Annotated in this window: 49 protein-coding genes and 1 tRNA gene (2 of these 50 running past the window's edge); 42 read left to right on the forward strand and 8 right to left on the reverse strand. The window is 73.0% G+C overall.

All coding sequences use genetic code 11. The features are described 5' to 3' along the window. The 18 genes from prcB to pyk form a co-directional block, all read left to right on the forward strand. On the forward strand, nt 1-52 hold the final stretch of the coding sequence (gene prcB, locus EV386_RS04115; RefSeq protein ID WP_130412585.1) for a proteasome subunit beta. 761 nt of this gene lie to the left of the window's left edge; 52 of the gene's 813 nt are visible here — the last part of the coding sequence; its start codon lies off the left edge, out of view; it ends in the stop codon at nt 50-52. 43 nt (nt 53-95) lie between these two features. After that, nucleotides 96-818: a proteasome subunit alpha gene (gene prcA, locus EV386_RS04120; RefSeq protein ID WP_130412587.1), complete on the forward strand. Its 723-nt coding sequence runs from the start codon at nt 96-98 to the stop codon at nt 816-818. Next, nucleotides 818-2,179: a Pup--protein ligase gene (gene pafA, locus EV386_RS04125; RefSeq protein ID WP_130412589.1), complete on the forward strand. Its 1,362-nt coding sequence runs from the start codon at nt 818-820 to the stop codon at nt 2,177-2,179. The genes prcA and pafA overlap by 1 nt, the downstream gene beginning before the upstream one ends. 113 nt (nt 2,180-2,292) lie before the next feature. Then, nucleotides 2,293-3,192, forward strand: coding sequence for an FKBP-type peptidyl-prolyl cis-trans isomerase (locus EV386_RS04130; protein ID WP_165399835.1), 900 nt, complete (start codon nt 2,293-2,295; stop codon nt 3,190-3,192). After that, nucleotides 3,189-3,974, forward strand: coding sequence for an imidazole glycerol phosphate synthase subunit HisF (hisF, locus tag EV386_RS04135; RefSeq protein WP_130412591.1), 786 nt, complete (start codon nt 3,189-3,191; stop codon nt 3,972-3,974). Before EV386_RS04130 ends, hisF begins: the two co-directional genes overlap by 4 nt. 74 nt (nt 3,975-4,048) lie before the next feature. Beyond that, a complete protein-coding gene (locus EV386_RS04140; RefSeq protein WP_423218993.1) occupies nt 4,049-5,851 on the forward strand; it encodes an ABC transporter ATP-binding protein in 1,803 nt (600 codons plus the stop codon). Next, entirely contained in the window at nt 5,848-7,680 is a 1,833-nt protein-coding gene (locus EV386_RS04145) for an ABC transporter ATP-binding protein (RefSeq protein ID WP_130412595.1), read from the forward strand. The genes EV386_RS04140 and EV386_RS04145 overlap by 4 nt, the downstream gene beginning before the upstream one ends. A gap of 127 nt (nt 7,681-7,807) precedes the next feature. Beyond that, nucleotides 7,808-8,242: a phosphoribosyl-AMP cyclohydrolase gene (hisI, locus tag EV386_RS04150; RefSeq protein ID WP_130412597.1), complete on the forward strand. Its 435-nt coding sequence runs from the start codon at nt 7,808-7,810 to the stop codon at nt 8,240-8,242. Next, a complete protein-coding gene (locus EV386_RS04155) occupies nt 8,239-9,795 on the forward strand; it encodes an anthranilate synthase component I (RefSeq protein WP_130412599.1) in 1,557 nt (518 codons plus the stop codon). The genes hisI and EV386_RS04155 overlap by 4 nt, the downstream gene beginning before the upstream one ends. Continuing rightward, nucleotides 9,792-10,403 carry a Trp biosynthesis-associated membrane protein gene (locus tag EV386_RS04160; protein WP_130412601.1) on the forward strand — a complete coding sequence of 204 codons (612 nt, stop codon included), beginning with the start codon at nt 9,792-9,794 and terminating at the stop codon, nt 10,401-10,403. Before EV386_RS04155 ends, EV386_RS04160 begins: the two co-directional genes overlap by 4 nt. Before the next feature lie 47 nt (nt 10,404-10,450). After that, on the forward strand, nt 10,451-10,714 hold the full coding sequence (locus EV386_RS04165) for an HGxxPAAW family protein (RefSeq protein WP_130412603.1): 264 nt from the start codon (nt 10,451-10,453) through the stop codon (nt 10,712-10,714). Further along, on the forward strand, nt 10,711-11,535 hold the full coding sequence (trpC, locus tag EV386_RS04170; RefSeq protein WP_130412605.1) for an indole-3-glycerol phosphate synthase TrpC: 825 nt from the start codon (nt 10,711-10,713) through the stop codon (nt 11,533-11,535). The genes EV386_RS04165 and trpC overlap by 4 nt, the downstream gene beginning before the upstream one ends. Before the next feature lie 61 nt (nt 11,536-11,596). Continuing rightward, the gene (gene trpB / locus EV386_RS04175) at nt 11,597-12,898 is read left to right on the forward strand and encodes a tryptophan synthase subunit beta (protein WP_423218955.1); all 1,302 of its coding nucleotides are present in this window, start codon (nt 11,597-11,599) and stop codon (nt 12,896-12,898) included. Further along, on the forward strand, nt 12,895-13,725 hold the full coding sequence (gene trpA, locus EV386_RS04180; RefSeq protein ID WP_130412606.1) for a tryptophan synthase subunit alpha: 831 nt from the start codon (nt 12,895-12,897) through the stop codon (nt 13,723-13,725). The genes trpB and trpA overlap by 4 nt, the downstream gene beginning before the upstream one ends. After that, nucleotides 13,725-14,699 carry a prolipoprotein diacylglyceryl transferase gene (lgt, locus tag EV386_RS04185; RefSeq protein ID WP_130412608.1) on the forward strand — a complete coding sequence of 325 codons (975 nt, stop codon included), beginning with the start codon at nt 13,725-13,727 and terminating at the stop codon, nt 14,697-14,699. The genes trpA and lgt overlap by 1 nt, the downstream gene beginning before the upstream one ends. A gap of 173 nt (nt 14,700-14,872) precedes the next feature. Next, complete coding sequence (gene gltB, locus EV386_RS04190) at nt 14,873-19,438, forward strand: glutamate synthase large subunit (RefSeq protein WP_130412610.1); 4,566 nt, start codon at nt 14,873-14,875, stop codon at nt 19,436-19,438. Next, nucleotides 19,431-20,909 (forward strand): glutamate synthase subunit beta, encoded by a 1,479-nt coding sequence (locus tag EV386_RS04195; RefSeq protein WP_130412612.1) that lies wholly within the window; start codon nt 19,431-19,433, stop codon nt 20,907-20,909. The genes gltB and EV386_RS04195 overlap by 8 nt, the downstream gene beginning before the upstream one ends. Before the next feature lie 188 nt (nt 20,910-21,097). After that, nucleotides 21,098-22,531, forward strand: coding sequence for a pyruvate kinase (gene pyk, locus EV386_RS04200; protein WP_130412614.1), 1,434 nt, complete (start codon nt 21,098-21,100; stop codon nt 22,529-22,531). A gap of 93 nt (nt 22,532-22,624) precedes the next feature. Here pyk and EV386_RS04205 read toward each other — a convergent pair. Beyond that, nucleotides 22,625-22,706, reverse strand: a tRNA-Leu gene (locus EV386_RS04205). A 149-nt stretch (nt 22,707-22,855) separates the two neighbouring features. On the opposite strand from EV386_RS04205, the gene EV386_RS04210 reads away from it, so the two are divergent. Both EV386_RS04210 and EV386_RS04215 read left to right on the forward strand, forming a co-directional pair. Continuing rightward, nucleotides 22,856-23,485 carry an ANTAR domain-containing response regulator gene (locus tag EV386_RS04210; RefSeq protein WP_423218994.1) on the forward strand — a complete coding sequence of 210 codons (630 nt, stop codon included), beginning with the start codon at nt 22,856-22,858 and terminating at the stop codon, nt 23,483-23,485. Nucleotides 23,486-23,491: 6 nt separating this feature from the next. Continuing rightward, nucleotides 23,492-24,154 carry a GNAT family N-acetyltransferase gene (locus tag EV386_RS04215; protein ID WP_130412618.1) on the forward strand — a complete coding sequence of 221 codons (663 nt, stop codon included), beginning with the start codon at nt 23,492-23,494 and terminating at the stop codon, nt 24,152-24,154. On the opposite strand, the gene EV386_RS04220 is transcribed toward EV386_RS04215, so the two are convergent. Then, nucleotides 24,151-24,552: a PaaI family thioesterase gene (locus tag EV386_RS04220; protein WP_130416761.1), complete on the reverse strand. Its 402-nt coding sequence runs from the start codon at nt 24,550-24,552 to the stop codon at nt 24,151-24,153. The genes EV386_RS04215 and EV386_RS04220 overlap by 4 nt on opposite strands. A gap of 147 nt (nt 24,553-24,699) precedes the next feature. Here EV386_RS04220 and polA point away from each other — a divergent pair, with 147 nt between their 5' ends. From polA to EV386_RS04240, 4 genes are all read left to right on the forward strand, one after another. Further along, nucleotides 24,700-27,402, forward strand: a complete 2,703-nt coding sequence (polA, locus tag EV386_RS04225; protein ID WP_130412620.1) for a DNA polymerase I — start codon at nt 24,700-24,702, stop codon at nt 27,400-27,402. A gap of 56 nt (nt 27,403-27,458) precedes the next feature. Beyond that, nucleotides 27,459-28,313: a DUF368 domain-containing protein gene (locus EV386_RS04230; protein ID WP_130412622.1), complete on the forward strand. Its 855-nt coding sequence runs from the start codon at nt 27,459-27,461 to the stop codon at nt 28,311-28,313. 2 nt (nt 28,314-28,315) lie between these two features. After that, nucleotides 28,316-28,705, forward strand: a complete 390-nt coding sequence (locus EV386_RS04235; RefSeq protein ID WP_423218956.1) for a DUF2200 domain-containing protein — start codon at nt 28,316-28,318, stop codon at nt 28,703-28,705. Nucleotides 28,706-28,794: 89 nt separating this feature from the next. Beyond that, nucleotides 28,795-29,976 carry a DMT family transporter gene (locus EV386_RS04240; protein WP_207216467.1) on the forward strand — a complete coding sequence of 394 codons (1,182 nt, stop codon included), beginning with the start codon at nt 28,795-28,797 and terminating at the stop codon, nt 29,974-29,976. On the opposite strand, the gene EV386_RS04245 is transcribed toward EV386_RS04240, so the two are convergent. Further along, complete coding sequence (locus EV386_RS04245; protein ID WP_130412626.1) at nt 29,931-30,734, reverse strand: class I SAM-dependent methyltransferase; 804 nt, start codon at nt 30,732-30,734, stop codon at nt 29,931-29,933. The two genes, EV386_RS04240 and EV386_RS04245, sit on opposite strands and share 46 nt — an antisense overlap. Before the next feature lie 142 nt (nt 30,735-30,876). Here EV386_RS04245 and EV386_RS04250 point away from each other — a divergent pair, with 142 nt between their 5' ends. From EV386_RS04250 to EV386_RS04265, 4 genes are all read left to right on the forward strand, one after another. Continuing rightward, nucleotides 30,877-31,902: a 6-phosphofructokinase gene (locus EV386_RS04250; protein WP_130412628.1), complete on the forward strand. Its 1,026-nt coding sequence runs from the start codon at nt 30,877-30,879 to the stop codon at nt 31,900-31,902. Nucleotides 31,903-32,067: 165 nt separating this feature from the next. Then, nucleotides 32,068-33,534, forward strand: a complete 1,467-nt coding sequence (gene rpsA, locus EV386_RS04255) for a 30S ribosomal protein S1 (RefSeq protein ID WP_130412630.1) — start codon at nt 32,068-32,070, stop codon at nt 33,532-33,534. A gap of 85 nt (nt 33,535-33,619) precedes the next feature. Beyond that, nucleotides 33,620-34,171, forward strand: a complete 552-nt coding sequence (locus EV386_RS04260; RefSeq protein WP_130412632.1) for an NUDIX domain-containing protein — start codon at nt 33,620-33,622, stop codon at nt 34,169-34,171. Nucleotides 34,172-34,182: 11 nt separating this feature from the next. Then, entirely contained in the window at nt 34,183-35,073 is an 891-nt protein-coding gene (locus tag EV386_RS04265) for a TIGR01777 family oxidoreductase (RefSeq protein ID WP_130412634.1), read from the forward strand. 70 nt (nt 35,074-35,143) lie between these two features. On the opposite strand, the gene EV386_RS04270 is transcribed toward EV386_RS04265, so the two are convergent. After that, entirely contained in the window at nt 35,144-37,048 is a 1,905-nt protein-coding gene (locus EV386_RS04270; RefSeq protein ID WP_130412636.1) for an ABC transporter ATP-binding protein, read from the reverse strand. A gap of 81 nt (nt 37,049-37,129) precedes the next feature. Between EV386_RS04270 and EV386_RS04275 the strand changes: the two genes are divergently transcribed. Both EV386_RS04275 and coaE read left to right on the forward strand, forming a co-directional pair. Further along, on the forward strand, nt 37,130-37,570 hold the full coding sequence (locus EV386_RS04275) for a MarR family winged helix-turn-helix transcriptional regulator (protein ID WP_130412638.1): 441 nt from the start codon (nt 37,130-37,132) through the stop codon (nt 37,568-37,570). A gap of 15 nt (nt 37,571-37,585) precedes the next feature. Beyond that, nucleotides 37,586-38,212 carry a dephospho-CoA kinase gene (gene coaE, locus EV386_RS04280; RefSeq protein WP_130412640.1) on the forward strand — a complete coding sequence of 209 codons (627 nt, stop codon included), beginning with the start codon at nt 37,586-37,588 and terminating at the stop codon, nt 38,210-38,212. On the opposite strand, the gene EV386_RS04285 is transcribed toward coaE, so the two are convergent. Then, nucleotides 38,146-38,880, reverse strand: coding sequence for a sortase domain-containing protein (locus EV386_RS04285; RefSeq protein ID WP_165399836.1), 735 nt, complete (start codon nt 38,878-38,880; stop codon nt 38,146-38,148). The two genes, coaE and EV386_RS04285, sit on opposite strands and share 67 nt — an antisense overlap. Nucleotides 38,881-39,053: 173 nt before the next feature. On the opposite strand from EV386_RS04285, the gene uvrB reads away from it, so the two are divergent. From uvrB to EV386_RS04300, 3 genes are all read left to right on the forward strand, one after another. Beyond that, nucleotides 39,054-41,168 (forward strand): excinuclease ABC subunit UvrB, encoded by a 2,115-nt coding sequence (uvrB, locus tag EV386_RS04290; RefSeq protein ID WP_130412644.1) that lies wholly within the window; start codon nt 39,054-39,056, stop codon nt 41,166-41,168. 202 nt (nt 41,169-41,370) lie between these two features. Then, a complete protein-coding gene (locus EV386_RS04295) occupies nt 41,371-42,402 on the forward strand; it encodes a TerC family protein (protein WP_130412646.1) in 1,032 nt (343 codons plus the stop codon). After that, nucleotides 42,402-43,388 carry a TerC family protein gene (locus tag EV386_RS04300; RefSeq protein ID WP_130412648.1) on the forward strand — a complete coding sequence of 329 codons (987 nt, stop codon included), beginning with the start codon at nt 42,402-42,404 and terminating at the stop codon, nt 43,386-43,388. The genes EV386_RS04295 and EV386_RS04300 overlap by 1 nt, the downstream gene beginning before the upstream one ends. 6 nt (nt 43,389-43,394) lie before the next feature. On the opposite strand, the gene EV386_RS04305 is transcribed toward EV386_RS04300, so the two are convergent. Genes EV386_RS04305 through EV386_RS04315 form a run of 3 tightly spaced genes read right to left on the reverse strand, consistent with a single transcriptional unit; the run spans nt 43,395 to nt 45,141 of the window. After that, nucleotides 43,395-43,934 (reverse strand): P-loop NTPase family protein, encoded by a 540-nt coding sequence (locus tag EV386_RS04305; protein ID WP_130412650.1) that lies wholly within the window; start codon nt 43,932-43,934, stop codon nt 43,395-43,397. Beyond that, nucleotides 43,931-44,224 carry a YciI family protein gene (locus EV386_RS04310; RefSeq protein ID WP_130412652.1) on the reverse strand — a complete coding sequence of 98 codons (294 nt, stop codon included), beginning with the start codon at nt 44,222-44,224 and terminating at the stop codon, nt 43,931-43,933. The genes EV386_RS04305 and EV386_RS04310 overlap by 4 nt, the downstream gene beginning before the upstream one ends. Before the next feature lie 38 nt (nt 44,225-44,262). Continuing rightward, nucleotides 44,263-45,141, reverse strand: a complete 879-nt coding sequence (locus EV386_RS04315; protein WP_130412654.1) for an alpha/beta hydrolase — start codon at nt 45,139-45,141, stop codon at nt 44,263-44,265. Nucleotides 45,142-45,430: 289 nt separating this feature from the next. Here EV386_RS04315 and EV386_RS04320 point away from each other — a divergent pair, with 289 nt between their 5' ends. The 9 genes from EV386_RS04320 to EV386_RS04360 form a co-directional block, all read left to right on the forward strand. Then, nucleotides 45,431-46,129: an ABC transporter ATP-binding protein gene (locus tag EV386_RS04320; protein WP_130412656.1), complete on the forward strand. Its 699-nt coding sequence runs from the start codon at nt 45,431-45,433 to the stop codon at nt 46,127-46,129. Further along, nucleotides 46,126-47,655, forward strand: a complete 1,530-nt coding sequence (locus EV386_RS04325) for a hypothetical protein (RefSeq protein ID WP_130412658.1) — start codon at nt 46,126-46,128, stop codon at nt 47,653-47,655. The genes EV386_RS04320 and EV386_RS04325 overlap by 4 nt, the downstream gene beginning before the upstream one ends. 57 nt (nt 47,656-47,712) lie before the next feature. Continuing rightward, nucleotides 47,713-50,619: an excinuclease ABC subunit UvrA gene (gene uvrA / locus EV386_RS04330; protein WP_130412660.1), complete on the forward strand. Its 2,907-nt coding sequence runs from the start codon at nt 47,713-47,715 to the stop codon at nt 50,617-50,619. Between the two features lie 87 nt (nt 50,620-50,706). Continuing rightward, nucleotides 50,707-51,225 carry an OsmC family protein gene (locus EV386_RS04335; protein ID WP_130412662.1) on the forward strand — a complete coding sequence of 173 codons (519 nt, stop codon included), beginning with the start codon at nt 50,707-50,709 and terminating at the stop codon, nt 51,223-51,225. Nucleotides 51,226-51,235: 10 nt separating this feature from the next. Continuing rightward, on the forward strand, nt 51,236-53,233 hold the full coding sequence (gene uvrC / locus EV386_RS04340) for an excinuclease ABC subunit UvrC (protein ID WP_130412664.1): 1,998 nt from the start codon (nt 51,236-51,238) through the stop codon (nt 53,231-53,233). Then, nucleotides 53,230-54,168, forward strand: a complete 939-nt coding sequence (gene rapZ, locus EV386_RS04345; RefSeq protein WP_130412666.1) for an RNase adapter RapZ — start codon at nt 53,230-53,232, stop codon at nt 54,166-54,168. Before uvrC ends, rapZ begins: the two co-directional genes overlap by 4 nt. 3 nt (nt 54,169-54,171) lie before the next feature. Next, on the forward strand, nt 54,172-55,134 hold the full coding sequence (locus tag EV386_RS04350; protein ID WP_130412668.1) for a gluconeogenesis factor YvcK family protein: 963 nt from the start codon (nt 54,172-54,174) through the stop codon (nt 55,132-55,134). Between the two features lie 233 nt (nt 55,135-55,367). After that, nucleotides 55,368-57,203, forward strand: a complete 1,836-nt coding sequence (locus EV386_RS04355; RefSeq protein ID WP_165399837.1) for an AMP-dependent synthetase/ligase — start codon at nt 55,368-55,370, stop codon at nt 57,201-57,203. 57 nt (nt 57,204-57,260) lie between these two features. Then, nucleotides 57,261-57,671: the 5' portion of a YgjV family protein gene (locus tag EV386_RS04360; protein WP_130412670.1), read on the forward strand. 240 nt of this gene lie beyond the right edge of the window; only the first 411 of its 651 coding nucleotides appear in the window; its start codon is at nt 57,261-57,263; its stop codon lies beyond the right edge, outside the window.

A 57,671-nucleotide genomic window follows, 5' to 3' on the forward strand; every position in this document is an offset into this window, starting at 1 on the left:
CGTGGTCGCGGCGCTCGTCGCGGCCCGCAGCGAGCGGGGCAGACGCGCATGACCGCGCCTGTCATCGGCGCACGAGAGTCTCAGGGGGCACACGCATGACCATGCCGTTCTACGTCTCGCCCGAGCAGCTCATGAAGGACCGGGCGGACTTCGCGCGCAAGGGCATCGCGCGCGGCCGCTCCGTCGTCGTGCTGGCCTACGACGGCGGGATCCTGTTCGCGACCGAGAACCCCTCGCGCGCGCTGCACAAGATCTCGGAGATCTACGACCGCATCGCGTTCGCCGCGGTGGGCAAGTACAACGAGTTCGAGAACCTGCGGGTGGCGGGGGTGCGCTACGCCGACCTGCGGGGGTACTCCTACGATCGCAAGGACGTCACGGCCCGCGGCCTGGCCAACGCCTACGCGCAGACGCTCGGCACGGTCTTCACGACCGAGTCGAAGCCGCTCGAGGTCGAGCTGGTGGTGGCCGAGGTCGGGCAGGACCCCGACGGCGACCAGGTCTACCGCCTGTCCTACGACGGCTCGGTCGCCGACGAGCGCGGCCACGTGGTCATGGGCGGCCAGGCCGAGCAGCTCGGCGCGCGGCTCGCCGAGGGCTGGAGCGCCGGGCTCGCGCTCGGCGACGCGCTGCGGCTGGCGACCGCGACGCTCGGGGCGGTGGGCGCCGACGGGGCGCTGGCGGCCGCCGGGAGCGAGCGGGCGATCGAGCCGGCGCAGCTTGAGGTGGCCGTGCTCGAGCGCGCGCGGCCCCGGCGGGCGTTCCGCCGTCTTCAGGGCGCGGCGCTTGCCGCGGCGCTCGACCAGGCGGCCGACTGATGGACCGGCGCATCTTCGGGCTGGAGACCGAGTACGGCGTCACGTGCGCGGCGCCCGACGGGCGCGGGCTGTCGGCCGACGAGGTCGCGCGCTACCTGTTCCGCAAGGTGGTCGCCTGGGGCCGGTCCTCCAACGTGTTCCTGCGCAACGGCTCACGGCTCTACCTCGATGTGGGCTCGCACCCCGAGTACGCGACCGCCGAGTGCGACGACGTGCGCCAGCTGGTCACCTACGACAAGGGCGGCGAGCGCATCCTCGAGGGCCTGGTCGCCGACGCGCAGCAGCGCCTGCGGCACGAGGGCCTGCCCGGCGTCGTGCACCTGTTCAAGAACAACACCGACTCGGCGGGCAACTCCTACGGCTGCCATGAGAACTACCTGGTGCGCCGCCAGGGCGACTTCTCGCGCCTGAGCGAGATCCTGGTCCCCTTCCTCATCACCCGCCAGGCGCTCGTGGGCGCAGGCAAGGTGCTGGCGACCCCGCGCGGCGCGGTGTACTGCCTGTCGCAGCGCGCCGACCACATCTGGGAGGCGGTCTCGTCGGCGACGACACGCAGCCGGCCCATCATCAACACCCGCGACGAGCCGCACGCCGACGCCGAGTACTTCCGGCGTCTGCACGTCATCGTGGGCGACTCGTCGATGGCCGAGCCGACGACGATGCTCAAGGTCGGCTCGACCGACCTGGTGCTGCGGCTGGTCGAGGCGGGCGTCCTCATGCGCGACCTGACGCTGGAGAGCCCGATCCGCGCCATCCGCGAGATCAGCCACGACCGCACGGGCAAGCACCCGGTGCAGCTCGCCGACGGACGCACGATCAGCGCGATCGACATCCAGGCCGAGTACTTCCGCAGGGCGCGCGAGTACGTCGACGCCCACCTGGACCCGTCACCGACCACCAAGGCGGTGCTCGACCTGTGGGAGCGCGGGCTGCGCGCGCTGGAGTCGGGCGACCTGAGGCTGGTCGAGCGCGAGCTCGACTGGGTCATCAAGCTGCGCCTGATCGAGCGCTACCAGGCCAAGCACGGACTCTCGCTCGACGATCCGCGCATCGCCCGGCTCGACCTGGCCTACCACGACATCTCGCGCACCGAGGGCCTGTACAACCTGCTGGCGGCGCGCGGGCTCGTCGAGCGTGTGACGACCGACCTGGAGATCTTCGAGTCCACGGCCGTGCCGCCGCCTACGACCCGGGCACGGCTGCGGGGGGAGTTCGTGCGCGCCGCGCAGGAGGCGCGTCGCGACTACACGGTCGACTGGGTGCACCTCAAGCTCAACGACCAGGCGCAGCGCACGGTGCTGTGCAAAGACCCGTTCCGGTCGGTCGACGAGCGTGTCGACCGCCTCATCGAGTCGATGTGACCGCGCGGCAGTGAGGGTCAGCGAGCCTGGGACGACGAGCCGGGTGTGGTTCACTCGACCGCGTGCTGTGTCCAGACGCCGCTAAGCCCGCCCGTGCTCGCATCGTCCTGGCCGTGGCGACGGTCGCGGCGCTCCTCGTCGTCGGGGGCTGCGGCGGCGTCGGCGACGCCGTCCCGACCGCGTCGAGCGCGCAGACGAGTGTCGAGGTCACGGGTGGTGCGGGGCAAGAGCCGTCGCTGCGCTACGACAAGCCGCTGACGATCACCGAGCCCGGCTCGCGTGTCGTGTGGCCCGGCACGGGCGACGCGCTGCGCGAGGGCGGTCCGGTCATGCTCAACCTCTACGCCGAGGACGGGCGCGACGGCACAGTCGTGCAGACCACGTTCGTCGACGCCCCGGCGTGGCACACCATGAGCGTCGACTCGCTCGGCGAGAACCTCCACCAAGCGCTCCTGGGCCAGCGCGTCGGCGCGCGCCTGCTGTATCAGGAGCAGCAGGGCGACGTCCCGCTCGTGCTCGTCGTCGACGTCCTGCCCACACGCGCCTCGGGCACGCCGGTCGAGCCGGCCGCGGGTCTGCCGACCGTGACGCTCGACGCCGATGGCGCGCCCACGGTGACCGTGCCGGCGGGCGTCGCGCCGCCGTCCGACCTCGTGGTGCAGCCGCTCCTGCGGGGCGACGGCCCTCAGGTCGAGGCGGGCGAGGTCGTCACGGTGCGGTTCACGGGGGTGCGGTGGGACGACGGGACGGTGTTCGGCGCCACCTGGGACAAGCCCGACGGACCTGAGGCGGTCCAGTCGATCATGATCGGGATCGGGCAGGTCATCGACGGTTGGGACGAGGGCCTCATCGAGCAGACGGTCGGCTCCCAGGTCCTGCTCGTGGTGCCTCCGGCGCTCGGTTACGGTGGGACGTCCGATCCGCTCGCCGACCAGACCCTGGTCTACGTCGTCGACATCCTCGACGCCCACGTCCAGGTCAACGGCGAGGGCACTGAAGAAGGAGCCCCGTGACCGTCTCCGTCCGTGTCATCCCCTGCCTCGACGTCGACGCCGGGCGCGTCGTCAAGGGTGTGAACTTCCAGGGCCTGCGCGACGCCGGCGACCCCGTCGAGCTCGCCGGGCGATACGACGCCGAGGGCGCCGACGAGCTGACGTTCCTCGACGTCTCGGCCTCCTCGGGCGGCCGCGAGACGATGGTCGACGTCGTGCGGCGCACGGCCGAGCAGGTCTTCGTGCCGCTGACCGTCGGCGGGGGAGTGCGCAGCGTCGACGACGTCGACCGGCTGCTGCGCGCGGGCGCCGACAAGGTCGGGGTCAACACCGCGGCGATCGCGCGCCCCGAGCTGGTCGCCGAGATCGCCGAGCGGTTCGGCTCGCAGGTGCTTGTGCTGTCGGTCGACGCGCGGCGCGTGACGCCGGCCGACCGCGCCGCCGGGGTCACCACCGGCTCGGGCTACGAGGTCACCACGCACGGCGGACGGCGCGGCACCGGCATCGACGCCGTCGAGTGGGCCGAACGCGCCGCGGGCCTGGGCGCGGGCGAGATCCTGCTCAACTCCATGGACGCCGACGGCACCAAGGACGGGTTCGACCTGGAGATGCTCGCGGCGGTGCGCGAACGCGTCCAGGTGCCGCTCATCGCCTCGGGCGGGGCGGGCAAGCCCGAGGACTTCGTCGCGGCCGCGCAGGCCGGCGCCGACGCCGTGCTGGCCGCGAGCGTGTTCCACTTCGGCCAGCTCACGGTGGGGCAGGTCAAGGACGCCATGCGCGCCGCGGGCCTCGAGGTGCGCTGACGCCCGTGGCCGACCGCTCCGTCGCGCTCTCCGGGTCGCGGCTGCGCCGCTCGCTGCAGCTCATCGCGCGCGGCATGGCCACCTCGCCGCGCACCTACACGCTCGCCGTCCTCGCCTCCGCGCTGTTCGGCGCGGCCACCGTGGGCGTCAGCCGCGCGGTGGGCTGGGCGACCGACGCCGTCGTGGTGCCCGCCATCGCCGGCGACACGGACGCGCGCGGGCGGATCTGGCAGGCCGGACTGGTGCTCGTCGTCGCCGCGATCACGCTCACGGCCGGCGTGTGGGGCCGGCGCGTGTGGGCCGGCTGGGGCTATGTCGACGTCGGCGCCACACACCGCCGCCGCCTGTCGGCCGCCTACCTGCGCCTGCCGCTGTCGTGGCACCGCTCGCATCCGGCCGGCCAGCTGCTGGCGCACGCGAGCGCCGACGTCGAGGCGGCCACCGGCGTGTTCAACCCGCTGCCGTTCGCGCTCGGCGTCGTGGTGATGATCGTCGTGGCCACGGTCATGCTGCTGCTCATCGACCCGTGGCTCGCCGCCGCGGCGCTCGTGGTCATTCCGCTGACCCTCGTCGCGAACCTGGTGTTCCAGCGCTATATGACGCCCGCGGTCATGCGCGCCCAGCGGCTGCGCGCCGAGGTCGCCGACGTCGCGCACGAGTCCTTCGAGGCCGCGCTCCTGGTCAAGTCGCTCGGCGCCGCCGACCGCGAGGAGGCCCGGTTCGCCGAGCGGGCCGACACGCTGCGCGCCGCCAACGCGCGCGTCGGCGCGGTGCGCGCGATGTTCGACCCCGTCATCGACCTGCTGCCGAGCCTCGGCACGCTGTTGGTGCTCGGGGTGGGCGCGTGGCGCGCCGCGCACGGCGCGGTCGGCGCCGGCGACGTCGTGTCCGCGGGCTACCTGCTGACCGTCATGTCGGTGCCGGTGCGCGCCTTCGGATGGGTGCTGGGAGAGCTGCCGCGCAGCCTCGTGGGGTACGAGCGCATCGCCGCCGTCGTGGCCCGGCCCGAGACGCTCGCGCCCGGTCGCGCCGGGTTGCCGCGTGCCGAGCGCGGTCTGTCAGTGCGGCTCGAGGGCGTCGGGCTTGACGTGTCGACGCCGGCGGGCGGTGAGGTCACGCTGCTCGACGACGTCACCCTCGACGTCGCGCCGGGCGCCACGGTCGCCGTGGTGGGTGTGACGGGCGCGGGCAAGACGACGCTGGTCTCGCTGCTGGCCCGGCTCTCGGACGCGACGCGCGGGCGGGTGCTGCTCGACGGCGTCGACGTGCGCGATCTGGCCGACGGCGAGCTGCCCGCACAGGTGGCGCTCGTCGCGCAGGCCACGTTCGTCTTCGAGGACACCGTGCGCGGCAACGTCACGCTCGCCGAGCCCGGCGAGTCGCCGCACACCGACGAGGAGGTCTGGCGGGCGCTGCGCCTCGCGCGGCTCGACGATGTCGTGGCCGCGTTGCCCGCCGGCCTCGACGCCCCGCTCGGCGAGCGCGGCGCGAACCTCTCGGGCGGGCAGCGCCAGCGCCTGGCCATCGCCCGCGCGCTCGTGCGCCGCCCACGCCTGCTCGTGCTCGACGACGCCACCAGCGCCGTCGACCCGCGCGTCGAGCAGGAGATCCTGCGCGGGCTGTCAGGCGCCGCCGGGTCGGGAGGGGGCGCCACCGTGGTCATGGTGGCCTACCGCATGTCCTCGGTCGCGCTCGCCGACGCCGTCGTGCACCTCGACGCCGGGCGCGTCGTCGACGTCGGCACGCATGCGCAACTGCTCGCGCGTGACCCGGGATACCGCGAGATCGCGACCGCCTACGAGACCGAGGCGCGCCGGCGCGCCACGGCCGCCGCCGACGCCGTCGAGCACGGCCTGGCGCGCGAGGAGTCGGCGTGAGCGCCCGCATCGAGTCCACCTCGGGCCTCGGGGTTCTGGCGACGTTGCGCCGCGGCGCGCAGATCAGCCCGCAGATCGTCGAGGGCCTCGGCTGGACGCTCCTGCTGGCCGTGCTCGCGGCCGGCGGGCGCGTGGTGGTGCCGCTCGCCGTCCAGGCCACGATCGACGACGGCATCCTCGCCGAGGGCGGGCCCGACGGCGGCCGGGTGGCCGCGCTCCTGGGCCTGGCCGCACTGGCGCTGCTGGTCGCCGGATGCTGCGCCGCGCTCGTCAACATCCGCCTCGTGCGGCGCACCGAGGCCGGGCTGGCGGCGCTGCGCGTGCGCGCGTTCCGGCACGTGCACGACCTGGCGACGCTCACACAGAGCACCGAGCGGCGCGGCTCGCTCGTCTCGCGCGTGACCAGCGACGTCGACACCATCTCGCTGTTCGTGCAGTGGGGCGGCATCATGCTGCTCGTCTCGACACTGCAGATCGCCGTCGCGACCGCCCTCATGCTCACGTTCTCCTGGCAGCTCACGCTGGTCGTGTGGGCGTGCTTCGTCCCGCTCTTCCTCGTGCTGCGCTTCGGGCAGCGCCAGGTCAACGCCCGGTTCACGCGGGTGCGCGAGCGTGTGGGGGCGATGCTCGGCGCGATCTCCGAGGCCGTCGTCGGCGCCGAGACGGTGCGCGCCTACGGCGTCGGCGCGCGCACCGAGCGGCGCATCGAGGACGCGATCGAGACCACCCGCCTCGCGCAGGGGCGCGCCCAGCGGCTCGTGGCCACGACGTTCTCCAGCGGCACGCTCATGTCCACGCTGGCGCTCGCGGCCGTGGTGGTCGTGGGCGCGCGCCTGGGCGTCGACGGCGAGCTGACCGCGGGCCAGGTGGTCGCGTTCCTCTTCCTCGTCCAGCTGTTCACCGGGCCCGTCCAGATGGCCACCGAGATCCTCAACGAGCTGCAGAACGCCGTCGCCGGCTGGCGGCGCGTGCTGGCCGTCATCGGGACGCCCGTCGAGGTGGGCGAGGCGCCCGACGCGGTCGCCTCGCCGCGCGGCCCCGCACACGTCGAACTGCGCGGCGTGCGCTTCGCCTACCCGGACGGCCCCGAGGTGCTGCACGGCGTCGACCTCGACCTGCCCGCGCGCGCCAAGGTCGCCGTCGTCGGGCAGACCGGGTCGGGCAAGACCACGGTCGCCAAGCTGGTCGCGCGCCTCATGGACCCGACCGCGGGCGCCGTGCTGCTCGACGGCGTCGACCTGCGCGACCTGACGCTCGCGTCGCTGCGCGAGCGCGTGGTGCTGGTGCCGCAGGAGGGATTCCTGTTCGACGGGACGGTGCTCGACAACGCCGCCTACGGTCTGCGCACCGCGCGCACCGCGTCGGTCGAGCCGCCCTCGTCGGTCGAGCCCGTCGAGACCACGCCCGCCGTCGAGGCCCGCGTGCTGGCGGCCTTCGACGCCCTCGGACTGACCGACTGGCTGACCGACCTGCCGCAGGGCGTGCGCACGCCCGTCGGCCAGCGCGGTGAGGCGCTCAGCGCGGGGGAGCGGCAGCTCGTGGCCATCGCGCGCGCCTACCTCGCCCAGCCAGACCTGCTGCTGCTCGACGAGGCGACGTCCGCGGTCGACCCCGCCACCGAGGTGCGCATCGCCCGCGCGCTCGACTCGCTCACGGCGGGGCGCTCGACCCTGACGATCGCACATCGCCTCTCGACCGCCGAGGCCAGCGACCTCGTCGTCGTGGTCGACGCGGGCCACATCGTCGAGGTGGGGACGCACGCCGCGCTGGCCGCGGCGGGCGGCGTGTACGCGCGCATGCACGCCGCGTGGGTGGCCCAGACGCGCTGAGGCCCGCGCCGCACTGTGCCGCGCCGCACTGTGCCGTGCCGTGCCGCAACGCACTGGGCCGCACCGCGCTGGGTCGCGCGGTGAGACGGCGTCGGGAGGCGCCGCCCCGGCGTGGAAAGATGAGTCTGTGCCTGACACTCACGACACGGCCTGCGACGTCCTCGACGCGGCGGTCGCAGGCCGCCTCAAGCGCGACGAGCATGGGCTGGTCGCCGCCATCGTCCAGCAGCACGACACCGGCGAGGTGCTGATGCTCGGCTGGATGGACGACGAGGCGCTGCGCCGCACGCTCACGACCGGTCGCGTGACCTTCTGGTCGCGCTCGCGGAGTGAGTACTGGCGCAAGGGCGACACGTCGGGCCACCGCCAGTACGTCAAGTCCGTCGCGATCGACTGCGACGGGGACGCGCTGCTGGTCCGAGTCGACCAGGTGGGCGCCGCGTGCCACACCGGCGCCCGCACCTGCTTCGAGGCGGGCGGACCGCTGCCCGCCGTCGTCGGACGCCGCGAGGACGACGAGGCCGACGCGCCCGCCGCCGCGGGCGGGGCGGTGGGCGCGTGACGGCGCTGACCGCGGCGCCCGCGTGGGGCGAGACCTGGCCGACGCTCGACGGCTTCCGCGAGCTGGCGGCCATGCGCCGGCGCGTGATCCCAGTCGTGCGCCGCGTGCTGGCCGACGACGCGACGCCCGTGGGCCTGTACCGCTCGCTGGCGCACGGACGGCCCGGCTCGTTCATCCTGGAGTCCGCCGAGTCCTCGGGCGCGTGGTCCCGCTGGTCGTTCGTGGGCGTCGCCTCGCGCGCGCAACTCGTCTCGGACGGCGGCCAGGCGCGGTGGACCGGTGACGTGCCCGCGGGCATCCCGACGTCGGGCGACGTCGTGGACGTGCTCGAGCGGACGCTCGACACGCTCGCGACCGAGCCGGTCGCGGGACTGCCGCCCTTCACCGGCGGCATGGCGGGCGCGCTGGGGTGGGACATCGTGCGGCACTGGGAGCCCACGCTGCCCGCCACCGCGCCCGACGAGCTCGGCGCGCCCGAGCTCGCACTGTGCCTGGCCACCGACCTGCTCGCCGTCGACCACCACACCGGGGCGGTGTGGCTCGTGGCCAACGCCATCAACATGGATGCGACCGACGAGCGGGTCGACGAGGCGTACGCCGACGCGATCGCGCGCCTCGACGCGCTCGAGGCGCGGCTGGCCGCCCCCGGGCCGCGCGTGGCCACCGTGCTCGACCCCGACGCCAAGGAGCCCGAGCTGGAGTTCCGCTCGACGCGTGCGCAGTTCGAGGCCGCCGTCGAGGCGGGCAAGGCGGCGGTGCGCGACGGCGAGGTCTTCCAGGTGGTGCTCTCGCAGCGTCTCGACCTGGACTGCCCGGCCGACCCGCTCGACGTCTACCGGGCGCTGCGGACCATCAACCCGAGCCCCTACATGTACTACTTCCACCTCACCGACGTGCGCGGCCGCGACTTCCAGGTGGTGGGGTCGAGCCCCGAGACACTGGTCAAGGTCGACGCGGGGCACGTGACCACCTACCCGATCGCCGGCTCACGCCCCCGCGGCGCCACGGTCGAGGAGGACGTCGCGCTCGGCGAGGAGCTGCTGGCCGACCCCAAGGAGCTGGCCGAGCACGTCATGCTCGTCGACCTCTCGCGCAACGACCTCGTCAAGGTCTGCGAGCCGACGTCGGTCGAGGTCGTCGAGTTCATGCGGCTGCGCCGGTTCAGCCACATCATGCACCTGTGCTCGACCGTCGTGGGGCGGCTGCGTCCGGGGCGCACCGCGGTCGAGACCTTCAAGGCGGCCTTCCCGGCGGGCACGCTGTCCGGGGCGCCCAAGCCGCGCGCGATCGCCCTGATCGACGAGCTCGAGCCCACCTCGCGCGGCGTCTACGGAGGCACGGTCGGCTACTTCGACTTCGGCGGCAACCTCGACATGGCGATCGCGATCCGCACGGCCCTCGTGCGTGACGGGCGCGCGTCGGTGCAGGCGGGCGCCGGGATCGTGGCCGACTCCCAGCCCGCGCGCGAGTACGCCGAGTCACGCGACAAGGCCGCCGCCGCCGTGCGCGCCGTGCAACTGGCCGCCCGGTTCCGCCCGGTGGGCCGCACATGAGCCTCACGCGCGCTCGCGCCGTCGTGCTCGTCGTCGCGCTCGGCGCGCTCGCGCTCGCGGCGGCCGGTCCCGCCTGGGTGCGGGCCGAGACGACGACGGCGCTCGACCCGCACGTCGCGGTGGCCGTCAGCGGCGGTGACGCCGCGCCCGCGGTCAACGCCGCCGGACTGGTGCTGGTCGCGGCCGGACTCGCCCTGGCGCTCGGCGGTCGACTCGCGCGCGCCATCGTGCTCGCGGTGGTCGCCGCCGCGGGCGTCCTGGTCGCCTGGTCGGCCGTCGCGGTCGCCGTGAGCCCGCAGGAGGCCGCCACGGCGGGCGCCGTGGCGGTGGCGGGCGTCACCGACCTGACCGCCCCCGCGAGCGTGACCGCCTGGCCGTGGCTGTGCGCCGCGGTCGGAGCGCTCGCGGTCGCGGCCGCGGCGGGCGTCGGCGTCGCCGCGCGCCGCTGGCCGTCGTCGTCGGCGCGGCACGAGCGCACCGGGGCGAGCGCGCCAGGACGCGCCGACGCTCCCGAGGCCGCCGCCGCGGCCGACGCCCAGGTCGACCCGCATGACGCCTGGGACACCTTGACCCGCGGGGCGGATCCGACCGCCCCGGCAGACCGCTAGGCTGGCACCTGCCGAGCCGCACCATCATGAGAGGCACCATCACCGCCATGGCCGAGAACACCAACGCCGAGAACCTCTACCTGCCGGACGCGGCCCCGTTCCACAACGAGGGCAAGACCGTCGCCGCGTGGGTCGCGATGATCGGCGTGACGCTCGGCGCGATCATCGCCTCGGCCGGATTCCTGGCCCCGACCACCTGGGTCATCGTCGCCGGCGCCGTGGTCATCGTCGCCTCGCTCGTCGCGGGCGCGGTGCTGCGCGCGATGGGCCACGGCCAGCCGCTCGCGACCTCGCGGGAGCCCCGCGCATGACGGTCCTGGAGGGCATCGTCGCGGGCGTGCGCGAGGACCTCGCCGTCCGGCAGGCGGCCACGAGCCTCGACGTGCTCAAGGAGCGCGCGTCGCGCGCGCCGGGCGCCCTCGAGGTGGTCAGCCGGCTGCACCAGCAGGACTCCATCGCGGTCATCGCCGAGGTCAAGCGCTCAAGCCCGTCCAAGGGCGAGCTCGCCACCATCACCGACCCGGCCGCGCTCGCGGCCGAGTACGCGACGGGCGGCGCCAGCGTCATCTCGGTGCTCACCGAGGAGCGCCGCTTCGGAGGCAGCCTCGCCGACCTCGACGCGGTGCGCGCCAACGTCGACGTGCCGGTGCTGCGCAAGGACTTCGTCGTCACGCCGTACCAGGTGTGGGAGGCACGGGCGCACGGGGCGGACCTCGTGCTGCTCATCGTCGCGGCTCTGGAGCAGACGGTGCTGGAGTCGCTCGTCGAGCGGGTGCACTCGCTCGGCATGACGGCGCTGGTCGAGGCCCACACGGCCGATGAGGTCAAGCGCGCGCTCGACGCGGGCGCCCGGCTCGTGGGCGTCAACGCCCGCGACCTCAAGACGCTCTCGGTCGACCGCTCGGTCTTCGCCCGCCTGGCGCCGCTCATCCCCGACGACGTGGTCCGCGTGGCCGAGTCCGGCGTGCGCGGTCCGCACGACGTCATGGACTACGCCCGCGCCGGAGCGCACGCCGTCCTGGTGGGCGAGGCGCTCGTCACCGGCGCCGCGCCGCGCCGCTCGGTCGCCGACCTCGTGGCGGCGGGCCAGCACCCGTCGCTGTGGTCGGTGCGTCCGGCCGCGCAGTCCTGACCACCGAGCCGAGGAGACCCCTTCCGTGTCGCACGACCCCGCGAGCGACTCGGCGCACTCTGTGAGTGACGCCCTGTCCGGCACACTCGCCCACCAGGTGCTCGGTCGCCTGTCCGAGCAGCCCGGCCCGTACTTCGGCGAGTTCGGCGGCCGGTTCGTGCCCGAGGCGCTCATCGCGGCGCTCGACGAGCTTGAGACCGAGTACCGCAAGGCCATCGACGACCCCGCGTTCCGCGACGAGCTCGCCCGCCTGCACCGTGAGTACGTCGGACGCCCGTCGCCGCTGACCGAGGTGTCGCGCTTCGCGCAGCACTGCGGCGGCGAGGCCGGCAACCGGGTGTTCCTCAAGCGCGAGGACCTCAACCACACCGGCTCGCACAAGATCAACAACGTGCTCGGCCAGGCGTTGCTGGTCAAGCGCATGGGCAAGACGCGCGTGATCGCCGAGACCGGCGCGGGCCAGCACGGTGTGGCCACCGCGACGGCGGCCGCGCTGCTCGACCTCGAGTGCGTCGTGTACATGGGCGAGGAGGACACGCGCCGTCAGGCGCTCAACGTGGCCCGCATGCGGCTGCTCGGCGCCACGGTGGTCCCGGTCCAGATCGGCTCGCGCACGCTCAAGGACGCCATCAACGAGGCGCTGCGCGACTGGGTCGCCAATGTCGAGACCACGCACTACCTGCTCGGCACCGTGACGGGCCCGCACCCCTTCCCCGAGATGGTGCGCGAGTTCCACCGCGTCATCGGCCAGGAGGCGCGCGCGCAGATCCTCGAGCGCACGGGCCGCCTGCCCGACGCCGTGGCCGCGTGCGTGGGCGGCGGCTCCAACGCGCTGGGCATCTTCAACGCGTTCCTCGACGACCCCGATGTCGCGCTGTACGGGTTCGAGGCCGGCGGCGAGGGCGTCGACTCCGGTCGGCACGCCGCGCGGTTCAGCGGCGGCGCCCCGGGCGTGCTGCACGGCGCGCGCTCCTACCTGCTGCAGGACGACGACGGCCAGACCCTGCCGAGCCATTCGGTCTCCGCGGGCCTGGACTACCCGAGCGTCGGCCCGGCGCACTCGTGGCTGCACGACCTGGGCCGCGCGACCTACCGGCCCGTGACCGACACCGAGGCCATGGACGCCTTCCGCGTGCTGTGCCGCACGGAGGGCATCATCCCGGCGATCGAGTCGGCGCACGCCCTCGCGGGCGCCATCCAGGTCGGCACGGAGTTGGCCGCAGCGGGCGCGCGGGACCAGATCATCGTGGTCAATCTGTCCGGCCGCGGGGACAAGGACGTGGCGACCGCCGCCCGGTGGTTCGGCCTGCTCGACGACGAGGCCGCGGGCGCCAGCCTGTCGGGCCCGGAGGGGGATCAGTGAGCACCATCGTGGCCTCGCAGACGGCCGCACGGCTCGACGCGACCGCGGCCCAGGGGCGGCCCGCACTGGTGGGCTACCTGCCGGTGGGCTTCCCCACGGTCGATCGCTCGGTCGAAGCGGCCACGGCGCTGGTCGACGCGGGCGCCGACATCGTCGAGCTGGGCGTGCCCTACACCGACCCGGTCATGGACGGCCCCGTGATCCAACGGGCCGCGGAGACCGCGCTGGCGGCAGGCGCCCACGTGCGCGACGTGCTGAGCGTCGTCGAGCGGCTGCGCGCGCACGCGCCGGCCGTGCCCGTCCTGGTGATGACCTACTGGAACCCGGTGTTGCGCTACGGCGTCGACGCCTTCGCGCGTGACCTCGCCGCGGTGGGGGGAGCCGGGCTCATCACGCCCGACCTCATCCCCGACGAGGGCGCCGACTGGCTCGCCGCGTCCGACGCGCACAGACTCGACCGGGTGTTCCTGGTCGCGCCGAGCTCGACTCCCGAGCGGCTGCGCCTGACGGCGAACGCCTCGCGCGGCTTCGTCTACGCCGCCTCGACCATGGGCGTCACAGGGGCGCGAGCCCAGGTGGGCGACCGCGCCGAGCAACTGGTGGCCGACACGAGGGCCGCGGGCGCCGCGCACGTGTGCGTCGGTCTCGGCGTCTCGACGGGTGACCAGGCGGCCCAGGTCGGCGCCTACGCCGACGGCGTCATCGTCGGCTCCGCCTTCGTCAAGGCGCTCCAGGGCGCGGGCTCCTGGGCCGAGCGCCTCGACGCGCTGCAGACCACGACGGCCGAGCTCGCCGCGGGCGTCGCCCGCGCCCGGAAGGACGCCTGATGCTCACGCTTCCCCTCGCCGCGGCGCCGCTGGCGGCGCTGCCCGGATCGCTCGTCGCCTCGATCCCCAGCCCGCCGCAGGGCGTCTGGCACCTCGGGGCGTTCCCCGTGCGCGCCTACGCGCTCGCGATCCTGGCGGGCATCGTCTTGGCCGTGTGGGTGGCGACGCGTCGCCTGACGACCAGGACGGCCGGCGGCACGTTCGACGACGTGTTGGAGATCACGTTCTGGGCGGTGCCGTTCGGCATCGTCGGCGGGCGGATCTACCACGTCATCACGACGCCGGGGCCGTACTTCGGCGAGGGCGGCGACCCGATCCGGGCGCTGTTCATCTGGGAGGGGGGCCTGGGCATCTGGGGCGCCATCGCGCTCGGCGGCCTCGGCGCGTGGATCGGCGCGCGGCGCCAGAACATCCGCCTGCCCGTGTTCGCGGACGCGCTCGCCCCCGGCCTGCTCGTCGCGCAGGCCGTCGGACGCCTGGGCAACTGGTTCAACCAGGAGCTGTACGGGCGGCCCACCGACCTGCCGTGGGGGCTGCGGATCGACCCGGCGCACCTGGTCGTCGACCCGGCCACGGGAGCGCGCTTCGCCGAGGGCACGCTGTTCCATCCGACGTTCCTGTACGAGCTGGTGTGGAACCTCGCGGTGGCGGCCGTCCTGATCTGGCTCGACCGTCGCCTTCGGCTCGGTCATGGGCGCGTATTCTGGGCTTATGTCGCCCTGTACACGCTGGGGCGTGTCTGGATCGAGGCCTTGCGCATCGACACCGCCCATCACCTGAATATCCTCGGAACGGACGTCCGCCTCAACGTCATCACGTCGGTGGTGGTCTTCCTGGGCGGCGTCGCGGGCTTCGTCCTCGTCGGACGTCGACACCCTGGACGCGAAGCCGACGCGCGGCGCGTGATCCCCGTAGGCGACGCCGACGAACAGATGACGCCAGACGACCCCTTGGCTGGCGCAGAGCGTTCGTGAATTAGACTGCACCACCACTCCCCATCGGGCGAGCGCCGCGGATCGGACCAGACCTGCGGCGCGAACCCTTCGGCGCCCGCAACTCGGGTGTCTGAGACCAGCGGGCCGACGGCGTCCCGATAGCAGCACGGACGACCGCCCGGGGTGACGGGCGCTTGAGAAGGACGGTGTTGATGACCACGCCGCAGAGCGGGAGTATGCCGCCCGGCCGCCGAGGCCTGTATGACCCGGCAGCCGAGCACGACGCGTGCGGAGTCGCCTTTGTGGCGACGCTGCGCGGCACCCCGGGACGTGACATCGTCGACGCGGGGCTCACGGCCCTGCTCAACCTCGACCATCGCGGCGCGGTGGGCGCCGAGGAGAACTCGGGTGACGGGGCGGGCATCCTGACGCAGATCCCCGACGCCTTCTTGCGCGACGTCGTCGCGGCGGACCTGCCCTCGCCCGGCCACTACGCGATCGGCATGGCGTTCCTGCCCCAGGACGTGGCCCTGGCCAACGCGGTCGCCCGGCGATTCGACGAGATCGCCGCCGAGGAGAAGCTCGACGTCGTCGCCTGGCGCGATGTGCCGGTCACGGCCGACCTGGTCGGCCCGACGGCGCGCGCCTCGATGCCGCTGTTCCGCCAGGTCGTCGTCGCCGACCCGTCGCGTGAGCTCGCGGGCGTCGAGCTGGACCGCCGCGCCTACCGGCTGCGCAAGCGAGCGCAGAACGAGCTGGACCTGTACCTGGCGTCGCTGTCGTCCCGCACCATCACGTACAAGGGCATGCTCACGACGGCGCAGCTGGAGCCGTTCTTCCCGGACCTGTCCGACCCGCGCTACGCGTCCGAGCTCGCGCTCGTGCACTCGCGCTTCTCGACCAACACGTTCCCGTCCTGGCCGCTGGCCCAGCCGTTCCGCCAGATCGCGCACAACGGCGAGATCAACACGGTGCGGGGCAACCGCAACTGGATGGCCGCGCGTGAGGGGACGCTGGCGAGCGAGGCGCTGGGCGACCTGGCCCCGCTCCTGCCGGTGTGTACCGACGGCGCGTCGGACTCGGCGTCGTTCGACGAGGTGCTTGAGCTGCTGCACCTGAGCGGGCGGACGCTGCCGCACGCGGTGCTCATGATGGTGCCCGAGGCGTGGGAGAACCACGCCGAGATGGAGCCCGCACGCCGCGCGTTCTACGAGTACCACGCCAACCTCATGGAGCCGTGGGACGGCCCGGCCGCCCTGACCTTCACCGACGGGACGCTCATCGGAGCGGTCCTGGACCGCAACGGCCTGCGCCCCGGACGGTTCTGGGTCACGCAGGACGGGCTCGTCGTGCTCGCCTCCGAGTCCGGGGTGCTCGACATCGACCCCGCGACCGTGGTGCGCAAGGGCCGTCTGGAGCCGGGACGCATGTTCCTCGTCGACACGGGCGCCGGGCGCATCGTCGAGGACGACGAGGTCAAGGCCCAGCTCGCCGGCCAGCAGCCGTACCAGCGGTGGATCGACGACAACAAGATCACGCTCGCCTCGCTGCCGGAGCGCGAGCACGTGGCGCACAGCCCGGCCTCGGTGCAGCGGCGCCAGCGCACCTTCGGGTACACCGAGGAGGAGCTGCGCGTCATCCTCACCCCGATCGCGAACACCGGCGCCGAGCCGCTCGGCGCGATGGGCACCGACACACCGATCGCCGTGCTCTCCAGCCGGCCGCGGCTGCTGTTCGACTACTTCACGCAGATGTTCGCGCAGGTGACCAACCCGCCGCTGGACGCGATCCGCGAGGAGCTGGTCACCTCGCTCGGCTCCGCCATCGGGCCCGAGCCGAACCTGCTGTCCGACGGCGCCGAGCACGCGCGCAAGCTCGTGCTCGACTTCCCGGTGGTCGACAACGACCAGCTCGCCAAGATCGTGCACGTCGACCGCGACGAGCGCCTCGAGGGCGTCTTCCGGGCGCACATCGTCCGCGGCCTGTACCCGGTCGCCAGCGGGGGAGCGGCGCTGTACGACCGGCTCGAGGCGATCTTCTCCGAGGTCGACGAGGCGATCGCGCACGGCGCCACCCACATCGTCCTGAGCGACCGTGAGTCGAACGCCGAGCTCGCGCCGATCCCGTCGCTGCTGCTCACCTCGGCGGTGCACCACCACCTGCTGCGCGAGCGCACCCGCACCCGCATCTCGCTCGTCGTCGAGGCGGGCGACGTGCGCGAGGTGCACCACGTCGCGCTGCTCATCGGATATGGCGCCGCGTGCGTCAACCCGTACCTGGCGATGGAGACGGTCGAGGACCTCGCGCGGCGCGGCTACCTCGACGTCGCTCCCGAGAAGGCGGTCGCGAACCTCATCAAGGCGCTCGGCAAGGGCGTGCTCAAGGTCATGAGCAAGATGGGCATCTCGACGATCATGTCCTACCGCGGGGCGCAGATCTTCGAGGCCGTGGGCCTGTCGCAGGAGCTGGTCGACGACTACTTCACGGGCACGACCAGCCGTCTGGGCGGCGTCGGGCTCGACGTCGTCGCGGCCGAGGTGGCCGCACGGCACGCCGAGGCGTACCCGCCCTCGGGCAACCGTGACCCGCACAAGCGGCTCGTGACCGGCGGCGAGTACCAGTGGCGCCGCGACGGCGAGGAGCACCTGTTCGACCCCGAGACGGTGTTCCGCCTGCAGCACGCGACGCGCACCGGGCAGATGGACGTGTTCCGGCAGTACACCCGCCGGGTCGACGAGCAGTCCCGCCGCCTGATGACGCTGCGCGGCCTGCTGCGCTTCGCCCCTGACCGCGAGCCGATCCCGATCGACGAGGTCGAGCCGGTCAGCGAGATCGTCAAGCGGTTCAACACCGGCGCCATGTCCTACGGGTCGATCTCACAGGAGGCCCACGAGACGCTCGCGATCGCGATGAACCGCCTCGGCGCCCGCTCCAACACGGGCGAGGGCGGCGAGCACCCCGAGCGGCTCTACGACCCCGAGCGCCGCTCCAAGGTCAAGCAGGTCGCCTCGGGCCGCTTCGGCGTCACCAGCGAGTACCTCACCCAGGCTGAGGACATCCAGATCAAGCTCGCCCAGGGCGCCAAGCCCGGTGAGGGCGGGCAGCTCCCGCCCGCCAAGGTGTACCCCTGGGTCGCCGAGGTGCGGCACTCGACCCCCGGCGTGGGCCTCATCTCACCGCCACCGCACCACGACATCTACTCGATCGAGGACCTGGCGCAGCTGATCCACGACTGCAAGAACGCCAACCCGCGCGCGCGCATCCACGTCAAGCTCGTCTCCGAGTTCGGGGTGGGCACCGTCGCGGCCGGCGTCTCCAAGGCGCACGCCGACGTCGTCCTCATCTCGGGGCACGACGGCGGCACGGGCGCCTCGCCGCTCACGTCGCTCAAGCACGCGGGCACCCCGTGGGAGATCGGCCTTGCCGAGACTCAGCAGACGCTGGTGCTCAACGACCTGCGCGACCGCATCACGGTGCAGGTCGACGGGCAGATGAAGACGGGCCGCGACGTGGTCGTGGCCGCGCTTCTGGGCGCCGAGGAGTTCGGCTTCGCGACGGCGCCCATGGTCGTGTCCGGCTGCGTCATGATGCGCGTGTGCCACCTGGACACCTGCCCGGTGGGCGTCGCGACGCAGAACCCCGAGCTGCGGGCCCGGTTCACCGGCAAGCCCGAGTTCGTCGTCAACTTCTTCGAGTTCATCGCGCAGGAGGTGCGCGAGCACCTCGCCTCGCTCGGCTTCCGCTCGATCGACGAGGCGGTCGGCCAGGTGCAGGCGCTCGACACGCGCAAGGCCGTCGACCACTGGAAGGCGCAGGGCCTTGACCTGGCCCCGGTGCTCGAGCAGCAGATCCCCGCGGCCGGGTCGGCCGTGCGCCGTGTCAAGGAGCAGGACCACGGGCTCGCCAAGGCGCTCGACAACGAGCTCATCACGCTCGCCCGTCCCGCGCTCGAGAGCGGCGCACCCGTGACCATCGAGCTCCCGGTGCGCAACGTGAACCGCACCGTCGGCACGCTGCTCGGCCACGAGGTGACCCGTCGCTACCAGGGCGCCGGGCTGCCCGAGGGCACGATCGACGTGACCCTGACCGGCTCCGCCGGCCAGTCGCTGGGCGCATTCGTGCCGCGCGGGGTCACACTGCGGCTGTTCGGCGACGCCAACGACTACGTCGGCAAGGGCCTGTCGGGCGGGCGCATCGTCGTGCGGCCCGACAAGGCCGCGGTGCTCGAGGGCGCCGCGAACGTCATCGCCGGCAACGTCATCGGCTACGGCGCGACGTCAGGGGAGATCTTCCTGCGCGGGCGCGCCGGCGAGCGCTTCGCCGTGCGCAACTCGGGCGCGACGCTCGTCGTCGAGGGCGTGGGCGACCACGCGCTGGAGTACATGACGGGCGGCGTCGTCCTGGTGCTCGGGCCCACCGGGCGCAACCTCGGCGCGGGCATGTCGGGCGGCACGGGCTACGTGCTCGACCTGCGCCCGCAGGCCATGAACGCCGCGGCGGTGCGCGCCAAGGAGTTGGAGGTCGGCCCGCTCGACGACAACGACTGGGACGTCGTGACGACGCTGCTGCGCCGCCACGCCGAGGAGACCGGGTCGAACGTCGCCCACAGCCTGCTGGCGGACCCCGCCAGCCGCGCGCGGTTCTCGCGCGTGCTGCCGCTGGGGTGGGCGCGCGTGCGCGCGGCGCTCGCGCAGGCAAAGGCGGACGGCGTGGGCATCGGCGACGGCCCGTGGGACGAGAACGCGTGGAACACCATCGTGGAGGTGGCTCGTGGCTGACTACCGCGGCTTTCTGAAGGTCCGGGACCGCGAGCTCCCGCCGAACCGCCCCGTTGAGGTGCGGCTGCGCGACTGGAAGGACGTGCACGCCCACCGCGTCGAGGGCCAGCCCTACCTGACCGGGTTGCTCAAGGAGCAGGCCGGGCGCTGCATGGACTGCGGCATCCCGTTCTGCCACCAGGGCTGCCCGCTCGGCAACCTCATCCCCGAGTGGAACGACCTGGTCTGGCGCGGGCAGTGGCAGGACGCCGTCGAGCGTCTGCACGCGACCAACAACTTCCCCGAGTTCACCGGCCGGGTCTGCCCGGCGCCGTGTGAGTCGTCGTGTGTGCTCGGCATCAGCCAGCCGCCCGTGACGATCAAGAACGTCGAGGTCTCGATCATCGACGAGGCGTTCGAGCGCGGCCTGGTGACCCCGCAGGTGCCGCACCGCCTGACGGGCACGACGATCGCGGTCGTCGGCTCGGGGCCCGCGGGCCTGGCGGCCGCGCAGCAGCTCACGCGCGCCGGCCACACGGTCGTCGTGTACGAGCGCGACGACGCCATCGGCGGCCTGCTGCGCTACGGCATCCCGGACTTCAAGCTCGAGAAGCACCACATCGACCGGCGCCTGGAGCAGATGGAGGCCGAGGGCACGCGATTCCGTCCGGGTGTCGAGATCGGCAAGGACATCACGTGGGACGCGCTGCGCCGCCGCTTCGACGCGATCGTCGTCGCGACGGGCGCCACCGCGCCACGCGACCTGGCGCTGCCCGGTCGTCAGTTGCGCGGCGTCCACTACGCGATGGACTACCTGGTCCCCGCCAACAAGGCGGCGGGCGGCGCCCCGGTCGAGGGCGCGCCGACGGCCGCGGGCAAGCACGTCGTGGTCATCGGCGGCGGCGACACCGGCTCGGACTGCGTGGGCACCGCGCTGCGCCAGGGAGCGGCGAGCGTCACGACGCTCGCGATCGGCAAGCGACCGCCGACCACGCGGCCCGACAGCCAGCCGTGGCCCACCGACCCCATCCTGTTCGAGGTCTCGACCTCGCACGAGGAGGGTGGCGAGCGCGCCTACCTCGCCTCGACCGTCGAGTTCCTCGACGACACGACGGGCGGCGTCGTGGGCCTGCGGGTCGCCGAGACGCAGTATCTGCCCGACGGGCGCCGCGTGCCCCAGGCGGGCACCGAGCGCGTGATCCGCGCCGACCTGGTGCTCATCGCGATGGGCTTCACCGGCCCCGAGACCAAGGCGCTGACGGCCCAGACCGGCGTCGAGCTCACCGCGCGCGGACTGGTGCGTCGCGGGAGCGACTTCGCGACCAGCCTGCCGGGTGTGTTCGTGGCCGGTGACGCCGGACGGGGGCAGTCGCTCATCGTGTGGGCGATCGCCGAGGGACGCGCGTGCGCTGCCGCCGTCGACGCGAGTTTGCGGGGCTCGACCGAGCTTCCCGCGCCTGTCGGTCCCCGCACGGTGGCGCTGAGAGGCTGAGATTGCCACGTTCGGGGCGCGCTGCGCGCCTGGAGCGAGCAAGATATCGGCAGGTACGTCTTAGATAGGTCTGGTGTGCATGCGCCAACAGGCCATGACGCGCTGCTGGAAGTGACCACGGGCGCGATCGCGCGCCCGCGCTGGCCCCGGGAACCGCCGGGGCAACCCCTGATGACGAGGCTGGAGACATGCGCAGAGCCAAGATCGTTTGCACCATCGGACCCGCGACGAGCAGCCCGGAGAATCTCCGCAAGCTCATTGACGCGGGCATGGACGTCGCCCGGATCAACCGGAGCCACGGTTCGTTCGAGGAGCACGAGGCCGTCTACAACAACGTGCGTGCGGCCGCGAAGGCGTCGGGCCGGAACGTCGCGATCCTGGTCGACCTCCAGGGCCCCAAGATCCGCCTCGGCAAGTTTGAGGAGGAGAAGAAGTACTACCTCGAGGTCGGTGACGAGTTCACCATCACGACCGAGGACATCCTCGGCAACCAGCAGATCGTCTCGACGACCCACAAGGGTCTGGCCGACGACGCCCGCGTCGGCGACCCGCTGCTGATCGACGACGGCAAGGTCCGCGTCCGCGTCACCGCCATCGACGGCCCCCGCGTCAAGACCGTGACCGAGATCCCCGGCCCGGTCTCGAACAACAAGGGCATCAACCTTCCCGGCGCCGCCGTGTCCGTCCCCGCGATGAGCGAGAAGGACATCGAGGACCTGCGCTGGGCCCTGAAGATCGGCACGGACTTCATCGCCCTGTCCTTTGTGCGCAACGCCAAGGACTACGACGACGTCCGCGCGATCATGGAGGAGGAGGGCCGGGTCGTCCCGGTCATCGCCAAGCTGGAGAAGCCGCAGGCGATCGAGAACCTCGAAGAGGTCATCGCCGCGTTCGACGCCTTCATGGTGGCCCGTGGCGACCTGGCCGTCGAGATGCCGCTCGAGCAGGTGCCGCTCATCCAGAAGCGCATCGTCGAGCTCGCGCGCCGCAACGCCAAGCCGGTCATCGTCGCCACCCAGGTGCTTGAGTCGATGACGAACAACCCGCGCCCGACGCGCGCCGAGGCGTCCGACTGCGCCAACGCGGTGCTCGACGGCGCGGACGCGGTCATGCTCTCGGGCGAGACCTCGGTCGGCGACTTCCCGATCATCACGGTCGAGACGATGGCGCAGATCATCGAGGCCACCGAGCAGCTCGGCGCCGAGCGCATCGCGCCGCTCGGCTCGCGCCCGCACACCCGCTCGGGTGTCATCACGCAGGCCGCCAAGGAGATCGGCGAGCAGCTCGGCGCCAAGTACTACGTGACCTTCACGCAGTCCGGCGACTCCGCCCGCCGCATGTCCCGCCTGCGCTCCCAGATCCCGCTGCTGGCCTTCACGCCGGTCGCGGCGACCCGCAAGGAGCTGGCGCTGAGCTGGGGCGCCCAGGCCTACGAGGTGCCCAAGGTCGAGTCGGTTGACGCGATGGTCGCGCAGGTCGACTCGACGCTGCAGGCCAACGGCCTCGCCGAGCCGGGCGACCGCGTCGTCATCGTCTCGGGCGCGCCCGTCGGCGTGCCCGGCACGACGAACTCGATCCTCGTGCACAAGGTCGGCTCGACCGACTCGGGCCGCAGCCTGTGACGTCGGCCTGACCGCCGAGCGCGAGTGACGCGCACGAAAGAGCCGAGCGGCCCGTGGGGAGATCCCCACGGGCCGCTCGGCTCTTGTGCGCGGTGCCCCGGGCGGGACTCGAACCCGCACTCCTTGCGGAACCCGGGTTTGAGCCGGGCGCGTCTGCCAGTTCCGCCACCGGGGCATGCGGGGACCATCGAACCACACCTTGGCGCGTGACGTGACCATGCGGCGGCGGATCCGACCTCACATGACGCCGTGGCTGGTGGGAGCGTGTTCGCGGATTAGGATGTGGGAGTGACCGAGAAGCCTGCCGCGAAGCTGCCGCTGGACCTGCCTCCCCTGCTGGAGCCCGAGGCCCCCGCCGTCCCCACCGCCCCTGCCCGCCCCGCTCGTCGTGCCGTCGTGGCCGAGGACGAGGCCCTGATCCGCATGGACGTCGTCGAGACCCTCCGCGAGGCGGGGTTCGAGGTCGTCGGTGAGGCCGGCGACGGCGAGACGGCGGTGAACCTCGCCACCGAGCTCAAGCCCGACGTCGTCGTGATGGACGTCAAGATGCCGGAGATGGACGGCATCACGGCGGCCGAGAAGATCGGCAAGGCGCACGCCGCGCCCGTCGTGCTGCTCACGGCGTTCTCGCAGACCGAGCTGGTCGAGCGGGCGCGTGACGCGGGCGCGATGGCGTATGTCGTCAAGCCGTTCACGCCCGCGGACCTGCTGCCGGCCGTCGAGATCGCGATCTCGCGCTACCAGCAGATCGGCGCGCTCGAGTCGGAGGTCGCCGACCTCCAGGAGCGCTTCGAGACCCGCAAGCGCGTGGACCGGGCCAAGGGCCTGCTCCAGACCAAGATGGGCCTGTCGGAGCCCGAGGCGTTCCGCTGGATCCAGAAGACGTCGATGGACCGTCGTCTGACGATGCGCGAGGTCGCGGACGCGGTCATCGAGCAGGTCGGCGGAGCCTGATCGACCATGCGCGCGACGCCGGTGGTGCGGACAGCGGACCGCGACGACCTCGTCGTCGTCGCGTCGCTGAACGCCTCGGCTCGCCCGAGTGGGCCTGTCGGGGTGGGCGCCGACCAGTGGGGTGAGGACGTCGTCCGCAACCACCTGTCGGTGTACATCGCCTCCGGTGGGACCGTGCTCGTCGCCGACGTCGACGGGCACATCGTCGGATTCCTGCTGACCCGGTCGGTGGGGCCGCTCCTGTTCGCGCTCGACCCCGCGTTGGTGATCGACGCCCTGTTCGTGACGCCCGACCAGCGTCGCCGTGGCGTCGGGCACGCCCTCGTCGCCGGGGTCGCCGCGCTCGCGGGCGAGGCGGGGGCTCCGTATGTGTACGCGAGCGCGCCCGCGGGCGACCGCGGTATGCACCGGTTCCTGGCGCGGCTCGGGTTCGCGCCCACAGCCGGACACCGCGTCGTCTCCACGCCGACATTGCTGCGCCGACTGGCGCAGGACGGCGGCGCCCCGCGGGGCGACAGCCGCCCGCGCAGCCGCCGGGACGCCACCCGCTCGGCGATCGACGACATCATCGCCCGCCGGCGCCGCGCCCGCGCCGCGGGCCTGCCCTCTGGCCCCGTGGACCTGCGCGAGCTGCGCTCGGGGCGCGACGCCGAACGCCCCGCGTCCTAAGCGGACGGTTCGGCGGCGTCGCTCGCGGCTGAGGCGGTCGTGGTTGAGGCGGTCGTGGCGCGGTCGAGGAGCATGCAGGTCAGGCGCGCGGTCGCGACGCGCCGGCCGTCCTGGCCCCGCACGACGATCTCGTAGGTGGCCAGACTGCGCCCCAGGCTGAGCGCCACGGCCTCGCCCGTCACGACGCCGTCACGCGCCGAACGGTGGTGGGAGACGCTCAGCTCGACGCCGACGGCCTCGCGTCCGCCCGCGTGCAGGTGCGCCGCCACCGAGCCGAGCGTCTCAGCGAGCACCGCCGAGGCGCCGCCGTGCAGGAGGCCGTACGGCTGGGTGTTGCCGGCGACGGGCATCGTGCCGCAGGTGCGCTGCGCGCTGACCTTGGTGAGCTCGATGCCCATCCGCTCGATGAGCGTGCCGTCGATCGGGGGCAGGGCCAGGCCCGGAGCGGCGTTCGCGCCGGGCGCGGGATGGGCGGGACGGGGGGCGTCGGGCGAGGGCGTGCCGCTCGCCAGTGGTGTGTCGGTCACGCCAGGTAGGTTGGCCCAGTGACCACCCCCGCGACAAGCCGGACCCCTGGCCGCCCCCGTCTCCTGCTCGTCGACGGGCACTCGATGGCCTACCGCGCGTTCTTCGCACTGCCCGACACCATGGCGACCACATCGGGTCAGGTGACCAACGCGGTCTACGGGTTCACCTCGATGCTCACCAAGCTGATCGGCGACGAGCAGCCGACGCACGTGGCGGTCGCGTTCGACGTCTCGCGCCGGTCGTTCCGCACCGAGCGCTACCCGGAGTACAAGGGCACGCGCAGCGAGACGCCCGCGCCGTTCAAGGGCCAGGTGCCCCTCATCAAGGAGGTGCTCGAGGCGCTGCGGGTTCCGGCCCTCGAACGTGAGGGCATCGAGGCGGACGACATCATCGCCACGCTCGCCGGGCAGGCGTCCGCAGCGGGCATGGAGGTGCTGGTCTGCTCGGGCGACCGCGACTCGATCCAACTCGTCGACGGCGACGTGACGCTGCTGTACCCGGTGCGCGGCGTGTCCGAGCTCGCGCGCTACACGCCCCAGGCGGTGGCCGACAAGTACGGCGTGCCCCCGCACCAGTACCCCGACCTCGCCGCGCTGGTCGGCGAGACGAGCGACAACCTGCCGGGCGTCGCGGGTGTGGGGCCCAAGACGGCCGCCAAGTGGGTCGCGCAGTTCGGCGGACTCGACGCGCTGCTCGAGCATGTCGGCGAGCTCAAGGGCAAGGCCGCGCAGAATCTGCGGGAGGCGGTCGACCAGGTGCGGCTCAACCGCGAGCTCAACGCGCTGCTGCGCGACGTCGAGCTGCCCCTCGGCCCCGACGACCTCGCATTGCGCGGCTTCGACCGTGAGGCCGTGCACCGCATCTCCGACGCGCTGCAGTTCGGCGCGCTGCGCGACCGGCTGCTGGCGGTGGACCCGGAGGCCGCACACGACGCGAGCGCGCCCGCCGAGGCGGCCTTCGAGCTCGACGTCGTGGACCTGCCCACCGGCGGACTCGGCGACTGGCTCGCGGCGCGTGGCGAGCGCGCCGTCGGCGTCGACGTCTCGGGCCGCGGCACGCCGGCCGCGGGCGACGCGTGGGGTGTGGCGCTCGCCGAGGGCGGGCAGGCCGTCGCGCTCGACCTGGCCGAGATCGCGCCCGACGACGAGCGCGCGCTCGCCGCGTGGCTCACCGACGCGGCCCGGCCCAAGGTGCTGCACGGCGCCAAGGCGGCGTGGCACGGGCTCGCCTCGCGCGGCCTCACGCTCGACGGCGTCGTCTTCGACACGGAGCTGGCCGCCTACCTGTGCTATCCGGACCAGCGCGGCTACGACCTGGGCGACCTCGTGGCCCGGCACCTGGGCCGCGAGCTGGGCGCCGACGACGACGGCGCTCAGGGCGCCCTCGACCTCGCCCTCGACGCCGCGGGCTCGCGCGGGGCCCGCGAGGCCGCGCGAGCGGCGGCCGTCGTCGACCTGTCGGACGCGCTGGCCGGCCAGCTCGCCGACCGCGGCGCCGCGCACCTGCTCACGGACGTCGAGCTGCCCCTGTCGTGGGTGCTCGCGCGCATGGAGGCGACGGGCATCGCGGCCGACACCGCCTACCTCACCGAGCTGGAGAGCGGGTTCGCCGCGCAGGTCGCCCACGCGGCGGGCGAGGCCTACGACGCGATCGGGCACGAGGTGAACCTCGGCTCGCCCAAGCAGCTCCAGGAGGTGCTGTTCGGCGAGCTCGACATGCCCAAGACCAAGCGGACCAAGACGGGCTACACCACCGACGCCGCGGCGCTCGCCGAGCTGTTCGCGCGCACCGGGCACCCGTTTCTTGAGCACCTGCTCGCGCACCGTGACGCGAGCAAGCTGCGCGTCACGGTCGAGGGGCTGCTGAAGTCGGTGCAGCCCGACGGTCGCATCCACACGACGTTCCAGCAGACCATCGCCGCGACCGGGCGGCTGAGCTCGACCGAGCCAAACCTGCAGAACATCCCCATCCGCACCGAGGCGGGGCGTCAGATTCGGCGCGCGTTCCGGGTCGGGGAGGGGTACGAGACGCTGCTGACGGCCGACTACTCGCAGATCGAGATGCGCATCATGGCGCACCTGTCGGGCGACGCCGGGCTCATCGAGGCGTTCCGCAGCGGCGAGGACCTGCACCGGTACGTGGGCTCGCGCGTGTTCGGCGTCGAGCCCGCCGACGTGACGCCCGAGATGCGCTCCAAGGTCAAGGCCATGTCCTACGGGCTGGCCTATGGGCTCTCGGCGTTCGGGCTCTCGCAGCAGCTCGGGGTCACGACGGGGGAGGCGCAAGGCCTCATGGACGACTACTTCGCCCGCTTCGGCGGCGTGCGCGAGTACCTGGACGGCGTGGTCGAGGAGGCGCGCGCGACCGGGTTCACCGCGACCGTGCTGGGCCGGCGCCGCTACCTGCCCGACCTGACCAGCGACAACCGCCAGCGGCGGCAGATGGCCGAGCGCATGGCGCTCAACGCCCCGATCCAGGGCAGCGCGGCGGACATCATCAAGCTCGCGATGCTCAAGGTCCAGACCGAGTTCGACGCACGCGCGCTGCGCTCGCGGCTCCTGCTCCAGGTGCACGACGAGCTCGTGGTCGAGGTCGCACCGGGCGAGCTCGAGGCGGCGCAGGAGGTGCTGCGCGCGCAGATGGGCGCGGCCTATCCGCTGGACGTGCCGCTGGACGTCTCGGTCGGGACGGGGGACACGTGGCACGCCGCGGGGCACTGATGCCGGACGCCACGCCGCCCGCGCACGCACGGCGGCCACCTACGATCCTGGGACCTATGGACTGGTTCATCCGCCTCGTCAAGGGCATTGTCATCTCGCTCGGGTTCATCCTGCCGGGCGTGTCGGGTGGCGTGCTCGCCGCGATCCTCGGCATCTACGAGCGGATGCTGCGCTTCCTCGCGCACCTGACGCGCGACTTCAAGGCCAATCTCCTGTACTTCCTGCCCGTTGCCATCGGCGGCGTGCTGGGCCTCGTGCTGCTCAGCCGACCGCTCGAGTACCTGCTCGAACGCTGGCAGGTCGTCGTGCTGTGGGGGTTCGCGGGCGCGATCCTCGGCACACTGCCGTCGCTGGCTCGTGAGTCGGTCGCGCGCACGCGCCGCGACCTCGTCGACGTCGTGTGGCTGGCGGCGACCTTCGTCGTCGCGCTCGTGGTGCTCTACCTGCTGCCCGCGGTCGCGGGCACAGTGCCCGCGAACTTCGCCGGGTTCGTGCTGGCGGGCGCGCTCATCGCGCTGGGCGTGCTGGTCCCGGGCCTGTCGCCGTCGAACCTGCTGCTCATCCTCGGGCTCTTCTCGCCCATGCTCCAGGGCTTCCGCGACCGCGACCTGCTCGGCACCTTCCTGCCGATCGCGATCGGCGGCATGGCCGCGATCCTCGCGTTCTCCAAGCTCATGGAGCGTCTGATCGACCGCCACCACTCGCGCGTCTACCACTTCATCATCGGTCTGGTGCTGGCCAGCACCGTGCTGATCGTGGTGCCGACCCACAGCGCCGAGACGATCGACTACACGGGCGCCGGAGTCGGCACGGCGGCGGTCGCCGTCGTGACGTTCGCCGCCGGACTCGCGCTCGGGCTGTGGACCGCCATGCTGGAGGGCAAGTACAAGACCGCACATCCGGGGGAGTGACCATGAGCGGCAGCACAACGGCCCCGCGAGTCGCCACGACAGGGCGCAGTGACCGCATCGCGCGCATGACGTTCGCGAGCGTCTACCCGCTCTACGCGCAGAAGGTCGAGCGCAAGGGGCGGACGCTTGAGGAGCTGCATCAGGTCATCACGTGGCTGACGGGGTATGACGACGACGGCATCGCAGCGGCCGTCGCGGACGGACGCAACCTCGCCGAGTTCTTCGCCGGCGCGCCGGCGATGAACCCCAACGCGGCCCTGATCAAGGGCGTCATCTGTGGGTACCGGGTCGAGGACATCGAGGACCCGCTGCACCAGCAGGCGCGATGGCTCGACAAGCTGGTCGACGAGCTCGCGCGCGGCAAGCGGATGAGCGGCATCCTGCGCTCCTGAGCCCGGCGCGGCGCGGTGTGCGCCGCGCCGCCGCGCGCAGCCCGCCCGCCGGCCGAACGGCGGTCGCCGCGCTCCTAGCCTGGAGGCTCGTGACCACCACCCCCACGACCGAGCGCGCCGGCCACGGATCCGGCCCCACGCGCTCGGATGCGCCCCGCCCGCTCGACGACGACGCGGCGCGCCGAGCCGCGCGGCTGCGCGTCGCCGCAGAGGCCGCCGCCTTCGGCGCCGGCCTCGTCTCGGCCGTCCAAAGCCGCGTCAACGGCTCGTTCGGCGCAGCCCTCGGCAACGGGTTCCTCGCCGCCACGATCAACTTCGCCTCGGCGCTGGCCATCCTGACGCTCCTCGTCGCCATCTCGCCCAAGACGCGCACCGGCCTGCGGCGTGTCGCCGCCAGCCTGCGCGCGGGGCGCCAGGGCGCGAGCGAGGCCGTCCGGGCCGCGCATCGCGGCGTGCCCGGCATCGGCCGCCTGCGCTGGTTCCAGGTCATCGGCGGCGCGGCGGGCGGCCTGTTCGTCACCGCCCAGGGCATGACGGTCGGCTCGTTGGGCGTCGCGCTGTTCGTCGTCGCGGTCACCGCGGGCCAGTCGGTCAGCTCTCTGGTGTGCGACCGGCTCGGGTTCGCCCCGGGCGGCAAGCGCGCCATCACCCCCGGCCGCGCGGTCGGGCCGGCGCTCGCGGTGGCCGCCGTCGTCGTCAGCCAGTGGCCGCGCCTCGGCTCCGCCGAGCACCTGGGCCTGGTCGCGCTGCCGCTGGTCGCCGGCGTGTTCGTCGCCGCGCAGCACGCGGTCAACGGCCGCGTCGAGACGACCGCGAGCCACGCCCCGTTCGGCGACCGTGTCGACCGCGGCGCCGGCGCGCTGGCCGCGACGTTCGTCAACTTCCTCGTCGGCACGATGGCCCTGCTTGTCGTCCTGGCCGTCTCGCTCGCCATCCAGGGCCTGCCCGACGGCGGTCTGCCGGGCGAGTGGTGGATGTACACCGGTGGGGCGCTGGGCGTGGTGTTCATCGGCACCGCGGCCGCCGTCGTGCACCGCATCGGCGCGCTGCTGCTCGCGCTGTCGCTCATCGCGGGCCAGATCACCGGAGCGCTCCTGCTCGACGTCGCCACGGGCGTCGCGCCCTCGCTCACCACGCTCGTGGGCGTCGCGCTGACGCTCGCCGCGATCGCGGTCCCGGCCCTCTCCTCGGGCCGCCGGGCCGCCGCGCCCGCGGACGGCTCCGCTCAGGCGGGACGCTCGCAGACGAAGACGGCGGTCCCCGGCAGGTAGGCGCCGCGCTCGGGGCCCCAGCCGCCCCAGACCTGGTCGTTCCAGGCGGGCCACTCGGGCTCGACCAGGTCGAGCAGGCGCAGGCCCGCCGTGACGACGTCGCGCACGTGGTCGCCCACCGTGCGGTGGTACTCGGCGTACACCACACGTCCCGACGCGTCCTGCTCGACGTAGGGGCGGCGGTCGAAGTAGGAGCGGTGCGCCGTCAGCCCGCGCGTCGTCGGATCGTCGGGGAACGCCCAGCGCAGCGGGTGCGTCACCGAGAACACCCAGCGGCCGCCCGGACGCAGCACCCGGGCCGCCTCGGCGTGGACGCGCGCGGCGTCGGGCACGAACGGGATGGCGCCGAACGAGGTGAACGCGACGTCGAACGAGGCGTCGGCGAACGGCAGCGCCCGCGCGTCCGCCTGCAGCACCGGGACGCGCGCGCCCGTGGCGGCGTCGAGCCTCGCGGCGGCGGCGAGCATGCCGTGCGAGACGTCGGTGGCCACGACGTCGGCGCCGCGCGTGGCCAGCCAGCGTGAGCACTGCGCGCCGCCCGCGCCGACCTCGAGCACCCGGCGCCCGGCCACGTCGCCGAGCAGGTGCGCCTGCGCCTCGGTGAGGCCCTCGGGCCCCCAACGGAACCCGGCGTCGCCGAGGAACTCGCGGTGCTCGTCGAGGTACTCGGCGGCGTGCGCGTCCCACCACCCGCGGCCCGCAGCCCCGCCCTCAGCGTCGGGGACGTGGCGGTAGCCGACCGACTCGATCTCGCTCATGCGCCCATCCTGCCGGGTGAACTGGCGCGTGGGGCCACACGAGGCGTCTCCGACACGACGTGGACAGGCCACATCGATAGGATCGAGGCGGTGCGCAATCAGCGCGCCGAGGACCTGGGGACGTCGAAGACCTGGAGGATGCGTGCGAGTCGGACTGCTGACCGGTGGCGGGGACGTTCCCGGACTGAACGCGGCGATCAGGGCCGTGGTCAAGCGGGGCGAGGGCCGCCACGGTCACTCGATCGTGGGCTTCCGCAACGGCTGGCGCGGCCTGGCTGACGGCGACGTCATGCAACTGGGGCGCCAGCACATCCGCAACGTCCTGGCGACGGGCGGAACGCTGCTCGGAACGGCGCGCTACCACCCGCACTCGGACGACGGCGGCATGGACGCGGTCCTGTCGACGCTCGAGGCCGAGCGCATCGAGGCGCTCATCGTCGTCGGCGGTGACGGCACGCTGCACGCCGCGAGCAAGGTCGCCGAGGCGGGCATCCGCATCGTCGCGATCCCCAAGACGATCGACAACGACGTGTGGGGCACCGACCGCTCGATCGGATTCGACACCGCGGTGACCATCGCGACCGAGGCCGTCGACCGCATCCACACCACGGCCGAGTCGCACAACCGCGTCATGCTCGTCGAGGTCATGGGCCGCACGGCCGGCTGGATCGCCGCGACCGCGGGCATCGCGGGCGGCGCCGAGGTGGTGCTCGCCCCCGAGCAGCCCTTCGACATCGACAAGATCGTCAAGTTCCTCAAGCACCGCCACCGGGCGCACGCGAGCTTCTCGATCATCGTCGTGGCCGAGGGCGCGGTGCCCGCCGAGGGCACGTCGATGCAGTACGAGACGCAGCTGGGGCGGTTCGGCGAGATCGTCGCCGGGTCGATCTCGGAGCGCCTCAAGGTGGAGATCGCCGACCGCACCGGGTTCGACACCCGTGTGACGGTGCTCGGCCACATCCAGCGTGGTGGCTCGCCGACGGCGGCCGACCGCATCCTGGGCTCGCGCTTCGGCGTCGCCGCGATCGACGCGGTGACCCGCGGCGAGACGGGGATGATGACGGCGCTGCGCGGCGACGAGATCGTGCTGGTGCCGCTGTCCGAGATCGCCGGCAAGGTCAAGCACGTGCCCACCGAGCTGCTCGACGTGGCCCAGACGCTGGCCTGACCTGAGCGTCGCCCTGACCCCGTCCGTGACCTGCGTGAGCGCGGATTGACCCTCCGTGCCCGCCGTCGCTAGGATGGTCGGCGGTGCCGTGCGCCCGCCGACAGGTGGTCGAGGCGCCAAGCCCCTGTCCGCACGACTCCTTGTCCACATCGGAGCATCCACTTCATGACCATCCCCACTACGAGGTCCGTCCCGCAGGTCGCCGTCAACGACATCGGCACCGAGGAAGACCTTCTTGCCGCCATCGACGCCACCATCAAGAACTTCAACGATGGTGACATCGTCGAGGGCACGATCGTCAAGGTCGACCGTGACGAGGTCCTCCTCGACATCGGCTACAAGACCGAGGGTGTGATCCCCTCGCGCGAGCTGTCCATCAAGCACGACGTCGACCCGTCCGAGGTCGTGAGCCTCGGCGACGTCGTCGAGGCCCTGGTCCTCCAGAAGGAGGACAAGGAGGGTCGCCTGATCCTGTCCAAGAAGCGCGCCCAGTACGAGCGCGCCTGGGGCACGATCGAGAAGATCAAGGAGGAGGACGGCGTCGTCACCGGCACCGTCATCGAGGTCGTCAAGGGCGGCCTCATCCTCGACATCGGTCTTCGCGGCTTCCTGCCCGCCTCGCTCGTGGAGATGCGTCGTGTCCGCGACCTCATGCCGTACGTCGGCAAGGAGATCGAGGCGAAGATCATCGAGCTCGACAAGAACCGCAACAACGTCGTGCTCTCGCGCCGCGCCTGGCTCGAGCAGACGCAGTCCGAGGTGCGCTCGACCTTCCTGCAGACCCTGCAGAAGGGCCAGGTCCGCCCCGGTGTCGTCTCGTCGATCGTCAACTTCGGCGCGTTCGTGGACCTCGGCGGCGTCGACGGTCTGGTGCACGTCTCGGAGCTGTCCTGGAAGCACATCGACCACCCGTCCGAGGTCGTCGAGGTCGGCCAGGAGGTCACGGTCGAGGTGCTCGACGTCGACTTCGACCGCGAGCGTGTCTCCCTGTCGCTCAAGGCGACGCAGGAGGACCCGTGGCAGACCTTCGCGCGCACCCACGCCATCGGCCAGGTCGTGCCCGGCAAGGTCACCAAGCTCGTCCCGTTCGGCGCGTTCGTGCGCGTCGAGGACGGCATCGAGGGCCTCGTGCACATCTCGGAGCTGGCCGTGCGCCACGTCGAGCTGCCTGAGCAGGTCGTCACGGTGGGCCAGGAGGTGTTCGTCAAGGTCATCGACATCGACCTGGAGCGCCGCCGCATCTCGCTGTCGCTCAAGCAGGCCAACGAGGGCGTGGACCCGGAGTCCGAGGACTTCGACCCCGCGCTGTACGGCATGGCCGCCGAGTACGACGAGAACGGGGAGTACAAGTACCCCGAGGGCTTCGACCCGGAGACCAACGAGTGGCTCGAGGGCTTCGAGGCGCAGCGCGAGGCCTGGGAGGCCGAGTACGCCAAGGCCCACGAGCGCTGGACGGCTCACCGCGAGCAGGTGCGCGCGGCCTACGCGGCCGACGCGGACGCCGCGGCCGACACCGCGACGGGCGGCGGCTCGTCGTCCTACTCCTCGGCCGCTCCGGCCGTGGAGGCGACCGGCACGCTCGCCTCGGACGAGGCGCTCGCCGCGCTGCGCGAGAAGCTCACCGGCAACTGACCGCCTGAGCCGATCGCCTGATCGCACGCGAAGGCCCGCCACCCCTCGGGGGTGGCGGGCCTTCGCCGTTGTCTAGGGTGGCCCCATGGCCTGGCGCACTCGCTCGTCCCGCACCGCATACTCGAACCAGTGGATCCGCGTCAGGGAGGACGAGGTGGTCATGCCCGACGGGCGCGACGGCCTCTACGGCGTCGTGGAGATGCGACATCCGGCGGTCTTCGTCGTCGCGCTCGATGACGCGGACCGGGTCCTGCTGGTCGACGTCGACCGCTACACGGTCGGCCGCTCGCTCGAGGTCGTCGCGGGCGGCAGCGACGGCGAGCCGGCGCTGGTCGCGGCGCAGCGTGAGCTGCGCGAGGAGGCCGGTCTGGAGGCGGACGAGTGGGTGCGCGTGGGCGCCATGAACGCGCTCAACGGCGTGTGCGTGGCTCCCGAGGTTGTGTTCGTCGCGAGAGGGCTGCGCACGGCACGTGACGCGGCGCTGGCCATGTCCCAGGCCGAGGAGGGCATCGAGCAGGTGCGCTGGGTCCCGTTCGGCACGGCGCTCGCCATGATGGCCAGCGGCGAGATCACCGACGGCGAGACCATGGCCGCCCTCGCGCTGGCCCTCGCCGGCGGACACGTCGGCGTGAGCTGAGGCAGCGCGCCATGGACATCGCCGTCTCCGGCGCCAGCGGTCTGATCGGACGCGCGCTGACCTGGTCGCTCACGGCCGACGGCCACCGTGTCGTGCCGTTGGTGCGCCCGGGCCGCCCGGGCGCGGGCGTCGCCTGGGACCCGGAGCGGGGTGTGATCGACGGCTCGGGACTGGAGGGCCTCGACGCCGTCGTGCACCTCGCGGGCCAAGGGGTGGCCTCTGGACCCTGGAGCGCGGCGCGACGGGAGCGGATTTTGGGCAGCCGCCGCGACGGCGCCGCACTGCTCGCCGGCGCGATGGCGCGCCTGGCGCGGCCGCCGCGGGTGCTCGTGTCCGGGTCGGCTGTCGGGTACTACGGCAGCCGCGGCGACCAGGTGCTCACCGAGGACGCCGAGCCCGGCGGTGACTTCCTCGCCCGCGTGTGTGTCGCATGGGAGGCGGCGACGCGCGCCGCGCGCGAGGCCGGTGTGCGCGTGGTCCACGTGCGCACGGGCATGGTCCTGGCCACCTCGGGAGGCGCACTCGGTCCGCAGCGCGTGGCGTTCCGGCTCGGGCTCGGCGCGAAGGCCGGCGACGGGCGGCAGTGGATGTCGTGGATCCACCTCGACGACGAGGTCGCGGCGATCCGCCACGCCATCGAGACGCCGTCACTGGCCGGCGCCGCCAATCTCGTGTCGCCGCACCCGGTGACCAACGCCCAGTTCGCCCGGTCCTTCGCCCGCTCGCTCGGTCGGCGGGCGCCCCTGACGATCCCGCGCCTGGCGACGGCGCTCCCGTTCGGCGTCGGGCCGCTGGTCGAGTCGCTGCTGTTCGTGAGCCAGCGGGCCGTGCCGGCGGCGCTGGAGCGCGCCGGCTTCCGCTTCCGCCACCCCGACCTGGACGAGGCGCTCGCGTCCCTGTGACCGTGTGCTTTCGGTGCGACGGCGCGCGCATGGCGCGCTCACGGCGCTGGGACCGCGCGCCGTTCGCGTGTCAGGCCGCGGGCTCGTGGGCGAACTGCGTCGCGTGCAGGTCCGCGTAGAGCCCTCCGGCCGCGAGCAGGTCGGTGTGCGTGCCCGACTCGACGACGCGGCCGCCGTCGAGCACGACGATGAGGTCGGCCGCCCGGACGGTCGACAGGCGGTGTGCGATGACCAGGCTGGTGCGGCCCACCAGCGCCCGGTCGAGGGCCGCCTGGACGGCCGCCTCGCTCTCCGAGTCGAGGTGCGCGGTGGCCTCGTCGAGCACGACGACGTCGGGCGCCTTGAGCAGCAGCCGTGCGATCGCCAGACGCTGGCGCTCGCCGCCCGACAGCCGGTAGCCGCGGTCGCCGACGACGGTGTCCAGGCCCTCGGGCAGGCTCGCCACCAGGTCCCACACGTGTGCGCCGCGCAGCGCGGCCTCAAGGTCGGCGTCGCTCGCCTCGGGGCGAGCGAACCGCAGGTTCTCCGCGATCGTGTCGTGGAAGAGGTGCGCCTCCTGCGACACGACGCCGACCGTGCCGCGCAGCGAGTCGAGCGTGACGTCGCGCAGGTCGAGTCCCGCGATCCGCACGGCGCCCGCGGTCGGGTCGTACATGCGTGAGACGAGCTGCGAGATCGTGGTCTTGCCCGCGCCCGACGGGCCGACGAGGGCGACCATGGCGCCCGGTGGCACGGCGAACGACACCTCCTTGAGCGTGTCGTCGGTGGGGTCGCCGCGCAGCGTCGCGACGGACTCGAGCGAGGCGAGCGAGACCTCGTCGGCGCGCGGGTAGCGGAACCAGACGCCGTCGAGCTCGACGCCGGCGCCGCGCGCGGTGACGGCCGCGCGCAGATCGGCGGCGCCCGGCCGCTCGGCGATGGCCGGGGTCAGGTCGAGCACCTCAAGCACGCGCTCGAAGCTGACCAGCGCGGTCATGACGTCGACCTGCACATTGCTCATCGCGGTCAGCGGACCGTACAGGCGTCCGAGGAATGCGGTCATGGCGACGACGACGCCGACGGTGAGCTCGCCGGAGATGGCCTGAAGGCCGCCGAGCCCGTAGACGACCGCGACGGCGAGCGACGCGAGCGTCGTCAGACCGACACGGAACCACGTGCCCAGCAGGGCGCGGCGCACCCCGAGGTCGCGCAGCTTGCGGGCCGTGGCCTCGTAGCGCGCCGACTCGCGGGCGGGGTCGCCGAACACCTTGGCCAGGTGCGCCCCGGCGACGTTGAAGCGCTCGTTCATGAGCTGGCCGGCGTCGGCGTTGAGCTCGTAGCCCTCCCGGGTCAGTGTCGCCAGGCGCTTGCCGAACCACCGCGCGGGCGCCACGAACGCGGGCAGCAGCACCAGGGCGAGCAGTGTGAGCCGCCACGACATGGCGAACATCGCGGCGAGCGTGAACACGATGGTCAGCCCGTTGGAGACGACGGTCTGCAACGTCGAGGTGAAGGCCTGCTGGGCGCCGAGCACGTCGCCGTTGAGCCGCTGCACGAGGGCTCCGGTGCGCGTGCGCGAGAAGAAGGCGAGCGGCATGCGCTGCACGTGGTCGAAGACCGCGGTGCGCAGGTCGAGGATCAGCCCCTCGCCGACGAACGAGGACACCCATCGCTCGGCGACCGACAGTCCGGCCGAGACGAGCGCGAGGACCGCCGCGGCCGTGGCGAGCACGACGACCAGGCGGCGGTCACCCGCGCCGATGCCGTCGTCGATGAGGTGGCGGAAGAGCAGGGGCGTCGCGGCGCCGGCGGCGGCGTCGATCGCGAGCAGGAGCAGAAAGAGCGTGAGGCGGCCCCGGTACGGCCTCGCGAAGGCGAGCACGCGGCGCAGCGTCGGGCGCGCCAACTGGTGCTCGGTCACCGAGGAGTCTTGGAGGAAGGTGCGCATGCCGCGGCCACCGCCGCGGCCGTTCATCGGGGAGTGGGGCATCGTCATGGGGCCTCCTGGGCGGGACGTCGATATGCTGAGGATAACTCATCATGTGGGAACCTCAGGAGTGCCGGTAGTATTCCCCGTATGGAGCACCATGACGACGTCGCCTGGGCCTTCGTGGACGCCCTGCACGCCGCCAGCCGTGGTCTGCGGCGCGACGCGGCGGGGTCGGGCGCCGCGGGGGTGACCCCGGGCCAACTGCGGCTGCTGCGCGTGCTGGCGCACGCGCGCAGCCCGCTGCGCGCCGTCGACCTGGCCGAAGCCCTCGACGTCGCGCCGCGCTCGGTGACGACCAAGATCGATCAGGCGGAGGCCGACGGGTTCGTGCGCCGCCTGGCCGATCCCCGCGACCGGCGCGCGCGCCTGGTCGAGCTCACCGACGCCGGCCGCGAGGCCCTGGCGCGCGTGTCGCTCGAACGGCGCCGGGGGGCCGCCGCGCGGCTGAGCCGGCTCTCCCCACCAGCGCGCGAGGAGCTCGTGCGGCTGCTGCGCGTCGTCGCGGCAGACGACGGGCCGCAGCCGTAGGGCAGGATGGTCGCCATGCTCCGCATCGGACTGACCGGCGGCATCGCGGCGGGCAAGACCGTCGTCTCGCGGCGCCTCGCCGCGCTCGGCGCCGTCGTCATCGACCACGACCAGCTCGCGCGCGACGCCGTCGCGCCCGGCTCGGTGGGCCTGGAGCGGATCGCCGAGGCCTTCGGCCCCGGGGTCATCGCGTCCGACGGGTCACTCGACCGGCCCGCGCTCGGCGTGCGCGTCTTCGCTGACGACGACGCGCGCCGGGCGCTCGAGCGGATCGTGCACCCCGAGGTGCGGCGCCTGGCCGCCGAGCGCGAGGCCGCCGCGGCCGCCCGCGACGCGCGCGCCGTCGTCGTGCACGACATCCCGCTGCTGGTCGAGACGGGCCAGGCCGACCACTTCGGGCTGCTCGTCGTCGTCGACGCGCCCGTCGAGGTGCGCATCACGCGCCTGGTCTCGCAGCGCGGCCTCGACGAGCCCGCAGCCCGGGCGCGCGTCGCCGCGCAGGCGCCCGACGACGAACGGCTGTCCGTGGCTGACGTCGTGCTCGACGGGTCTGGCTCGCGCGAGGCGCTCGAGGCTCAGGTCGACGTGCTGTGGGAGCGCGTCGCCGCCGAGGCCGACGCCGAGGCGAGCCCCGCGAGCTGAGGCGGCACGCCGGCGTCGTGGGGGAGCCAGCCGACCTGCTCGGCGTGCACGATCATGCGGTGGTCGTTGCCCCACTCACCGTCGGTCACCGAGTGGCATGACACGAGCGTGAGGTACCGGCCGCCGTCGCGCAGCCCGGCGGGCGCGGGCGCCAGCACCTCGGCGCCGCGCGCGGGATCGACCAGGTAGCCCGGGACGCGCACCTCGTAGACGAACCACGCCTGGGGCGTCTCGACCACGATGGCGTCGCCCGCGACCAGGTCGTCGATGTGCAGGAAGTTGTCGCCGTAGGTGCGCCGGTGCCCGGCGAGCGCCGTGTTGCCGACCTCGCCCGGCGCCGGGCTCTGCGGGAACCAGCCCGCCGCGCCGCGCGCGAGCACGGCGTTGGTGACGCCGACCACGATGGGCGTGCGCCCGTCGTGCGTGTCGCGCCGCACGCCCTGCTCGCCGGCCCACGACGGGACCCACAGCACGCCCATGGTCCCGGCGGCCGGCCCCGGCGGCGCGTTGTCCAGGTCGTCACGCAGTTCGCCGACCTGGTCGGGGAGCGGATGGTCGCTCGTGTACGCGTCGAGCGCGGTCGCCTCCGCGTGATTGGCGCGCCACGACGTGCCCAGGTTCTCCCACGCCCACCAACCCGCCAGCACCACTGCGGCCAGCAAGGTCAAGGCAGACAGGATCCGGACCGGGTCGAGTCGTCGCAACACCGGTCGTCCTCTCCTGTGGTCGTCGTCGCCCAGCATGCTCGCCCGAGGCTAGCAGCACTCACCCGCTTCGGCCGGGCCGGAGCCCGGGCCGTGGGTCGGACACCGATGTCGGACCCGCGGCTTACGGTGGTGACATGCGACCCGTGACCGATCTGCAGCGCGCGGTGGCCCCGTTCGAGGTCATCTCGGAGTACACCCCGTCGGGTGACCAGCCGACGGCGATCGACGACCTGACCCGGCGGATCCAGGCGGGCGAGAAGGACGTCGTGCTGCTGGGCGCCACGGGCACCGGCAAGAGCGCGACGACGGCGTGGCTCATCGAGAGGCTGCAGCGCCCGACGCTGGTCATGGCGCCCAACAAGACGCTCGCCGCGCAGCTCGCGACGGAGTTCCGCGAACTGCTGCCCCACAACGCGGTCGAGTACTTCGTCTCCTACTACGACTACTACCAGCCTGAGGCGTACATCGCGCAGACGGACACCTACATCGAGAAGGACAGCTCGATCAACGACGAGGTCGAGAGGCTGCGGCACTCGGCGACGTCGAACCTGCTCACCAGGCGCGACGTCGTCGTCGTCGCCTCGGTCAGCTGCATCTACGGCCTGGGCACCCCGCAGGAGTACGTCGACCGCATGGTCCGGCTCGACGTCGGCGACGTGGTGGACCGCGACCAGATGCTGCGGCGGTTCGTGCAGATGCAGTACACCCGCAACGACCTCGCGTTCACCCGCGGCACGTTCCGCGTGCGCGGCGATACGGTCGAGATCATCCCGGTCTACGAGGAGCTCGCGGTGCGCATCGAGTTCTTCGGCGACGAGATCGAGGCGATCGCGACGCTGCACCCGCTCACCGGCGAGGTGGTGCGTCAGGAGCAGAGCGTCTACCTGTTCCCCGCGACGCACTATGTCGCGGGCCCCGAGCGCATGGAGCGCGCCATCCAGGGCATCGAGACCGAGCTCGGGGAGCGCCTGGCCACGCTGGAGCGGCAGAACAAGCTGCTCGAGGCGCAGCGCCTGCGCATGCGCACCACCTACGACATCGAGATGATGCGGCAGATCGGCTCGTGCAACGGCATCGAGAACTACTCGATGCACATCGACGGGCGCGCGCCAGGCACGCCGCCCAACACCTTGCTCGACTACTTCCCCGAGGACTTCCTGCTCGTCATCGACGAGTCGCACCAGACCGTGCCGCAGATCGGCGCGATGTTCGAGGGCGACATGTCGCGCAAGCGCTCGCTCGTGGAGCACGGGTTCCGCCTGCCGTCCGCGATGGACAACCGGCCGCTGCGCTGGGAGGAGTTCGTTGAGCGCATCGGACAGACGGTCTACCTGTCGGCGACCCCCGGCCCGTACGAGCTGTCCCTGTCCGACGGCGTCGTCGAACAGGTCATCCGGCCCACGGGCCTGGTGGACCCGGAGGTCGTGGTCAAGCCCACGACCGGACAGATCGACGACCTGCTCGAGGAGATCCGCGCCCGGACCGAACGCGACGAGCGCGTCCTGGTCACCACGCTGACCAAGAAGATGGCCGAGGACCTCACGGACTACTTCCTGGAGAAGGGCGTGCGTGTGCAGTACCTGCACTCCGAGGTCGACACGCTGCGCCGCGTCGAGCTGCTGCGTGAGCTGCGCCTGGGCCAGTTCGACGTGCTGGTGGGCATCAACCTGCTTCGCGAGGGCCTCGACCTGCCCGAGGTCTCGCTCGTGGCGATCCTCGACGCCGACAAGGAGGGCTTCCTGCGCTCGGCCACGTCGCTCATCCAGACCATCGGCCGCGCGGCGCGCAACGTCACGGGGCAGGTGCACATGTACGCCGACAAGGTGACACCCGCGATGGCCCAGGCCATCGAGGAGACCAACAGGCGCCGCGAGAAGCAGGTCGCCTACAACCGCGACAACGGCGTCGACCCCCAGCCGTTGCGCAAGAAGATCGCCGACGTCACCGACATGCTCGCGCGCGAGGACATCGACACCCAACAGCTTCTCGCGGGCGGTTACCGCAAGGCGGTCGACCCCGGCGCGCGCCGGGCCAAGGCGCCGGTGCCAGGCAGCCCCAAGGAGGGCGCCACCACGGGCAACCGCCTCGCGGGGGCCGCCGCGGGAGAGCTCGCCGAGCTCATCCAGGAGCTGTCCGACCAGATGCACGCCGCGGCCGCAGAGCTGCAGTTCGAGGTCGCCGCGCGCCTGCGCGACGAGATCGCGGGGCTCAAGAAGGAGTTGCGACAAATGCAGGCAGCCACCGCATAATCGCAGGTCACAGCCCCCGTGTGGACGTCGGCGCAGGCCGATCGGCGGTTACCGTAGAGTACGTCCCGTGGAGGGGAGTACCTCGTCACGGGGGAGTCGTCAGCACGGCGGGTGAGGATGCCCGTCCGGCTCCGCCGCCCGCGCGCTCGCGCGGGGAGGAAGACCTTCGGTGCTTCGTCCTACCCACCGAGAGGTTTCGCCTGTGACCGTGCCCTTCTGGGCCTGGGCCCTGACCGTCGCCGCGATCGTGGCAATGCTCGCCGTCGACTACGTCGGCCACGTGCGCACCCCGCACGCCCCGACCCTGCGCGAGGCGGCCCGCTGGTCGGCGATCTATGTCGGCGTCGCGGTGGCCTTCGGCGCGCTGGTGTGGCTCGTCTGGGGCGCCGAGTACGGCGGTGAGTACTTCGCCGGTTACGTCACCGAGAAGTCGCTGAGCGTCGACAACCTGTTCGTGTTCGTGCTGATCATGTCGAGCTTCCGTGTGCCGCGGGAGTACCAGCAAAAGGTGCTGCTCGTCGGCGTCACGGTCGCGCTCGTGCTGCGGACCACGTTCATCGTGGCCGGCGCCGCGCTCATCGCCACGTTCTCCTGGGTCTTCTACCTGTTCGGCGCGTTCCTGGTGTGGACGGCCATCGCGCAGCTGAGGCACGCGAACGACCACGACGAGGAGTTCCACGAGAACGGTGTGCTGCGGTTCGTGCGCCGGGTGCTGCCGACGTCGTCGGCCTATGCCGGCGACCGGCTCACCACCCGGTCCGACGGTCGGCTGCTCATCACGCCGATGCTCGTGGTCATGATCGCGATCGGTTCGGCTGACCTGCTGTTCGCCGTCGACTCCATTCCGGCGATCTTCGGCCTCACCGAGCAGACGTTCCTCGTGTTCGCCGCCAACGCGTTCTCGCTGCTGGGCCTGCGCCAACTCTTCTTCCTGGTCGACGGGCTGCTCGACCGCCTCGTCTACCTCGGCTACGGGCTCGCGGCGATCCTCGGGTTCATCGGCGTCAAGCTGCTGGTCCACGCGCTGCACACCAACGAGCTGCCGTTCGTCAACAGTGGCCGCCACGTCACCCTCGTCCCGGAGATCCCGACCGCGGCCTCGCTAGGCTTCATCGTCGTGGTCCTGGCGGTCACGACATTCGCCTCACTGCAGCGCGACCGGCGGGTGCGCGCGCTCGCCGCCGCCCACCCGCAGGCCGGCGCCCGTGCCGTCCCCCAGAGCAAGGAGCGTTGATGGTCCACGAGCTGCCGACCTGGTTCGAGGTCGCCGCGCTGACGGCGATGGGGGTGCTGCTCGTCGCCGACCTCCTCGTCGTCGCGCGCCGCCCGCACGTGCCCAGCATGCGCGAGAGCGCCCTGTGGGTCGCCTTCTACGTGGCGCTCGCCGTGGTGTTCGGCGGGGTGCTGTGGGCCGTGGGCGGGCAGGCGCCCGCCGGGGAGTTCGTCGCGGGCTGGCTCACCGAGTACTCCCTCAGCGTCGACAACCTGTTCGTGTTCGTCATCATCATGACCAGGTTTGCGGTGCCGCGGGACTACCAGCAGCGCGTCCTCATGGTCGGCATCATCGTCGCGCTCGTGCTGCGCGCCGCGTTCATCCTCGCCGGAGCCGCGGTCATCGAGCGGTTCGTGTGGGTGTTCTACCTGTTCGGGGCCTTCCTCATCTACACCGCGATCAAGCTGCTGCGCGGAGACGACGACCCCGAGGAGTTCGAGGAGAACGCCGTCATCCGCGGCCTGCGGCGCGTGCTGCCGCTGCACACCGCCTACGACGACGGTCGGCTGCGCACCGTCGTCGACGGCAAGCGGCTGTTCACGCCCATGGTCGTGGTGTTCGTGGCCATCGGCTCGACCGACGTGCTGTTCGCGCTCGACTCGATCCCCGCGATCTTCGGCCTCACGCACGACCCGTTCATCGTGTTCTCGACCAACCTGTTCGCGCTCATGGGCCTGCGCCAGCTCTACTTCCTGCTGGGCGGGCTGCTTGAGCGCCTGGTGTACCTGCCGTACGCGCTCGCGACGATCCTCGGGTTCATCGGCCTCAAGCTCATCCTCGAGGCGCTGCACGCCAACCAGTTGTCGTTCATCAACGGGGGGCGGGGGGTGGCGTGGGCGCCCGAGATCCCGATCTGGCTCTCGCTGCTGGTGATCCTGGGGTCGCTCGCGATCGCGACGGTCGCGAGCCTGATGCGGACCCGCGCGCGCGAGTCGCTGGCGGATTGAGGCGGGTCAGACGCTCAGGGAGCGCAACCAGTCCCGCGCCTCGCGCGGCGAGCGCAGCCGCACCACGCGCGGATCGGCGCCCGAGAGGGCGGTGTACCGCTCCCGGTAGGCGTCGTGCTGGGTCCAGGCCCACCGCACGATGTTCTCCTCGGGGTCGCGGCGCACGAGGTTGGCGAGCCGCTCGCGGTTGCCGTGCCACAGCTCGCGTCGGGTCACGCCCCGCAGCACGGTCCGCCACAGCACGCGCGGCATGACCACACGCCGCGGGTAGTCGAGCCACAGCATCACCTCGACGTCGTCGAGGGCTCCGTTCAGCGCCGTGCTCCAGTTGCCGTCGACCACCCACCCGGCGGCGCCGGGGCCGGCGAGGAAGGCCGCCAGGCGACCGTGGGCCTCGCCCAGGTCGCGGTGCGTCCAGCCCGCGTCCCAGAAGACGGCGTCCAGCTCCAGATGCGGGACGTCCAGTCGCCGCGCGAGCGCGCGGGCGAGCGTCGTCTTGCCGGAGCCCGAGTTCCCGACGACGCGCACGCGTCGCGGGGTGGTCATCGCGCGAGCGAGCCGATCACGGGAACCCACTCGCGCACGGTGCGCTGCGCGACCAGGCCCTCGCGGCGGAAGGGGTCGTCGTCGAGCAGCGCACGGGCTGAGGTGGGGTCGGGCGCGTCGAGGAGGATGAGCGCGCCCGCGGGGGCGGCGTCGTCGGCGGGCAGCGGTCCGGAGACGATCACCCTTCCCGCCTCGTGCAGCGCGCCGAGGAACGCGCGGTGCGCGGGCCGCGACGCGTCGAGGCGCTCGGGGTCGTGGGCGTACTCGTAGGTGACGGCGAAGACGGCCATGGCGGCCATCCAAGCAGACGCGGGCTCCCGGCGGCAGATCACACCATGGGCGCGGCGGGCGCGGCGGGCGCGGCGGCGTCCAGGTGCGACGTCGCCCACGCCAGCGCGTCGTCGGCGATCTCCTGCCAGCCGTCCTGCGAGACCAGCCGGTGGGTGCGGCCCGGGTACTCGCGGTACTCGACGACGGCGGGGGACCCGGACTTGGCGTAGCGCTTGACGATCGCCCTGCCGATGGCCGGTGGGACGACGTGGTCGCGGTCGCCTGTGATGACCAGGAGTGGAGCGCGCCCGACGCGCCCGAAGTCGACGCGCGAGGGGCCTCGGCCGGTCACGGCGCCGGCGACGCCCTCGAAGAAGACGCGGTTGACGCTGGGCACCGCCTGCTCGGCCCACAGGAGGTCGCTCGCGGCGCGGGGCAGGTCGTTGCCGAACGTGAAGTGGAAGTGCCGCTTGCTCAGCGGCTTGGCGCCGCCTCGGGCGAACGGGTTGCTCAGGATGGGGGCGCCGGTCCACGCCGTCGACGGGGGGAGAGTCGGGATGCCCGCGGGCTGCCCGGGCGCCACTGCGACGTACGCGGCGCCGAGGCCGCGGTCGGCGAGCAGTTGCGTGATGAGGCCGCCGAACGAGTGCCCCATGATGATCGGCGTGACTGGAAGCGCGCGGATCACGCGCTCGTAGTGGTCGACGATCTGTGTGAGGCCGACGCCGCGCAGCGCCGACGGATCGCGGCGGACGTCCGCGGGGGAGCGGTCGTCGATGCCGGGCCAGCCCGGGACGATGACCTCGTGGCCGGCGGCGCGGAACCGCTCGGCCCAGGTGTCCCAGCTCGTGGGGGTCATCCAGAGCCCGTGGATGAGGACGACCGGGGGCTTGCTCGACGCGGTGGCCGCAGAGTCGGCCGGGGTGGTGGCGTTCATGGTCTCGGTCCTTGCGGTGAGGGGAGCCGGGGGAGGCCCCGTCCGGCTGGTGAGACGAGCGGTGACGCGCCCCTGCGCACCGAGGGCGTCCACGCGGGCGGCGTCGATCAGACGCCGAGGGCCAGGTCACGCGCGACGCGCCACCGTCACTTCCCTGGCAAAGAGGACCTGGTCGAAGCGTACGTCGGCGCCGAGGTCGCCGCGATCCGCGCGAGCGACGGCGCAGCGACGGGCAGGTGATCGCCCAAGGAGCCGGGGTCTGGGCCAGGCCGCTGGCTAGGGTGGGCGCATGACGTCCGACGACGGTCCCGCGGCGCCCGTCGTGAGCGTGCGCGAGGCGACTCGCGCGCACGGCGCCGTCGAGGCGCTGGGCGCCACCTCGGCCGAGGTCGGTCCCGGAGAGGCGCTCGTGGTCGCCGGCCGCAACGGGTCGGGCAAGACGACGCTGCTGCGCCTGGTCGCGGGCGCCGACCTGCCGACGTCGGGCGCCGTGGACGTGCTGGGGATGCCTGCCTTCGAGGCGCGACGACGCCGCCGCGAGGACCTCGCGGTGCTGCTCGACGGGCTGCCCGCCTACCCCGACCTCACCGTGGCCGAGCACCTCGCCCTCATCGCCGCGGCCTGGGGCCCGCGCCATCGGCTGGGCGCGCGCCCGGCCCCGGGCGTCGATGACACGCTCGCCGCGGCGGGGCTGACGCGCGTGCGCGACCAGTACCCGGGCGAGCTGTCGTCGGGCGAGTCGCAGATGTTCGCGCTCGCATGCACCCTCTACCGGCCGGCCGCGGTGGTGGTGCTCGACGAGCCAGAGCAACGGCTCGACGCCGACTGGCGCGAGCGCGCCCGCGCGATGCTCCGCGCCGCCCTCGACGCCGGGCGCACGCTCGTGGTCGCCACCCACGACCTGGCGTTCCGCGCCGACCTGACGGGCGAGCGACCCGGTGGCGGGCGGCGGGGTCGAGAGGTCGAGCTCGCGGCGCCCACACGATGACGGCCGCGGGCTCGCGCGACCCCGCGGGCGCGGCGGCCTACCGCGCCTGGCGGCGGCCGCTGCTGCGCGAGCGCTCGCGCAGCGGCGCCGAGGCCGCGTACGTCCTCTACGTCACGGCGTTCGTCGCCGCGGTCTACGGCTCGATGCTCTGGTCGTTCCTGGCGTCGCTGGGACTGGGGTCGACCTCGCTCACGTGGCCGCTCGGGCGCGTCGCGCCGATCGCGTGCGGTCTCGCCGCCGTGGGCGGTGTGGCGCTGGCGCGTGTGGGCCTGCCGCTGTCGGTCACGGCGCGTGAGGCGGTGTTCGCCCTCGGCGGGCAGTTCCGGCCCGACGCCGTGCTGCGCGGACGCGGCGCCCTCGCGCTGGTCGCGGCCGCCGTGGTCGGGGCGTTCGTCGGCGCGGCGGCGTCGGTGGGCGGGCGGGCCAGTGGCGTCCAGGGGATCCGAGGTGTCCTGGTGTGGGCCGCGCTCGGCGCCGCGGCGGGTGAGGTCGCCGTCGCGCTCGGCGCGGTCGCCCAGGCGCGGCGATGGCGTCGCTCGGCCGACGCCGCCGCCCTTGCCCTGCTCGCGCTGGGCGTGGCGGCCGCGCCGGGGGAGCGCGCCGAGCCGGCGATCGCCTGCGTGGACCTCGCCACCGGGCAGTACGTCGCCTGCCCCGTGCCATGGACCGAGTGGGCCGGCGCGCTGGCGGTCGCCGGGCTCGCCGTGGTCGGCGCGTGGTGGCTCGTGCTGCGCGCCGTGCCGCGCGAGCTCGACGTCGACGAGGTCGCCGCACGCGGCGCCCGGGCCGGCCGGGCGGCCGCGGGGTTGGCCCTCGGCGACCTGCTCGCCGTCTCGCGCCTGATCCCCGCCCGGTTCGCGGGCTCGCGCCGCCCGTTCGAGGGCGGAGGGGCCCGCTCGCTGCTGCGCCGCACGCCGGTGCTCGCACGCGACCTGGTCGGCCTGCGCCGCAGACCCGCGACCACGGCCGCGGCGACGGTCGCGGGCGTAGGGGGAGCCTGGCTGCTGGCCGCCTCGACGTCGACCGGCGCGCTGGTGGCCGGAGCCCTCGCGCTGTACGCCGCGAGCGGTGGGTGGGCGCGCGGCCTGGTCGCGTTCCTGCGCCAACCTGCCCCAGGCGGCCTCCTGCCCGGCCGGGGACGCCGTGTGCTCCTGGCCCACCTCGACGTCCCGGCCCTGGCGGCCGGGCTCGCGCTCCTGATCGGCTGGGCGGGCGCGGCGCTCACCGTCGGGACGCGCGGGGCGGCGGGCGACGCGGTCGCGCTCGGCGCGGTCGCGCTCGCCGCGCGCGCCTGGGTCGCGAGCACGCCGACGGTCCCCGCGGCGCTCTACGCCCCGGTCATCACCCCGCTGGGCGACCTGTCGCCGCTCAACGTCATCGCCTTCGCGGTGCGTGGGTGGCTCGTCGTCGCCGCGGCGGCCTGGGCGCTCGGCGGTGTCAGCGGCGCGGTCGGCGGCCCGGCGCTCGCCGCGCTCGTCGCCGCGGGGCTGGGCGCGCTCGCGGCGCAGCGGGCCGAGCGCGCGTAGCGGCGATCGACGTCGAACGTGTGTGCGATTGTCGGTGGGCGGACCTAAGATGCCACAGTGAGCAACCGCCTCGTCATCTCCGGCGCCCGCGAGCACAACCTCAAGAACGTCGAGCTCGACCTGCCGCGCGACCGCCTCATCGTGTTCACGGGCCTGTCCGGGTCCGGGAAGTCGTCGCTGGCGTTCGACACGATCTTCGCCGAGGGTCAGCGCCGTTACGTCGAGTCGCTGTCCGCCTACGCCCGTCAGTTCTTGGGCCAGATGGACAAGCCGGACGTCGACTTCATCGAGGGCCTGAGCCCCGCGGTCTCGATCGACCAGAAGTCGACCAACCGCAACCCGCGCTCGACGGTCGGCACGATCACCGAGGTCTACGACTACCTGCGTCTGCTGTACGCGCGCGCCGGCACGCAGCACTGCCCGGTGTGCGACGAGCGGGTGCAGAGCCAGACGCCGCAGCAGATCGTCGACAAGCTGCTGGAGCTGCCCGAGGGCACGCGCTACCAGGTCCTGGCGCCCGTGGTGCGCGGGCGCAAGGGCGAGTACGCCGACCTCTTCCGCGACCTGCAGGGCCAAGGCTTCGCGCGCGCCCGCGTCGACGGCGAGGTCGTGCAGCTCGCCAATCCGCCGCAGCTGGAGAAGAAGCTCAAGCACGACATCGAGGTGGTCGTCGACCGCCTCGTCTCGCGCGACGGCGTCCAGCGGCGCCTGACCGACTCGGTCGAGACCGCGCTGCGCCTGGCGGGCGGACTCATGATGGTCGAGCTCGTCGACGCCGACATCGACGACCTCGGCCGCATCCTCAAGTACTCCGAGAAGCGCGCATGCCCCAACGACCACCCGCTCGCGCTCGACGAGGTCGAGCCGCGCACCTTCTCCTTCAACGCGCCCTACGGCGCCTGCCCCGAGTGCACGGGCATCGGGTTCCGGCTGGAGGTCGACCCCGACCTCATCGTCCCCGACACCGACAAGACGCTGCGCGAGGGCGCCATCGCGCCCTGGACGCAGACGTCGTCGGAGTACTTCGAGCGCGTGCTCACGGCGCTCGCGGACGAGATGAGGTTCTCGATGGACGTGCCGTGGCGCGCGCTGCCCGAGCGCGCTCGCGAGGCCGTCCTGTACGGACGCAACCACCAGGTGCACGTGCGCTACAAGAATCGGTGGGGGCGCGAGCGCCAGTACTCGACAGGCTTTGAGGGCGCGGTGACCTTCATCGAGCGCCGGCACCACGAGACGGAGTCGGACTGGTCGAAGGAGAAGTACGAGGCCTACATGCGCGAGGTCGCGTGCCCGGTGTGCCAGGGCGCGCGCCTCAAGCCCGAGGTGCTGGCGGTCAAGGTGGGTGGCCGGTCCATCTGGGATGTGTGCCGCATGTCGATCGACGACGCCGCGCAGTTCCTCGGCGCGCTCGAACTCGGCGTGCGCGAGCGGCAGATCGCGGCCGAGGTGCTCAAGGAGATCAACGCGCGCCTGGGGTTCCTGCTCGATGTCGGGCTCGACTACCTCTCGCTCGAACGCCCCGCCGGGACGCTCAGCGGCGGAGAGGCGCAGCGCATCCGCCTGGCCACCCAGATCGGCTCGGGTCTGGTCGGCGTGCTCTATGTGCTCGACGAGCCGAGCATCGGCCTGCACCAGCGCGACAACCGCCGCCTCATCGAGACGTTGACCCGCCTGCGCGACCTGGGCAACACGCTCATCGTCGTCGAGCACGACGAGGACACCATCCGCACGGCCGACTGGATCGTGGACGTCGGCCCCGGCGCGGGTGAGCACGGCGGCCGGATCGTGCACTCGGGCGACTATGCGGGGCTGCTCGAGGCGCCCGAGTCGATGACGGGCGCCTACCTGGCGGGCCGGCGGCAGATCCCCCTGCCCGAGCTGCGTCGACCCATCGACCCGCAGCGGCAGGTGCGCGTCGTCGGCGCGCGCGAGAACAACCTGCGGGGCATCGACGTCGACTTCCCGCTCGGTGTGCTCACCGCCGTGACGGGCGTCAGTGGCTCGGGCAAGTCCACCCTGGTCAACTCGATCCTGTACACCGTCATGGCCAACCAGCTCAACGGCGCCCGCCAGGTCGCCGGACGCCACACGCGCGTCACCGGCCTGGAGCACCTCGACAAGGTCGTCCATGTCGACCAGGGGCCCATCGGGCGCACCCCGCGCTCCAACCCCGCGACCTACACGGGGGTGTGGGACCACGTGCGGCGGCTGTTCGCCGAGACCGAGGAGGCGAAGGTCCGCGGCTACGGACCCGGGCGGTTCTCGTTCAACGTCAAGGGCGGCCGCTGCGAGGCGTGCTCGGGCGACGGCACCCTCAAGATCGAGATGAACTTCCTGCCCGACGTCTACGTCCCGTGCGAGGTCTGCCACGGTGCGCGCTACAACCGCGAGACCCTGGAGGTGCACTTCAAGGGCAAGACGGTGGCCGACGTCCTGGCCATGCCGATCGAGGAGGCCGCCGAGTTCTTCGCCGCCGTCCCGGCGATCGCGCGGCACATGAGGACGCTGGTCGACGTCGGCCTGGGCTACGTGCGCCTCGGCCAGCCTGCCCCGACGCTCTCGGGCGGTGAGGCGCAGCGCGTCAAGCTCGCCTCCGAGCTCCAACGGCGCTCGACCGGCCGCACGGTCTACGTGCTCGACGAGCCGACGACGGGCCTGCACTTCGAGGACATCCGCAAGCTGCTCGGGGTGCTCCAGTCACTGGTCGAGAAGGGCAACTCGGTCATCGTCATCGAGCACAACCTCGACGTCATCAAGAGCGCCGACTGGGTCATCGACATGGGGCCCGAGGGAGGGTCGGGCGGCGGCACGGTCGTCGCGCAGGGCACCCCCGAGCAGGTGGCGGGGGTCGAGGCGAGCCACACCGGCCGGTTCCTCGCCGACGTGCTCGCCGCGCACCCGCCCGTCACGCAACCGCCGGTGACGCGCCCCAAGCGCACACGCAAGAAGGTGGCCGCGGCGTAGCGCACGCGCAGGCCAGCGCGCGCCAGCCCGCGGCCCGGGCCGCGCCAGTGCCGGGTGCGCGCCCGGGTGCGCCCCTAACGTTGCTCCATGACGGTGCAGCACGACTACGTGGTGGGGCTGACCTGGTCGGACGCTGCAGGCACGGGCTCGTTCGGCGGGTACTCCCGCGACCACGAGCTGATCTTCCCGGACAAGGCGGCGACGTTGCCGGCCTCGGCACCCGAGTGGTTCCGGGGTGACAAGGCCCGCTACAGCGCGGGCGAGCTGTTCGTCGCCGCGATCGCCTCAAGCCATATGGTGCGCTTCCTCGAGGTGGCCTCCCAGGTGGGGCTCGTGGTCGTGAGGTACGACGACGAGGTGGTCGGCACCGCAAGGCTCGGCTCGCGCGGCGACGGCCAGATCGCCGACCTGACGCTGCGCCCGAGCCTGACGGTGCGGCCCGGCCCGCACGCCCACGCGGCCGAGGTGACCCGGATGCACCGGCGGGCGCAGTCCATGAGTCTGGTCCGACCGTGCCTGACGATCGAGGTCAGCATCGAGCCGGGCGCCTTGACGGTGCTCGACCAGGACCCGGCGCCCGCCGGGGCTGTCAGCCCCGCGTCATAGGCTGGGGCGCATGCCCGATCCCGCCACCTACCGCCCTGCGCCGGGGGAGATTCCGACGTCGCCGGGGGTGTACCGGTTCCGGGACCCGCATGGGCGCGTCATCTACGTCGGCAAGGCCAAGAGCCTGCGCTCGCGCCTGTCGAGCTACTTCCAAGACCTGGCGAACCTGCACCCGCGCACCCAGACCATGGTCACCACCGCGGCGTCGGTCGAGTGGACGGTCGTGGGCACCGAGGTCGAGGCGCTCGCGCTGGAGTACTCGTGGATCAAGCAGTTCGACCCGCGGTTCAACGTCAAGTACCGCGACGACAAGTCCTATCCGTTCCTCGCGGTGACGATGGGCGAGGCGTTCCCGCGCGCCCAGGTCATGCGCGGCGCCAAGCGACCGGGCACGCGGTACTTCGGACCGTACGGGCACGCGTGGGCGATCCGCGAGACGCTCGACCTGCTGCTGCGCGTCTTCCCGATCCGCACCTGCTCGGCCGGGGTGTTCCGGCGCGCGGGGCGCAGCGGGCGCCCGTGCCTGCTCGGGTACATCGACAAATGCTCGGCGCCGTGCGTGGGGCGTGTCAGCGCCGAGGAGCACCGCCAGCTCGCGCAGGACTTCTGCGACTTCATGGCCGGGGACACGCAGCGCTTCGTGCGGCGGCTCGAGCGGCGCATGCGCGAGGCCGCCGAGAGCCAGGAGTACGAGCAGGCCGCGCGTCTGCGCGACGACATCCAGGCGCTGCAGCGCGCGCTGGAGAAGAACGCGGTGGTGCTCGGCGACGCGACCGACGCCGACATCTTCGCGCTCGCGGGCGACGAGTTGGAGGCCGCGGTCCAGGTGTTCCATGTGCGCGGCGGGCGCATCCGCGGCCAGCGCGGCTGGGTGGTCGAGAAGGTCGAGGACGTCACGGACGCCGAGCTCGTCGAGCACCTGTTGCAGCAGGTGTACGGAGGCGAGGACGCCGACGCCTCGTCCGTGCCGCGTGAGGTGCTCGTGCCCGTGCTGCCGCCCGACCCGCAACAGGTGACGGCCTGGCTCACGGGTCTGCGGGGGTCGCGCGTCGAGGTGCGCGTCCCGCAGCGCGGTGACAAGCGCGAGCTGGCCGAGACGGTCCGCGCCAACGCCGAGCACGCGCTGGCCCTGCACCGCACGCGGCGCGCCGGCGACCTGACGACCCGCAGCCAGGCGCTGCGCGAGCTGCAGGAGGCGCTCGACCTGGAGAGCGCGCCGCTGCGCATCGAGTGCTACGACGTCTCGCACACCCAGGGCACCTACCAGTCGGCGTCGATGGTGGTGTTCGAGGACGGGCTGGCCCGCAAGAGCGAGTACCGCTCGTTCAGCGTGCGCGGCCCCGAGGGCGACGGCGCCCGCGACGACACGGCGGCGATGCACGAGGTCATCACACGGCGCTTTCGCCGCTACCTCGCCGATCGGTCGCGCTCGGACGAGCTCGAGCTGGAGCTCGAGTCGGGCGAGGTCGACGCGACGTCCGCGGACGCGCCCGAGCGCCGTCGCTTCGCCTACCCGCCCAACCTCGTCGTCGTCGACGGCGGACCGCCGCAGGTCGCGGCGGCCCAGCGCGCGCTGGACGAGCTCGGGATCACCGACGTCGCGCTGTGCGGCCTGGCCAAACGGCTCGAAGAGGTGTGGGTGCCCGGCGAGGAGTACCCCGTCATCCTCGAGCGCTCGTCCGAGGGCCTGTACCTGCTGCAGCGCGTGCGCGACGAGGCGCACCGCTTCGCCATCACCCAGCACCGCAAGCGCCGCTCGAAGGGGATGACGGCCTCGGCCCTCGACGGTGTGCCCGGCTTGGGCCCGGCGCGGCAGAAGGCGCTGCTGACCCACTTCGGCTCGGTCAAGCGGTTGCGCGCCGCGAGCGTCGAGGAGATCGCGAGCGTGCGCGGGATGGGGACGACGACGGCGCAGGCCGTCGTCGCGGCGCTGCGTCCGCCGTCGTCGGGGTCCAGTGACGCGCCGGGCGCGGCGGACGGCGAGGCGGCTGGCATGCTGGGCGCATGACGGAGCCCACGAACCCGCCCACGGTGCCGCACGGGATCCCCGCGATCGAGGCGGCGACGCGCGCCCCCGAGCGCCAGGAGCCTGAGGTGCTCGTCATCACCGGCATGTCGGGCGCCGGGCGCACGCGCGCGGCGAGCGTGCTGGAGGACCTCGACTGGTTCGTCGTCGACAACCTGCCGCCCATGATGATCATCCCGCTCGTCGACCTCATGACGCGGGCCGGCTCCGCGGTCGAACGGCTCGCGGTCGTCGTCGACGTGCGCGGGCGGCAGTACTTCGCCGAGCTCGCCGGCGCGCTGGGGCACCTGCGCGCGGCGGGCGTGCAGTACCGCATCCTCTTCCTCGACGCGTCGGACGCCGAGCTGGTGCGCCGGTTCGAGGCGGTGCGCCGGCCACACCCGCTCCAGGGCGACGGGCGCATCCTCGACGGCATCGGCGAAGAGCGCCGCGCGCTGGCCGTGATCCAGGGCCGCGCCGACACCGTCATCGACACCACCGCGCTCTCGGTGCACGACCTGGCGCGCGAGGTGCGCCTCGCGGTCGGCGACGGCGCCGCGGACGTGCTGCGGGTCAACGTCGTGGCGTTCGGCTTCAAGTACGGGCTGCCGCTCGACGCCGACCACGTGGTCGACGTGCGCTTCCTGGCGAACCCGTACTGGATCACCGAGCTGCGCCACCTGACGGGGCGCGACGGGCCCGTGCGCGACTACGTGCTCTCACGCCCCGGCGCGCGCGAGTTCGTCGAGCGGTACGTCTCGGCGCTCGAGCCGGTCCTGTCCGGCTACCTGCACGAGGAGAAGCGATACGCGACCATCGCCGTCGGGTGCACGGGCGGCAAGCACCGCTCGGTCGCGATCGCCGAGGAGATCGCCACGCGCCTGCGCGCCCAGGGCCTGCGCGTGACCGTGACCGCCCGCGACCTGGGCAAGGAGTGACCTGTGGCATTGCCCTCGACCAAGCCCGCCGTCGTCGCGCTCGGCGGCGGCCACGGCCTGTCGGCCAGCCTGCGCGCCCTGCGCCACGTCTCCGACCGGCTGACCGCGGTGGTGACCGTCGCCGACGACGGCGGGTCCTCGGGGCGGCTGCGCGAGGAGCTCGGGGTGCTGCCGCCCGGAGACCTGCGCATGGCGCTGGCCGCCTTGACCGACGACTCGGACTGGGGCCGGACGTGGTCGGCCGTGCTGCAACACCGATTCGCGACCGCCGGTCCCCTCGACCAGCACGCCGTCGGCAACCTGCTCATCACCGCTCTGTGGGAGCTGCTCGGCGACACCGTGACGGGGCTCGACTGGGTCGGGCGGCTCCTGGGCGCCCGCGGGCGGGTGCTGCCCATGGCCGCGGTGCCCCTCATCGTCGAGGCCGACGTGCGCGAGGACGACGGCTCGCTGCGCACCGTCGTCGGGCAGGTCAACGTCGCCACGGCCTCGGGGCACGTCGAACGGCTGCGGCTGCGTCCGCAGGACCCGCCGGCGTGCGAGGAGGCCGTGGCGGCCGTGCGAGAGGCCGACTGGGTGGTGCTGGGCCCGGGCTCGTGGTTCTCGTCGGTGCTCGTGCACCTGTTGGTGCCACGTCTGTCGCAGGCGCTGCACGAGACCCGCGCGCGGCGCTGCGTCACGCTCAACCTCGCGCCCGACGCCGAGACCTCAGGGCTCACGGCCGTCGACCACCTCGAGGCGCTGCACCGGCACGCGCCCGACCTGCGCGTCGACGTCGTGCTGGCCGACCCGTCGGCGGTCGAGGACGTCGTGGAGACCGAGCGCGCGGCCGCGGCGCTCGGGGCGGAGCTGGTCATGCGCCAGGTGGCCCTCGGCGACGGCACGGCCCGCCATGACGCGCTGCGCCTGGGCGCCGCGTACCGGGACGTGTTCGAGGGCGTGCTGGGCGACGTCGGAGCGGCGTAGCGGCGGTCGGCGTGTCCCGCGGCATGCGCCGTGGGACGTGTGGTCTATGGCGTGGAGCACACCGTGTCCGCGATCGATCGCCCGGCGGGTTGCCGTCTCGCACAAGGCGCGGGCGTGCGATTGCGTGCGATCGGCCAAGCGCGCCAGCCGACCGTCGCCGAACGCGACCGCGCCCACCCGCGGCTGTGAGACTGCGTGGCGTTCCCACCCCTCCCACCGCCAAGGAACCGACTGTGCTCGAGACCACGACCCCGCTGCGGCTCTGCGTGCCGCCCTCGGTCAACATCGACGCGATCCTGCGCGAGCGCCTGCGCGCCGAGCCGGACGCCGTGCTCGCCGAGGTGCGCCGTGGTGACGCCTGGGAGCCGGTGACCGTCGCGGAGTTCGACGCGCAGGTGACCGCCGTGGCCAAGGGCCTGGTCGCGCTCGGGGTCGACCCGGGCGACACCGTGGGCATCCTGTCGCGCACCCGGTACGAGTGGACGCTGCTCGACTTCGCCGCCTGGGCGGCCGGCGCCGTGCCGGTGCCGATCTACGAAACCTCCAGCGCCGAGCAGGTGCACTGGATCCTCGCCAACTCGGGGATCTCACTGCTCGTCGTCGAGTCCGACGCCAACGCTGCCACGGTGGCGAGCGTGCGCGACCGCGCGCCGATGTGCCGCGAGGTGCTCGTGCTCGACCCCCAGGACGGGGGCGCCGGGGCGATCGCGGCCCTCACCGCCGCGGGGGCCCACGTACCCGACGCGGAGGTCGAGCGCCGTCGTCGCCTCGCCACGACGGACGACCTGGCGACGATCATCTACACCTCGGGCACGACCGGACGCCCCAAGGGCGTCGAGCTGACGCACGGGAACTTCACCCTGACTGCCCTCAACACCGTCGCGGATGTGCCCGAGGTGTTCAACGGCCAGGGGCGCGCGATGCTGTTCCTGCCGCTCGCGCACGTGTTCGCGCGGTTCATCGAGGTCATCGCCGTGGCCGGTGGGTCGGTGCTGGGGCATTGCCCCGACGTCCGCGACCTGGTCGCCAGCCTCAAGCAGTTCCAGCCCACCTATGTGTTGGGCGTCCCGCGCATCTTCGAGAAGGTCTACAACGCCGCCGAGCAGTCCTCGGCGGCCGAGAAGGCCCGCGGGTACTTCAACTGGGCGACCGCCGTCGCGATCGCCTACTCGCGGGCGCTGGACACCCCTCGGGGCCCGTCGCTGTGGCTGCGGTTCCAGCGGCTGTTCGCCGACGGCCTGGTGTACTCGAAGCTGCGCGGCCAGTTCGGCGGCAAGGCCAAGTACGCCGTCTCGGGCGGTGGTCCGCTGGGGGAGCGGCTCGGCCACTTCTACCGCGGCGTGGGGATCAACATCATCGAGGGCTACGGCCTGACCGAGTGCACGGCGCCGACGTCCGTCAACCGCCCGGGCGGCACCCGGATCGGCAGCGTCGGCACGCCGCTGCCCGGCTGCTCGGCGCGCATCGCCGAGGACGGGGAGATCCTGCTGCGCGGCCCGCACATCTTCCGCGGGTACCACAACGACCCGGCCGCGACCGCCGAGGCCTTCGACGGCGAGTGGTTCCGCACGGGCGACCTCGGCGCGATCGACGAGGACGGGTTCTTGAGCATCACCGGACGCAAGAAGGAGATCATCATCACCGCGGGAGGCAAGAACGTGGCCCCCGCGGTGCTGGAGGACCGGGTGCGCGCGCACGCCCTGGTGTCCCAGTGCGTCGTCGTCGGCGACAACCGTCCGTTCATCGGCGCCCTCATCACGCTCGACCCCGAGGGCCTGGCCGGATGGCTGACCATGCACGGCAAGCCGAGCATGACCGTCGAACAGGCCATGACCGACCCCGACGTCCTCGCGTCGCTCGACGCCGCCGTCGCCCGCGCCAACGAGGCGGTGTCGAAGGCCGAGTCGATCCGCAAGCACCGCCTGCTCACCGGCGACTTCACGATCGCCAACGGCTACCTGACCCCGTCGATGAAGGTCAAGCGCGCCGTCGTGCTCGCCGACTTCGCCGACGACGTCGAGGCGCTCTACAGCGCCGGACGCGACCGCGAGCCGGCGGCCGCGCGGTGAGCGCCGCCGCGCCCCGCCCCCGCCGCCTCCACACCCGCTGACCTTCAGGACGCAACCATGGAATTCCTCGGAATGCCGATCGAGATCGGCCTCGACCGCTTCATCCTCGCCCAGGCGTTCGGTGTGCTCACGCTCGTCTTCAACTTCTGGTCCTACCAGATGGAGGACCAGCGCAAGTACTTCCTGCGCTTCACCATCGGCTCCGCCTTCTGGCTCGCGATGTACCTGGCGATGGGGGCGCAGCTGCCCGTGATCCTCGTCGCGGTCTTCTCGACGCTGCGCGGCGTGGTGTTCTGGTGGGCGCTGGGCGTCGACTCGCCGTGGCGGCGCATGTTCGCCCGACGGCTCATGTACACCACGCTCGCGATCGCGTTCGCCGCCGCGGTCGTGGCGATCCCCGGGGCGCGCCCCGAGACGCGGCCGCTGCAGGTGTTCCTGCTGATCGGTGTCGTGCTGTTCGTGATCGGC

The sequence above is a fragment of the Xylanimonas ulmi genome (assembly GCF_004216535.1).
In the GTDB taxonomy this organism is placed as follows: domain Bacteria; phylum Actinomycetota; class Actinomycetes; order Actinomycetales; family Cellulomonadaceae; genus Xylanimonas; species Xylanimonas ulmi.

Excerpts from the sequence above, each read along its gene's own strand:
- prcA (WP_130412587.1), top strand. The coding sequence starts at position 96 with ATGACCATGCCGTTCTACGTCTCGCCCGAGCAGCTCATGAAGGACCGG.
- pafA (WP_130412589.1), top strand. The coding sequence starts at position 818 with ATGGACCGGCGCATCTTCGGGCTGGAGACCGAGTACGGCGTCACGTGC.
- EV386_RS04140 (WP_423218993.1), top strand. The coding sequence starts at position 4,049 with ATGGCCACCTCGCCGCGCACCTACACGCTCGCCGTCCTCGCCTCCGCG.
- EV386_RS04160 (WP_130412601.1), top strand. The coding sequence starts at position 9,792 with ATGAGCCTCACGCGCGCTCGCGCCGTCGTGCTCGTCGTCGCGCTCGGC.
- EV386_RS04165 (WP_130412603.1), top strand. The coding sequence starts at position 10,451 with ATGGCCGAGAACACCAACGCCGAGAACCTCTACCTGCCGGACGCGGCC.
- trpC (WP_130412605.1), top strand. The coding sequence starts at position 10,711 with ATGACGGTCCTGGAGGGCATCGTCGCGGGCGTGCGCGAGGACCTCGCC.
- lgt (WP_130412608.1), top strand. The coding sequence starts at position 13,725 with ATGCTCACGCTTCCCCTCGCCGCGGCGCCGCTGGCGGCGCTGCCCGGA.
- gltB (WP_130412610.1), top strand. The coding sequence starts at position 14,873 with ATGACCACGCCGCAGAGCGGGAGTATGCCGCCCGGCCGCCGAGGCCTG.
- pyk (WP_130412614.1), top strand. The coding sequence starts at position 21,098 with ATGCGCAGAGCCAAGATCGTTTGCACCATCGGACCCGCGACGAGCAGC.
- EV386_RS04215 (WP_130412618.1), top strand. The coding sequence starts at position 23,492 with ATGCGCGCGACGCCGGTGGTGCGGACAGCGGACCGCGACGACCTCGTC.
- EV386_RS04220 (WP_130416761.1), bottom strand. The coding sequence starts at position 24,552 with ATGGGCATCGAGCTCACCAAGGTCAGCGCGCAGCGCACCTGCGGCACG.
- EV386_RS04230 (WP_130412622.1), top strand. The coding sequence starts at position 27,459 with ATGGACTGGTTCATCCGCCTCGTCAAGGGCATTGTCATCTCGCTCGGG.
- EV386_RS04235 (WP_423218956.1), top strand. The coding sequence starts at position 28,316 with ATGAGCGGCAGCACAACGGCCCCGCGAGTCGCCACGACAGGGCGCAGT.
- EV386_RS04245 (WP_130412626.1), bottom strand. The coding sequence starts at position 30,734 with ATGAGCGAGATCGAGTCGGTCGGCTACCGCCACGTCCCCGACGCTGAG.
- rpsA (WP_130412630.1), top strand. The coding sequence starts at position 32,068 with ATGACCATCCCCACTACGAGGTCCGTCCCGCAGGTCGCCGTCAACGAC.
- EV386_RS04260 (WP_130412632.1), top strand. The coding sequence starts at position 33,620 with ATGGCCTGGCGCACTCGCTCGTCCCGCACCGCATACTCGAACCAGTGG.
- EV386_RS04265 (WP_130412634.1), top strand. The coding sequence starts at position 34,183 with ATGGACATCGCCGTCTCCGGCGCCAGCGGTCTGATCGGACGCGCGCTG.
- EV386_RS04270 (WP_130412636.1), bottom strand. The coding sequence starts at position 37,048 with ATGACGATGCCCCACTCCCCGATGAACGGCCGCGGCGGTGGCCGCGGC.
- EV386_RS04275 (WP_130412638.1), top strand. The coding sequence starts at position 37,130 with ATGGAGCACCATGACGACGTCGCCTGGGCCTTCGTGGACGCCCTGCAC.
- coaE (WP_130412640.1), top strand. The coding sequence starts at position 37,586 with ATGCTCCGCATCGGACTGACCGGCGGCATCGCGGCGGGCAAGACCGTC.
- uvrB (WP_130412644.1), top strand. The coding sequence starts at position 39,054 with ATGCGACCCGTGACCGATCTGCAGCGCGCGGTGGCCCCGTTCGAGGTC.
- EV386_RS04300 (WP_130412648.1), top strand. The coding sequence starts at position 42,402 with ATGGTCCACGAGCTGCCGACCTGGTTCGAGGTCGCCGCGCTGACGGCG.
- EV386_RS04305 (WP_130412650.1), bottom strand. The coding sequence starts at position 43,934 with ATGACCACCCCGCGACGCGTGCGCGTCGTCGGGAACTCGGGCTCCGGC.
- EV386_RS04310 (WP_130412652.1), bottom strand. The coding sequence starts at position 44,224 with ATGGCCGTCTTCGCCGTCACCTACGAGTACGCCCACGACCCCGAGCGC.
- EV386_RS04315 (WP_130412654.1), bottom strand. The coding sequence starts at position 45,141 with ATGAACGCCACCACCCCGGCCGACTCTGCGGCCACCGCGTCGAGCAAG.
- EV386_RS04320 (WP_130412656.1), top strand. The coding sequence starts at position 45,431 with ATGACGTCCGACGACGGTCCCGCGGCGCCCGTCGTGAGCGTGCGCGAG.
- EV386_RS04325 (WP_130412658.1), top strand. The coding sequence starts at position 46,126 with ATGACGGCCGCGGGCTCGCGCGACCCCGCGGGCGCGGCGGCCTACCGC.
- EV386_RS04335 (WP_130412662.1), top strand. The coding sequence starts at position 50,707 with ATGACGGTGCAGCACGACTACGTGGTGGGGCTGACCTGGTCGGACGCT.
- uvrC (WP_130412664.1), top strand. The coding sequence starts at position 51,236 with ATGCCCGATCCCGCCACCTACCGCCCTGCGCCGGGGGAGATTCCGACG.
- rapZ (WP_130412666.1), top strand. The coding sequence starts at position 53,230 with ATGACGGAGCCCACGAACCCGCCCACGGTGCCGCACGGGATCCCCGCG.